Source organism: Actinoallomurus bryophytorum, from assembly GCF_006716425.1.
GTDB classification, from domain to species: domain Bacteria; phylum Actinomycetota; class Actinomycetes; order Streptosporangiales; family Streptosporangiaceae; genus Actinoallomurus; species Actinoallomurus bryophytorum.
Window position 1 is genome coordinate 1 of sequence record NZ_VFOZ01000002.1, and the last position, 56,706, is coordinate 56,706.

A 56,706-nucleotide genomic window follows, 5' to 3' on the forward strand; every position below is an offset into this window, starting at 1 on the left:
ACGAAGTCGGTGAACCGCCCGCCCCGCACGTTGCGGGAGGTCAGCACCTGACGGCGCAGGTAGTCGATCTTGTCGTCCGCGCCGAAGATGGGCATGCCCTTGTGGTTCGGGGCGAAGGAGCATCCCATGTACACGCCGAACAGGCCTTGCTGTACGAGGATGAAGCACACGGCCTGGATCGGTGACAGCACGAGGAACAGCGCCGCCAGGTAGGCCGCCGCGTGAACGAGCAGCAGCGCCGCCTCGACGGGCTTGGTCTTCGACGGGGTACCGGTGCGGTCCAGAAGCGCCCGGACGCTCGCGACGTGCAGGTTGAGCCCTTCCAGCAGGAGCATCGGGAAGAACAGGTAGGCCTGGGACCGGGCCAGCAGGGCGCCGAGCCCCCGCCGTGCACGGGCCTGCTCCCGGGTGAAGGCGATGGCGCCGCTGGCGATGTCGGGATCGCGGCCCTCGTGGTTCGGGTGAGAGTGGTGGCGATTGTGCTTGTCGACCCACCAGCCGTAGCTCAGCCCGACCAGCAGGCCGCCGTGAAGGTGACCGAGCAGGTCGTTCGCGCGCTTCGAACGGAAGATCTGCTTGTGTCCGGCGTCGTGCCCGACGAACGCGACCTGGGTGAACATCACCGCGAGGAAGGCCGCGACGAGCAGTTGCCACCAGGAGCGTCCCAGCAGGGCGAAGACGACCCATCCGCCGGCGAACAGGGAGAGGTTCGCCCCGATCTTGAACGCGTAGTAGGTGGGGCGGCGATCGAACAGTCCCGCCTGCTTGATCTGGCGGGACAACTCGGCGTAGTCGCTGCCGCGTCCGGCAGCGGAGGGTCTACGGCGAGTGCCGGTATCCGGTCTTACGGTTTCAACGACCACTCTGCTTGCTCCTTCAGTGGGGAGGGGGGATCGGATCGCTCAGATGGTGCGCCGGTGGACGTAGCACCATTTCCAGCTCGAGTCGGCCTGTAGCGCGCGTACCACCGGATGGTCGGTCTCCTCGTAGTGCGCGAACGCGTGCCGCCGGGGCGAGTCGTCGGAACATGCCACCCAGCCGCAGGTCAGGCACACCACGAGGCCGGCCCAGTACTCGCCTGTGGCCTGGCATTCCCGGCACGTGGTCGCGCTGGCGTCCACGGGCGCCAGTGCGTCGAGATGCTCGCATCGAGGTGCCGATCCGTTCGGGCCGGCAACCCTCGCATCGAGGGCCATGCTGGTGCCGTCCGCGGTCATCTGCACTCTTTCCCGTAACCTGTGGCATGCCGGTGAGTCTCCAGTTCACCCGTATTGCGGCAAAGGGGAAACCGGCAACCCGAGCAAGCCTCATCACCTGTCCTGATCGCCGGAGTGGAGGAGGCGGGCATGGAGCTGCGCCAGCTTCGCTACTTCGTGACCTTGGCCGAAGAACTCCACTTCGGCCGGGCGGCCGCGCGGGAGCACATCGTGCAGTCCGCGTTGAGCCAGCAGTTGCAGCGGCTGGAGCGCGAGCTGGGCGTTCGCCTGCTCGAACGCAGCACCCACCACGTCGGGCTGACCACGGCGGGAGCGGCGTTCCTGGTCGAGGCCCGGCAGATCATCGCGCACGTCGACCGCGCGGCGCAGGTGGCGCGGAGCGCGGCCGGTACGGCCCCCAGCCTGCGCGTGGGCATCATCGACGCCAGCTACGACTCCATGCCACTGATCCTGCACGAGGTCCAGGCCCGCTTCCCCGACCTGGTGATCCACCAGATCGAGGCCAGCGTGCCGGAGCAGTACCAGCGGCTCCTCGACGGCCGCCTGGACGTGGGCATCGGACGGGCCGCACTCGCGCCCGCCGGCGTGGCCTCGCACCTGTTCCGCCAGGACCCTCTGGGAGTACTGGTCCCCGACGGCCACCGCTTCGCCTCCCTGGACGGCGTACCCGTCGCCACACTCGCCGAGGAGCCACTACTGCTGTCGGAGGACGCCCGGGCACCGGAGTTCAACCAGTTCGTGGTTGAGATGTGCCGGTCCGCGGGGTTCACCCCCGCCGTCTACGAGGGCACCGTGGAGAGCATCCGCGCCGCCGCCGCGCTGGTCGCCGCCGGACGATGCCTGTACTGCGTCCCCTCCTCCTGCATCTCCGCCCTTCCCGGCACCCTCTGGCGGCCGTTGGTCGAGCCCGTGTCCCACTACCCCTGGTCCATCCTGTGGCGAGCCACCGACACGACCGACCACGTACGCGCGATCGTCACCTGCGCGCAGGTGATGTCACGCCGCCTGGACTGGCTGACGGCGACAGAGCGGACGCCCGGCTGATCACAGAGCCGTCCGGTCATCAGCTGAGGTGATCAGCCCTGCTCAGGTTCGTGGTTTCCCTGCCGGGGACATGAGGGTTGGCTGGGAGCGCCTGCGCACCATGGCGGAACGCCGACGCCCCCTCGCGCACGGCATCGACGAAAGGCTTACGTGTGGATCAGCTCACCCTTGGAGTCGTCTCACGGTCCCGCAAGGAGAACGAGCACCGGCTTCCGATCCACCCGCTTCATCTGGAACGCATCCCTGCCGACCTGGGAGAACGCATCTTCCTTGAGCACGGCTATGGGGAGCATTTCGGCGTGTCGGACGAACGGCTCGCGCCGTTCGTGGCGGGGCTTCGGACCCGTGCACAGCTCGCCGCGGAGTGCGACGTCCTCCTGCTCGCCAAACCGCTGGTGCCGGACGTCGAGGAGCTCAGGGAGGGGCAGGTCCTGTGGGGCTGGCCACACTGCGTGCAGAACGCGGAGATCACCCAGCTCGCCATCGACCGGCGGCTGACGCTGATCGCCTTCGAGGCGATGAACCACTGGACCGCCGACGGCGGGTTCGGCCTGCACGTCTTCCACAAGAACAACGAACTGGCCGGGTACAGCTCGGTCATGCACGCGCTCCAGCTCATCGGGACGACCGGCGACTACGGCCGGCGACTACGGGCGGCCGTCATCGGCTTCGGAGCGGCGGGCCGCGGCGCGGTCACCGCCCTCAACGCGCACGGCGTGCACTACGTGCACATCCTCACCAACCGCGGCGTCACCGCGGTCGCCTCGCCGATCCACTCCGCGCGGATCGTGCGTTTCGAGCACGACTCCGGCGACCCGAAACACGGCCACGCGCTGCGCCAGGGCGTCCGCGTGCCCCTCGCGCCGTTCCTCGCCGAACACGACATCGTCGTCAACTGCGTCCTGCAGAACCCCGACGTGCCGCTGACCTTCGTCACCGACGAGGACCTGGCCGCCTTCGTCCCGGGCAGCCTCATCGTCGACGTGTCCTGCGACGAGGGAATGGGCTTCGGCTGGGCGCGTCCCACGAGTTTCGCCGACCCGATGTTCACGGTGGGCGACAACGTGCACTACTACGGGGTCGACCACAGCCCGTCGCTGCTGTGGGACTCCGCCAGCTGGGAGATCAGCGAGGCCCTGCTGCCCCACCTGCGGACGGTGCTCGACGGCCCGAAGTCCTGGGACGCCGACCAGACCATCCGCCGGGCGATCGAGATCCGCGACGGCGTCATCCAGAACCCCACGATCCTGTCCTTCCAGCACCGGTCGCCGCGTTACCCGCACCCGTTCGCCGCGGTCGAGTCCGCTTAGGCGCGGTCCTAGGCGGAACGGCCTCCTCCCCGCACGGGAGACGCGGTTCCGCCGCGCTGTGCACGGTCATCCGCCACCTCGCGACCGAACACGCCCGCGCGAAGGTCGTCATCACCGTGTGAGGGCACCGCCTGGACGGGGGTCAGGCGGTGCCCGGATCCGGCTCCCACTCCTCGCCCAGGTAGGCGACGCGCATCCGCGGGTCCGCGGTGAGCTCGGCGGCCGTGCCGGCCAGGGTGATCTCGCCGAGTTCGAGGACGTACCCGCGGTGGGCGATCTCCAGCGCCGCGCCCGCGTCCTGTTCGACCAGCAGCACGCCGGTGCCGCTTTCGGCGATGCCGGTCAGCCGCAGCAGGATCTCGTCCACCAGGACGGGCGCCAGCCCGAGCGAGAGCTCGTCGATGAGCAGGAGCCGCGGCCGGCTCATCAGCGCCCGCGCGATGGCGCACATCTGCTGCTCGCCGCCGGACAGGCTTCCGGCGACCTGGTCGAGCCTTCCCGCGAGTGCCGGGAACAGGTCGAGCACCCCGGAGAGGTCCTTGTTGCGGCCGAGCCAGCCGCCCAGGCGCAGGTTGTCGCGTACGGACAGGCCGGGGAACAGCCGCCGGCCCTCGGGAACGTGTGCGACCCCCGCGGCGGCGATGGTCTCGACGCCGGCGCCGATCAGCTCCCGGCCGTCGACGGTCACCGATCCGCCCCGGTCGGGGAGCATCGCGGTGACGGCCCTCAGCAGGGTGGACTTGCCGGCGCCGTTGGGTCCGACGAGCGCGACGATCTCGGCCTCGCCGACGGTGAGGGAGACGTCGTGGAGCACCCGGATCCGCCCGTACCCGGCGGTGAGCCGGTCGACTTCGAGCATCATGAGGGGTTCTTCCTGGTGTAACGGTGGCCGAGGTAGGCCTCGATGACCCGCTCGTCGCTCAGCACCTGGTCCGGAGGGCCCTGGGTGAGGACCTTGCCGTGGTGCAGCACGAGGATCTCGTCGGAGACCGCGGCGATGGCGCGGACGACGTGCTCGATGATCAGCAGTGTCAGCCCGGCGTTCTTCAGCTCGTCGATGAGCCGGAGCGCGGGGTCGATCTCGGCCGGGCGCAGTCCGGCGAGCACCTCGTCGAGCAGGAGCAGCCGTGGCCGCAGCGCGAGCGCCTTGGCCAGCTCGAGCCGGCGCGCGTCCGCGACGGACAGCTCGGCCGGGGAAAGCCCGTCCTTGCCGCCCAGCCCGACCCGTTCCAGCACCTCGGCCGCCTCGCGGCGCGCGTGCGCCGGCGAACGTACCGAGGACGGCCCGAACATCGCCGCCACCGCCACGTTGTCGGCGACGGTCAGGCCGCGGAACGGCTTGACGATCTGGAACGTACGGGCCACGCCCGCGTGCGCGATCCGCCACGGTCGTACCCCGGTGAGGTCCGTGCCGCCGATCTCGACGGATCCGGTCGTCGGCTTGAGATGGCCGCTGATGAGGTTCACCAGAGTGCTCTTGCCCGCCCCGTTGGGCCCGATCACCCCGAGCGTACGGCCGGCGGGCAGGGCCAGGTCGACGCCGGAGAGCGCGACCAGCCCGCCGAAGCGGCGCCCGAGTCCTCGCGTCCGCAGGACGGGTACGTCCTCGGCACCGGGGCTCACCGGCTCACTCACAGTCGGTACCTCCGGACGTTGGAAAGGAGGGAGTAGTCGCGGTCACGCACCGCGTCCCGCGCGAAGTTGACGACGCCCTGGGGCAGCAGGATCACCGCCACGATGATCAGTACGCCGAGCGTGAGGGTGTGCACCTCGGTGAAGTGCTGCCGCAGGTACTCCGAGGCGATGGCGATGGCCGCGGCTCCCAGGATCGGGCCGCTGATCGTGCCGGCCCCGCCGATCACCACCATCACGACCATCAGCACCGTGATGTTCACGTCGAACAGGCGCTCCGGATAGATGCTGACCTGCTGGAAGGCATAGGCGGCCCCGGTCGCGCCGGTGAGCGCGGCCGAGACGCCGAACGCGACCGTCTTGGCCCAGGTGGTGTTGACCCCCATCGCCGCGGCGGCGTCCTCGTCCTGGTTGATGACGCGCAGCGCGTATCCGGTGCGCCCGCGCGAGATCAGCGCCACGACCACGGCCGCCACCACGGCCAGGGCGAGGAAGAGCAGGTAGAAGCCGTCGTTGCCGAGCCACTGAGTGGGTGCGCGGTCGCCGGTGGAGGGGATCGTGATGCCGGCTCCCCCGCCGGTCCAGCGCGGGACGTTGGTCACGAGCTCGCGCAGGCCCTCGGCGACTCCCAGTGTCGCCACCGCGAAGTAGTGTCCCTTGAGACGGAGCAGCGGCAGGCCGATCAGGCCGGCGAACACCGCCGCGACCACCGCCGACACCGGCAGCGCGATCCAGAACGACAGTCCCCCGTGGACGACGAGGACGACCGTGGTGTACGCGCCGAGGCCGAAGAACCCGACCTGGCCGAAGCACGCGTAGCCGGTGTAACCGCCGATGAGGTTCCACGCCACCGCCAGCGCGACGAACATGAAGACCGTGGTGATCGTACGTTCCTGGCCCGTGTAGAGCTGGCTCTGCAGCCCCAGGCAGGCCAGCACGACCACGAGGCCGAAGGCCCACGGGAGCCACGCGGGCCGCCTGCGCACGAGAAGGGCCTTCCCCTTCCCTGCGGCCGTGTCCGGCTCGGTCATGCTCACACCTCGACCCGGGTGGAGTAGAAGGCACGCCCCGCGATGCCCTGCGGGCGTACGGCCAGGACCACTACGAGTACGGCGAACGCGACCGCGTTGACCAGCGTGCCGGGCAGCAGCTGCCCGCCCCACGCCTCGACGAGGCCGAGCACCATGCCGCCCAGCAGCGCGCCGTACATGTTGCCCAGGCCGCCGAGGACGGCGGCGACGAAGCTGAACAGCGTGAAGCGCCCGGCGTCGGCCGGGCTGAAGGTGCCGACCGCGCCGACCGCGGCACCCGCCGCCCCGGCCAGGGCGGCGGCGATGCCGAAGGTGAGCGCGTACACGTGCCGCGCGCGGATGCCCATCAACCGGGCCGCGCCCCGGTCCATGCCGGTGGCCAGGATCGCCAGCCCGGTACGTGACTTCCGCATCGCCGCCACGAGGGCGAGGGTGATGGCCAGCGCCACGACCGCGGCCAGCAGCCGGCCGACGGGCACCCGGACGCCGCTGAACAGGGTGAAGCCGTCGCCCGCGTAGCCGGTCGGGATGGAGCGGTAGTCGCCGGAGTAGATCAGGAGGAGCCCGTTGACCAGGACCAGGTCCAGGCCGAATGTGAGCAGCAGCGTGATGAAGATGGGCGCCTTGACCACCAGGTTGATCAGCCCGCGCTGCACCAGGTAACCGGCGGCGAACAGCGCGACGGCGACCGGGACCATCGAGACGAAGGGGTCCAGGCCGAGCTGCCGGTGCAGCTCGAAGGCCAGGTACGCGCCGATGAGGACGAACGATCCGTGTGCCAGGTTGATGACGTTCATCACGCCCCACACCAGCGAGAACCCGACCGCGATCAGCGCCAGCAGGCCACCCTGCAGCAGCCCGTACACCGTCGCCTGGAGCAGCTGGCTCACGAGTCCTCCTTCGTCGGAGGTGTGACCAGGGGCGCCGTGTCGCCGGGCCGCTCGCTCACTTGGTGCCCGGCCAGACCATCTTGGCCTCCGCGATGTCCTTGGGCCAGACGGCGACCGGCTTGCCGTCCTGCACCTGGATGACCTGCATCGTCTTGGTGAGGTTCTGGCCCTGCGCGGTGAACTTCAGCGGCCCGAAGAAGGTCGGCTCGTCCAGCGCGGCGAGCGCGTCCCGTACCTTGTCCGCGTCCGTGCTCCCGGCCTTCTCCACCGCGTCGACCAGGGCGATGCAGGCCGCCGTCGCCTCGGCGCCGTGGTACTCGGGCGCCCGTCCGCCGAACGCGGCGCCGAACGTCGTCTTGTAGTCGGCGGCGGTCCCCATCCACTTGTCCTTGCCGACCGTCTTGTCGGTCCACTGCGTGGAGCCGAGGACGCCTTCGGCGTCGGCGCCGAGCGCCTTGGCGAAGTCGGGTGTGGGCGGCGCCACGGTCTCGGCGAAACCTCCGGACGGCGTGACGCCGAGCTCCTTGGCCTGCTTGATGATCGCGATGCCCTCGACGACGTGCACCGACCCGACGATCACATCCGGCTTCAGGGACTTGATCTTGGTGAGGGCCGAGGAGACGTCCGACGTGCCGTTGGGGAAGAACTCGGTGGCCACCACCTTGAACCCGAGGCGCTTCGCCTCGGCGGCGCCGGTCTCGGCCACGGTCTTGGAGAACCCGTCATCGGCGGACAGGAAGGCCATCGTGGCCGGCTTCGGCTGCGCCATCTCCGCGATCGCCTGGATCATCGACGCGGCGTAGGAGTGCGCCGGAGACAGGGCGGCGAAGGTCCGCTTGTACCCCTTCTGGAAGATCTTGTCGTCCGCGCCGGAGCTGTCGGCCATCACCTGGCCGTTGCGCTCGATCACCGCGGCCGCGGCCTCGGTGGTCGCCGAGCCGTAGGGGCCGAGGATCAGCTTCACACCCTTGTCGTTGAACTGGTCGACCAGCTGCGCGGCGGTGTCCGGTTTGGACGTGTCGTCCTGGTACTGGATGGCGAGCTTGAGGCGCTTCCCTCCGACCTGGACGCCGCCCTTGGCGTTCACGGCCTGCTGGCAGAGCTGGTACCCCTCCTTGGTGAGGCCGCCTTCGCGCGCCAGAGACCCGGTCAGCGACATGGAGGCACCGAACTTCAGCGTGTTCCCGCTGTCGCTCGCCTCGCGCTCGCCCTTCGATCCGCATCCGGCCACCATCAGCGTCGCCGCCGCTGCCAGCGCCGTCATCTGCTTGGCATGCATCTCGATCCGCCCGCTCTCCTCGATCCAGGCCGGGCCGCCGTCCGCCCCGATCGGAGGTACGAGCCCTGAAGCGCCGTCCGGCGCACCCGCAACGTAGACAGCTCGTACCGGGGCCGCGAAGAGCAGAGGGTGAGATTTGAGGATTCTCTAGGGTCTGGGCTGTATGCGCGGAGCGACATGATTTCTACGCTGAGGGGCGATGCGGATCCTTCTCGTCGAGGACGACAACCGGTTCGCCGACGCGCTCATCGTGGCGTTGCGCCGGCAGAGCTTCGACGTGTCACGCGCGGCGACGGCGGCCGCGGCGCTGGCCGCGCCAGAGCCCGACCTGGTCCTGCTGGACCTGGGCCTGCCGGACATGGACGGCATCGAGGTGTGCCGGCGGTTGCGGGCCCGCGGCGATGTGGCGATCATCGCCATCACGGCACGGGGAGACGAGCGGGACCGGGTGATCGGCCTGCGTACGGGGGCCGACGACTACCTGGTCAAGCCGTTCGGGATCGCCGAGCTGCGGGCCCGCATCGACGCGGTCATGCGCCGTGTACGGCCGGCGGCGCGCCCTGCCGTGGCCGCCGGCGGCCTGCGCATCGACGTCGCCCGCCACCTCGTCACGTCCGCCGACGGTGCGGTCATCACCCTGACCCGCAAGGAGTTCGAGCTGCTCGCCGCCCTCTCGCGCCAGCCCGGCGTGGTCGTCTCGCGCGAACGCCTCCTCATCGAGGTGTGGAACAACCCGTGGCCGGGTGGGCAGCGCACCTTAGACGTGCACATGGCGACCCTGCGCGCCAAGCTCGGCGACCCGAAGGTGATCCAGACCGTGCACGGCGTCGGCTACCGCCTGATCACCCGCGACGACGCCGGGATGGCCGGTCAGGTGGCGGAGGGCACGTGAGACATCGCCGGCCGCCGCCGAGCGGGAGGTGAGGGCGTGCTGCGCCGCATGCTCGTGCTCTACGCCTCCCTGCTGCTCCTGGTGCTGGCCGCGCTGGAGATCCCGCTGGCCGTCGCCGTCGCCGCACGCGACACCCAGACGCTGTTCATCGACCAGCTCAACGACACCGCGCGGTTCGCCTCCCTCGCCGAGCCGGCGCTGCGCAGCGGCGAGATGGTGACACTGCGCGCCGAGCTGACCCGCTACGACAGCCTGTACGGGATCGCGGCCGCCATCGTGGACCAGGACGGAAGGATCGTCATCTCCTCGCGCCCGGGGCTGAGTCTCGGCGGAGCCGCCCGTTCGCGGCTGCGCGCCGCGCTGTCGGGCGACCGTTCGGGCATCGAGGAGGTGGTGTGGCCGTGGCGGCGCGCACCGCTCGTCGTGGCGGAACCCGTCGGCCGTGGCGGTGAGGTGGTCGCCACCGCCGTCACGATCGCGCCGACCGGGGCCGTACGCTCCCGCATCACCACCCGGTGGACCGAGCTGGCCGCCGCCGGCCTCGCGGCGCTGCTGGGTTTCGGTCTCGCCGCCGTCCCGCTCACCCGGTGGGTGCTGCGCCCGGTCCGCGAGCTGGACGAGGTCACCGGCGAACTCTCGGCCGGGCAGTGGCAGGCACGGGTCCCGGTGACGACCGGACCGGCCGAGATGCGACGGCTCGGGGAGCACTTCAACACCATGGCCGCGGCGATGAGCCGCATCCTCGAACAGCAGAAGTCCTTCGTGTCCTACGCCGGGCACCAGCTGCGCAACCCCCTCGCGGCACTGCGGCTGCGGGTGGAGAACCTCGCCCCCCACCTGCCCCCGGCGGGCGAACGCGATCTCGAGCTCGCCATCGACGAGGCCGGCCGGCTGGGCCGCATCCTGGACGGGATCCTCGCGCTGGTGCGCGCGGAGGGCGGCAACTACCGGATCTGTGTGGTCGACTGCGGCCGGGTCGCCAGGGAACGCGTGACCGCGTGGCGGCACGACTCCTCCGGCGTACGGCTCCGGTGCCGCGGCGCGACCCACGCCGCCGCGTTCGCGGTCCAGGGTGGCGTCGGCCAGATCCTCGACGCGCTCATCGACAACGCCACCAAGTTCGCCGGCCCGGACGCGACGGTCACCGTGACCGTGTCCCGGCCGCACCGGCCCGCGGACGGTCTGGGCGAACCGGTCGTCGGGATCGACGTCGTGGACGACGGGCCGGGCCTCTCCGAGGCCGACCTGGCCAGCGCCACGCAGCGGTTCTGGCGTGGTGCGGAGCACCAGAACGTCGACGGCACGGGACTCGGGCTCGCCATCGCCGGGGCGCTGGCCGAAGCGTCCGGCGGGGTGCTGCTGCTCGGGCCGGCGCGTCCGCGCGGCCTGCACGCCCGGGTGGTCCTGCCCGCGGCGGCGGGATCGCCGCCGGAGCCGGGCCCGGTCAGCTCTGCCGCTTGGACTCCCGGTAGTAACGGATCGCCCCGGGATGCAGCGGCAGCGGATTCGTCGAGATCGCCGCGCGCAGGTTGAGGTGCAGGGCCTCGGGATGCGCGCGGGCCAGCGCGTCGCGCTGCTCGAACAGCATCCGCGTCAGCGCGTAGGCGCGGTCGGCCGGCATCGACGCGTTGACCACCAGGTAGTTGGGCACGCCGATGGTGCGCACCGGCCCGGAGAGCTCATAGGTCGACGCGGGGATCGACCGCTCTTCGTAGAACGCCCGATACCGCTTTCCCAGCGGCTCGACGTAGTCGCCGAGGTCGATCAGCCGGATCGGCATCACGTGCGCCAGCTCCGCGATCGTCCCGGTCGGCAGCCCCCCGGAGAAGAAGAAGGCGTCGATGTGGCCGCCGCGCAGCGCGGCGGCCGAGTCGGCCACCTGCAGCCTGCGGACGTGGACCCCCTTCTCCGGGTCCACCCCGGCCGCGGTGAGCAGCCGGGTCGCGATCAGCTCGGTGCCCGAGCCTGCCGCCCCCATCGACACGACGCGCCCGCGCAGGTCCGGCAGCCGGTGGATCGAGCTGTCCGCCGCGACCACCAGGTGCGTGTAGTTCTCGTACAGCCGGGCCAGCGCGACGACCGGCTCGCGAGCCGTGAACGGCGGTCTGCCCTCGTACGCCAGCGCGGCCGAGTCGGCGAGCGTGAAGGCGACGTCGGCCCGTCCCTCCGCCACCAGCCGGAGGTTCTCCACCGACGCGGCCGTCGCGACCACCTCGGGTTCGGCTCCGGGCAGGTGTGCGCGCGCCACCCGCGCGAGGCCCTCGCCGTACGCGTAGTACACCGCTCCCTGACCGCCGGTCGCGATGACCAGCCGCCAGGGGTGTGCCGCCCGCTCGCCGCACGCGGCCACGAACAGCAGCACTGCGACGACGGAGACTGTGACCCACCTCACAGTCGCACACAGTACGCCGCCGTGGCGGCTTTACGCAGGGCTGGTGACGGCTGTACGGCCGCGATCGCCCGCGGCGGTTCACCGTCGCGCGCTACCGTCGGGGCAACAGGGGGTATTCATGACCGAAACGACAGAAAACTGGCAGCCGAGCGCGTGCATCCTGTGTGAGTGCAACTGCGGCATCGAGATCAAGCTGGGTACTGACGGCCGGAGTTTCGAGCGAATCCGGGGGGACAAGGCTCATCCGGCGTCGCGGGGCTACACCTGCAACAAGGCCCTGCGGCTGGACCACTACCAGAACGGCCGCAACGACCGGATCACCCGCCCGTTGCGCCGCCGGGACGACGGGTCGTTCGAGGAGATCGACTGGGACACCGCGATCGCCGAGGTGGCGGGCCGGCTGCGTGCGGTGCGTGACGCGCACGGCGGGGAGACGATCTTCTATTACGGCGGGGGCGGCCAGGGGAACCATCTCGGCGGTGCGTACTCCTCCGCGACGCTGAGGGCGTACGGCGGAAAGTATCGGTCCAGCGCGCTGGCGCAGGAGAAGACGGGCGAGTTCTGGGTCGACGCGCGGATGCTCGGCGGTTACGTGCGCGCGGACATCGAGCACGCCGAGGTGAGCCTGTTCATCGGCAAGAATCCCTATCAGTCGCACGGTTTCCCCCGTGCCAGGGCCGTGTTGAAGGAGATCGCACGGGATCCGGGCCGCACGATGATCGTGATCGACCCGGTGCGGACCGAGACGGCCGAGCTCGCCGACGTCCATCTGGCGTTGCGCCCGGGCACCGATGGTTACCTGCTGGCCGCGATGGCCGCGGTCCTGGTCGAGGAGGACCTGCTGGACCACGCGTGGCTCGCCGAGCACGCCACGGGCCTGGCCGAGGTCATCACCACGCTGCGCCAGGTCCCCGTGTCGCGGTACGCCGAGCTGTCCGGGATCGCCGAGGACACCGTCCGTGACACCGCGCGGCGGATCGCCGCCGCGTCCTCGGTCGGCGTGCTTGAGGACCTCGGGGTGCAGATGAACCGGGACTCGACCCTGGTCAGCTACGTCGAGAAGCTCATCTGGCTGCTGACCGGGAACTTCGCCCGCCCCGGGTCGCAGTACCTGCCCAGCGGCCTGTCCCCGCTCGGCCGCGACCGGGGACGCCACATCGATGACGTGCCGCGCTCCCCGGTCGCGGGTGCGCCGATCATCAGTGGCCTGGTGCCGTGTAACGTCATCGCCGAGGAGATCCTCACCGACCACCCCGGACGTTACCGGGCGATGATCGTGGAGAGCGCGAACCCGGCACACTCCCTCGCCGGCTCGGCCACCATGCGCCAGGCCCTCCAGGCACTGGACACACTCGTGGTGATCGACGTGGCCATGACCGAGACGGCGCGGCTCGCCGACTACGTCCTGCCCGCACCGACCCAGTACGAGAAGTGGGAGGCGACGTTCTTCAACTTCGACTTCCCCCGCAACATCTTCCACCTGCGGCCACCCGTCCTGCCCGCGCCGGAGGGCCCGCTGCCCGAACCGGAGATCCACGCCCGCCTCGCGGAGGCCTCCGGCGCCCTCACCGATGCCGATCTGGCCCCGCTGCACGCGGCCGCCGCCCGCGGACGGGCCGCCTATGGGGCCGCGTTCATGGCCGCCACGAGCGACCGCCGCCTGGCGGGCCTGGCGCCGGTCCTGCTCTACCGCACCCTGGGACCCACCCTGCCCGGCGGCGCCGCCGCCGCTGCGGTGCTGTGGGCCGCCGCGCACCGCTGCGCCGCCGAGAACCCCGACGGCGTACGCGACGCGGGCTTCGGCACCGGCCTGGAGGCCGGCGAACGCCTCTTCGACGCGATCCTCGCCGGACCACACGGCGTCGTCATCACCGAGGACCGGTGGGACGGGGTCTGGCAGCGCGTACGCGACCCCGGGCACCGGGTCCGGCTGGCCATCCCCGAGCTGCTCGGCGACCTCACCGCTCTGGCCGAACGTCCCGCACCCGGCTCCGACTCATCCTGGCCGTTCGTCCTGACCGCCGGGGAGCGACGGGCCTTCACCGCCAACACCATCATCCGCGACCCCGGCTGGCGCCGCCGGGGCGGAGACGGCGCGCTCCGCATGAGCCTGACCGACGCCGAACGGATGCTCCTGTCCCCCGGCGACCGCGTCCGCGTGACCACCCCGGCCGGCTCGGCCGAGATCCCGGTCGAACCCACCGACCGCATGCAGCCGGGACACGTCTCGCTGCCGAACGGCCTCGGTCTCGCCTCCTCCGACCCGCAGGGCGGCGCCGGCACCCCGCCGAACGAGCTGACCACCGCCGCCCACCGTGACCCCTGGGTCGGCACACCACTGCACAAGCACGTCCCGGCCCGTGTCGAGCGCTGCGAGGTGGCCGCCCCCCGGCCGTGACGGGCGAGTTCAGCCGCCGGCGGGCGGGCCGGCCGGGGCGCCCGACACGGTCGCCACCGGCGGGCCCACCGGCGGCCGCGGGTCCGGTTTCAGCGGCGGAGCCGGCGGCACGTGGCAGTGGTGGTTGTGGGCGCACGGGTCCGCCGGCAGCACACCGGAGTGGCCGCCGGAGGAACCCGGCGTGCCGCGCCGGGCCGTCGCCGCGGCCTTCTTCACGGTCGTACGGTGCCGATGGTGAGGGGTGCCACTGGGCGTCGGGCTCGGCGTCACGAACGGCGACAATGTCAACGACGAAATGGTCGGGGCCGGTGCCGCGACGCCGTGCGACCCGTGCCCGCCGTAGGTGAGAACGGTCACGACCACCGCGACCACCACGAGGGCGAGCCCTCCGGCCAGCGATATCAGGCGGCGCCTCGTCATGGGACCTCGACCTCCTGGCCAGAGCGATCCTGGCGGCGAATGCTTGCGGCGCATCCTGCGGACCAGGCTCGGCGGCGCGGGACGCCTCTTCGGCCAAGATCGGACGGAAGCGGCTAGAAGCTACCAATCGCCCAGCCGACTCCGCCACTCGGCCGTCCGCGCGCCGCGCCGCGTCCTCAGCCGGCGCCCCGTACGACGTCGAGGACCCGCCCGGCGCCGGCGTCGCCGGACCCGCGCCAGGCCACGTGCTGGTCGGGACGGACCAGGACGAGATCGGCGCCGTACCGGTCGTGCAGGGCGGTCCGCGTCAGGTCCACCACCGTGAGGGGGACGCCGCGCGCCCGCGCCGATCTCTCGAAGGCGGCGGACGGTGCGGGGCCCAGGCGCAGGAGCGTGAAGCCGTCGCCCAGCGCGTCGTAGAGCGAACGGCCATCGGGGAGCCAGGCGTGCGGGAGGCGTGCGCCCGGGCGGCCGGAGCCGTGGTAGGTCCGCGGCGTGTGCGACGGGACCGGCGAGCCGTCGTCGACGACGACCGGAGAGGCGGCGTAGTGGTAACCGAGGACCAGCCCTTCGCTGTGGAACTCACCGGCCTTGGCCCGTAGTGCCGCCGCGACCTCGGCCCGGTGCCGGTCCGCCGCTTCGCCGTCTCCGGTGAGCGGATGGCCGGCGAAGGAGGGGGCGAGCAGTTTCTCCTGCGCGGCGCTGTCGGTGATGGTCTGGGCGGCCACGGGCCGGCGCTCGGTCTCGTAGCTGTCCAGCAGCGCGGGATCGCCCCAGCCCTGGAGTACGGCGGCGAGCCGCCAGCCGATGTTGACCGCGTCGCCGACACAGGTGTTGTAGCCGTGCCCGCCCCACGGCGGGTTGAGATGGGCGGCGTCGCCGACCAGGAACACGCGCCCGGAACGGTAGCGGTCGGACAGCAGCATCCGCGCGACCCACGGGTCGGTGCCGACGACGCGCACGGGTACGTCCGGCGCGGAGCCGATGAGGGAACGCACCAGCGCCTGCGGGTCCGGCGTGGAGACACGGGTGTCGACCCGCTGGATGATGGCCCACCATCGGTCCTTCAGGTCGAGCCGGCCCATCAGGCCGGACGCCTCCGGGCCGACCACCCAGTACTGCACCGCCGGGTCCAGGGCGATCCTGCGGTCGAGGCCCGGTGAACGGAAGACGATGCTGAGGTTGGGCCGTTCGCCGGACGACCCGGCGTACACCGCGCCGGCCGCCTCCCGGGTGACACCGCCGGCGCCGTCGCAGCCCAGCAGGTACTCGGCCTCGATCACGCGGGCGGCGCCGTCGCCGGCCGTCACCGTGACGCGCACCGCGCGGGCGTCCTGTTCGACGCCGGTGACCGTGTGCCCGGTCAGGCAGGTGACGGAGGACAGGTCGGCCACCGCCTCGCGGAGCACCCGTTCGGCGAGCGGCTGCGGTATCTGCTGACCCGGCTCCGCCCAGTGCTCGCTGCGCCCTTCGTACAGCCCGAAGGCGTTACGGAACCGGGTGAGCTCGGTACCGAGCAGTGCCGTGCAGAAGATGACGTCCTGCGACCAGGAGACGGAAAGCGGCGCCACGGCGCGCAGCCGGTCCGCCAGACCCCAGCGGCGCAGGTGCTCCATGGTCCGGATACTGGTGGTCTTGGCGCGCGGCCGGTCGTCGTCGACGGTGAGACGCGGCTCCACCAGGCAGACGCGGATCCCCCGCCGGCCGAGCTCGACCGCCGCGGCGAGCCCGGCCGGTCCGCCGCCCGCGATGAGCACCTGCGGTGCGGCCTCCGTCACGCGACAGGCACCGCGAGCACCTCGCCGGGCGTCGTCATCTCAGCCGTCCAGCCGAAGGTCGAAGCGGAACTCGTTGCCGAACTCCCGCCCGGCCGCGGCGAGATGCTCGGCCGAGGGAACATGCGGCGGCCGGGGCAGCCCGCGCGAGTCGGTACGGGTGCCGGCGGCGGCGAAGAAGCGCTCGAAGCCACCGGTGCAGACGCCGAGGATCCTGGTGTCGTCGGCCTCGACCCGGAAGCTGTGCGGCAGACCGGCGGGTACGTATCCGAAGTCGCCGGGGCCCAGCAGCCTCTCCAGCCGTTCGCCCTCCGCGTCCTGGATCCACACGCGCGCCCGGCCGCCCAGAACGAAGAAGATCTCGTGCACGTCGGCGTGCGTGTGGGTGGGGATCGCCTCGCCCCGGGGAGCGGCCAGGGTGAAGACCCCGAACTGTCCCTCGGTCTCGTCCTTGCTGAGCAGGACGGTGACCAGAGAGTCGAACAGGTGCGCGCGCTCCCCCTCACCCGCCGGGAGGAAGAAGGGCAGTGGCCTGCCCGGAAGCGTGAAGTCCTCCGCGCCGGCCTTGGCGAACTCCGCGGTCATCGGTCACCTCGAATTCGAATCGGCTCGCCGTCACGCGACGACCAGCAGAACGTGATGACCGAAGAATGAACCGGCGGGACACTCCGCGCCAGAGGGGACGGCCGCCTCCACGAACCGAGGGCCGGCGGAACATCCGCCGGCCACGACGCGTTACCACGCTCCATGGCGACACTTGGACTGATCGGAAGCGGATACATAGGTGGCACCCTGGCGCGACTCGCCGTCGAGGCCGGGCTGGACGTGGTGCTCAGCAACTCGCGAGGACCGGAGACCCTCGCCGACCTCGCGGCGGAACTCGGCGCGCGGGCCACGGCGGGAACATCGGAGGAGGCCGCGGCCTCCGGGGACTGGGTCGTGGTCACCATCCCGTTCAAGAACTATCCCCAGGTGCCGCAGGCGCCGCTCGAGGGCAAGACCGTCATCGACACGGGCAACTACTACCCGCAGCGTGACGGCCGGTTCGCGGAGCTGGACTCGCACGCCACCACGAGCAGCGAGCTGGTCCAGGCCCATCTGGATGGGTCACACGTGGTGAAGGCGTTCAACAACATCTACTTCGAGCACCTCTGGTCACTGGCCCGTCCGGCCGGCGCGCCGGACCGTTCCGCGCTGTCGATCGCCGGGGACGACGCTCAGGCCAAGGCGAGGACGACCGCGCTGCTGGACACCCTCGGGTTCGACGTGGTGGACGCCGGTCCGCTCTCCGAAGGGTGGCGCCAGGAGCCGGGCACACCCGCCTACGGGAGTCCCTACCTGAAGGACCCGGCCGCCGCGCTGACCGCGGACCCGGGCGCTCCGGCCGGGGTGGCCGAGATCCGCGAGGCGCTGGCCGAGGCCGTACGCGGTAGCTGAAGCCGCCGGGCCCCCTGAGCGTGGCGGCGCATGCGTACCGGGGACGCGCCGCACGCGTCCGCCGGCGGGGGGCCGGCCGGCACTAGGGTGTCGGCGTGGCCACACTCCCGCGGCGGCTGGGCGCGGACGCGCTGGAGTTCCTGCGGGAACGCCATCTCGCGACGCTCACCTCGATACGGCCGGACGGCTCACCGCACGTGGTGCCGGTCGGCTTCACCTGGGACGCCGAAAGAGAGCTAGCCCGGGTGATCACCGACGGGTCGAGCATCAAGGCCCGTATCGCCACCGCGGGAGGGCGCGTCGCGCTGTGCCAGGTCGACGGCCGCCGCTGGCTCACCCTGGAGGGGACGAGCGCGGTCAGCGACGACCCGGCGCGGGTGGCCGATGCGGTGGCCCGCTACGCCGAGCGCTACCGGAAGCCGCGCGAGAACCCGCACCGGGTGGTCATCGAGATCACCGTGGAGAGGGTGCTCGCATCGTCCGGCCTCCTCGGCCCCTAGGGCGCGCGGGATCGGGGCGCCCGGATCCTTCATCACATGTCCGCGGCGATTCCCGACGTCAAGGAGACGGCGTAATGATCGAGGAACAGCCGGGCGATCAGGTCGCCGCGTGAACCGCTGCCCGACTTGGCGAAGACCGACTTCAAGTGGTCCTGAACGGTGTACGACGACACGTGCAGCCGGGCGGCGATCTGCTTGGTGGACAGGCCCTTGGCCACCAGTTCGGTGACCCGGCGCTCGCTGTCGGTGAAGCCGTAGGCATCGACCATCAGGGGCGCCATCTCGGCGGGGCGAGCGGCTTCCAGCATCACCGCGACCTGCGATTCCGGACCGTCGTTCAGCAGCGAGCCTCGGATGGTCAGCCACCGGCCGGCCCGGGTGCGCGCCCGTGCCTTGGCCGGTCGGGTACGGGCCGGCGCGGGTGCCGCACCCGTTGCGGCGCCGCAGACCGAACGGGCCTGGCGGGCGACAGAGGAGATCACCAGTGGCAGCCGAGCGCCCTCTCTGCCGCCGGTGCCCAGCTCGTCCAGCAGGTGATCCGCCGCCCTGTTGGACATGCGCACGCCGTCATCGGCGTCGAGGACCAGCAGACCGGCGTCGCCGTCACCGGCCTGCGCGCCACCGAGTAACAGGCCGCGCCGTAGTCCGTCGGCGATCACGCCGGCGATCGACGATACGAGCTCCACCTCGGCCGGGGAGAAGTGCGGGCGCCCTGCCTCACGGAACACGGTCAGCTGCCCCCAGGTCCCGGTGCTGTCGGCGAGCACCACCCGCAGTTCATCGGAGAATCCGCCGGGGCGGCGGATCTCCCGCTGACGCAGGCTACGGTCGAGATCACCGGCGGTGGCGTCGCTCAGGCTGCCGGCCGGGCGACCGGCACGGGCGAGCTGTGCCCACTTGTTGAAGTCCGGCTCGCGCACCTCGATCTCCACGAGCCGGAGCAGCTCCGCCGCGGGCAGGCCGTTCTCCACGAACTCCGCGGTCGGGAGCATGGTCGCCGGGTCGATCGTCATCAGGCAGGTGCCCTCGGCGGGCACGGCCCGTGCCAAGGCGTCGCCGACGGCCCGCGCGAACTCCGGCACGGGCAACCCCCGGTGAACCAGCCTGAGGATCTCGTCGCGGACGCGCGCATGCGCCGCCGATGCGGTGACCACAATCGGGATCTTATGGCGGCCTCCGGCATCACCCCAGAAATCTGGGATACAACCCGGCTCCACGATCTCGCATGCTGGGCAGCGCACACATCAGTGTCCGCCCGGCAGGGCGGACCGCAAAGGGGAGCCCCCTTCGCACGTACCGGAAGGACGGGAAACATGAGTAAGACCGTGCTGTACATGTCGATGTCGGTGGACGGGTTCATCGCCGGGCCGAACGTGGCGGCGGGCAACGGGCTCGGTGACAAAGGACAGCGGTTGCATGAGTGGTTTCTGCCGGACGCCGACGCAGAGCAGAGAAGGGGCGGCCACCTGGCGGGCGTGAACCGTGACGTCATGGACGAGGCCATGGCCACCGGGGCGGTCGTCGTCGGCCGGCGGACGTTCGAGCTCGCCGGCGGCTGGGACGGCGACCACCACGATGGCGTGCCGATCTTCGTCCTGAGCCGCCATCGGCCCGATCCCCAGCCACCATGGCCGGGGGTCACCTATGTAGGCGACGTCACGGCCGCGATGAACATGGCCAAGGACGCGGCCGGCGCGGCCGGCGACAAGGACGTACTGGTCCATGGAGCCCGCACCGCTCGGCTGGCACTTGCCGCAGGCGTCCTGGACGAACTACAGATTCACCTGATCCCGGTCCTGCTCGGACAGGGCGAACCGCTCTTCGCGGACATGCCACCCGACCACGTCGAGCTCGAACTGCTCCGTGCCGTGGACGGGCCGGGCGTGGCGCACCTGCGCTACCGCGTGAGGACGGCGGGCTGAGACGATGGCACTCATCCGGCTGTACATGACCATGTCCCTGGACGGTTACGTCACCGGGCCGCAGGACGGCCTGGACACCCCGATGGGCATCGGCGGGTTCCGCCTTTTCAACTGGCTCGACCGGCGCAATGACCCGGGACCGAGCGGACAGGTCTACGCCGAGGTGATGGCCACCCGCGCCGTCATCTCCGGCCGCCGCACCTACGAGCACGCCGGCCGCTGGCAGGGCGACCACCACAACGGCGTCCCGGTCTTCGTCCTGACCCACGACGTCCCGGACGACCCGCCGCCGGGCAGCGTCCGTTACGTCACCGACGTACGAGAGTGTGCCTCACAGGCCCGCGCGGCAGCCGGAGACGGCGACGTGATGGTGCACGGTGCCGGGGCGGCGCAGGCGCTGCTGCGGGCAGGGCAGCTCGACGAACTGGAGCTGCACGTCGTACCGGTCCTGCTCGGGCGGGGACGAAGGCTGTTCGACCATCTGCCCGCCGAGCACATCGAGCTGGACCCGGTCCGCCGGTTGACCACTCCGCAGGTCGAGGATCTCGCGCAGCATGTCACGCACATGCGCTACCGCATCCGCCGTCCGTGACCCGGAGCCTGACCGGCCGTCCCCCGCTGGTGCCGGGTGAGCCGTGCCCGCACGGCCCGCTGTTAACGAGACAATCCTGTCTTGTTACGAGATGATATCGTCTTGTTATGACCTCTACGAGCGGTGAGACCGACCCGCGGGTGGTACGCAGCCGAGCGCGAGTCCTGGACGCGGTGGCGTACCTGCTGGTCGAAAAGGGGGTACGGGGGGTCACCGTCGAGGCCGTGATGGCGCGTTCCGGAGTGGCGCGTGCCACGGTCTACCGGCACTGGCCGACCCGCCAGGAGCTCGTCCTGGCCGGGCTGCGGCATCTGCTGCCGCCCCCCGTTCCGCCGATCGCGGTCGACGGCACGCTCGCCCAGCGGCTGACGTCCTCCCTCGGCGAACTCGCCCGCCAGATGTCGGTCGAGCCGTGGGCCCACGCGATCCCCGCCCTGCTGGAGGCGGCACGCCGCGAGCCCGAGATCGCGGCGGCGACGGCACGGTTCGTGGCCGACCGGCAGGCGCCCCTGCGTGCCGTGCTCCGCGAGGCCGTCGAGGGCGGCGCGCTGCCGCCCGTGGACGTCGAACTGGCACTCGCCGAGCTGCTGGGGCCGTTCGTGTACCGGCGTCTCATCACCTCCGAACCCCTCGACGAGGCGCTGTGCGCGAACGTCGTCGAGGACTTTCTCCGTGGCCACGCCGCCCGTGATACTGCGGACGCAGTAGCCGGACTCTCGTCCCCTGGGGCAACGGCGCATGACGGGCCGCCGACTACCGTGGAGGGGTGAGCCGTCTGACCGAGGTGAGGCAGGCCGCCCGGCGGCATCCGCTCGTCTCGGACGGCGTTCTCGCCGTCACCGTCTATGCCCTGGCCCTCATGGCGTCCTCGATGTCGCACGGGTACGACACCGGGCCGCTGGACGCGCAGCGGACGATCGTCGGCGCGCTGATCTCCGGTGCGCTCGTCTTCCGGCGGCGGTGGCCGCGGGGGGTGCTGGCGTTCACCACGGCAGGGACGGCTCTGTACCTTGCGCTCGGCGGTCTCCGCGGCCCGCTGATGCTGGTGATCATGGTCGCGATGTACACGGTCGCCCTGGACAGCTCCCGGCGGACCACCGTGACGGTGGCGACCTGGACCGCCCTGCTCCTGGCCACCGCCGGAATGGTGTTCGGCGACCACTACTGGCTCAGCCCGGTGATCGTGAGCGTCGTGGCCCAGACGGGGCTGGCGGCGGCGGTGGGCGACGCCGTACGCAGCCGGCGGGCCTATGTCACGGCGGTCGAGGAGCGCGCGCACCGCGCCGAGCGGACCCGTGAGGAGGAGGCGGAGCGCCGCGTCATGGAAGAACGCCTGCGCATCGCGCGGGAGCTGCACGACGTGCTCGCCCACCACGTCGCGCTGATCAACGTGCAGGCGGGAGTCGCCGCGCACGTCCTGGAGACCGATCCCTCGCAGGCACGTGAGGCCCTGGCCCACATCCGGCAGGCCGGGCGGTCGGCGCTGGAGGAGCTGCGCACCACCGTCGGGCTGCTCCGACGGCCGAACGCCCGGCCGGACCCCGCCACGCCGCAGACGGCTCCCGAACCCGTGCCCGGACTGGACCGGCTCCCCCAGCTGATCGCCTCCTTCACCGCCACCGGTCTCCGCGTCGACCGGCAGGTCGAGGGCGACGCGCGCGAGCTCCCCGCCACCGTCGACCTCACCGCGTACCGCATCGTCCAGGAGGCGCTGACGAACGTACGCAAGCACGCACCCGAGGCCACCGCCGTCGTGCGCCTCACCTATCTGCCCGGTGAGTTCCGTCTCGAGGTCACCGACAGCGGGACGAGCGCGCCTCAGGACACGGCGGGGACCGGCCACGGGCTGCTCGGGATGCGTGAACGCGCGCTGTCGGTCGGCGGGGCCTTCACCGCACGCCACGAGGCCGGCCGCGGGTTCCGGGTCACGGCGGTCCTCCCTGCGCTCGCGCCTCCCGGCGCCGTGCCGTCGGCCACGACGGGCACCGCGTGACGATCCGGGTGGCGCTGGCCGATGACCAGTCACTGGTACGCGCGGGCTTCCGCGTGCTGGTGAACTCCGCCCCCGATCTCGAGGTGGTCGGAGAGGCCGCGAACGGCCAGGAGGTCGTGGCGCTGGCACGCGACACGAGACCGGACGTCGTGCTGATGGACATACGGATGCCCGACATGGACGGGCTGGTCGCCACCCGGCAGATCACCGCCGACGAGACCCTGGCCGCCGTACGTGTCCTCGTGCTCACGACGTTCGAGATCGACGAATACGTCTTCGCGGCACTGCGGGCCGGTGCCAGCGGGTTCCTCGGCAAGGGGGTCGAGGCGGTGGAGCTGCAGGACGCCATCCGTGTCGTGGCCCGCGGTGACGCCCTGCTCTCACCGGCGGCGACGCGTGGGCTCATCGGCCGGTTCCTCGACACCACCACGGAGATCGCCGCCGGGGCCGAGGAGCGCCTGACCGAGCTGACCGAACGGGAACGCGATGTGATGATCATGGTGGCGGCGGGACTCACCAACGACGACATCGCCGATCGGCTGCGGATCAGTCCCTTCACCGCCAAGACCCACGTGAACCGCGCCATGACCAAGCTCGGCGCGCACGACCGGGCCCAGCTCGTGATCATCGCCTACGAGACCGGACTGGTGCGCCCCGCCGGGCGGTCCTCGCAGTAGCCGGGCCGCGGGACTACTGCGCACGCGGTAGCGCAAGACCCTTCGCCAGGCGGACGGATCCCGTCCGCTAGAACCACCATGCTTAGACGTAACCGATATCTGGGGGTTTCAACTTGTCCGCGCTCGCGCGCTGGTGCTATCGGCATCGGCTCATCGTGGTACTTCTGTGGCTGGTCGCCGTCGCCGGACTGGGCGTCGCATCCAAGGCCGTCGGCTCGGCCTACAGCGACAACTTCTCCCTGCCCGGCACGGAGTCGACCAAGGCCCTGCAGCTGCTGCAGAAGTCCCTGCCGGCCCAGTCCGGTGACAGCGCCACGGTGGTCTGGCAGACGGGCGAGGGAAGCACGGTAAAGGACCCGGCCGTCCAGCAGCGCATGACCGCCACCCTCGGCAAGGTCGCCAAGTTGCCGTCCGTGACGTCGGTGACCAGCCCGTACACCGCGCGCGGTGCCCGCCAGATCAGCAAGGACGGCCGCACCGCCTACGCGCAGATCTCGTTCGACCAGCTGGGGAACAAGCTGCCGAAGGGCGACATCCAGCGGGTGGTCGACACCGCGGAACAGGCACGTACGGCGGGGCTACGGGTCGAGCTCGGCGGCAACTCCATCAGCCAGACCGAACGCACCCCGCCCTCCAGCAGTGAGGCGGTCGGCGTGCTGGCGGCCGCGATCGTGCTGTTCCTCGCGTTCGGCTCCCTGTTCGCCATGCTGCTGCCGATCCTGACCGCGATCGCCGGTGTCGGCACGGGACTCCTGACCGTGGGCCTGCTCACGCACGCCCTGGACATCGGCCAGATCGGCCCGATCCTGGGCGCCCTCATCGGCCTGGGCGTCGGCATCGACTACGCCCTGTTCATCGTCACGAGACACCGCTCCGGTCTGCGGGCGGGCATGACCGTCGAGGAATCGGTGGTCAAGGCGATCGACACGTCCGGACGGGCGGTGCTGTTCGCCGGCGCCACCGTCGTGATCGCGCTGCTGGGCATGCTCGTGCTCGGCATGAGCTTCCTGAACGGCCTGGCCATCGCGTCGGCCACCACGGTCGTGGCCACCGTACTGGCCGCGATCACCCTGCTGCCGGCCCTGCTCGGCTTCCTCGGGATGCGCACGCTGAGCCGCCGCGAACGTCGCCTGACGGCGGCGGGGACCCCGAGCGGCGGCGGTGTGTGGCAGCGCTGGGCGAGCGTGGTCCAGCGCCGGCCCGGACTGCTGTCCACCGTCGCGATCGTGCTCATCGGCGTACTGACCCTGCCGGTGTTCTCCCTGCGCCTCGGCTCCTCCGACGCGGGCAACGACCCGTCCTCGACCACGACCCGGCAGGCGTACGACCTGCTCGCCACCGGCTTCGGGCCCGGCTTCAACGGCCCGCTCCAGCTCGTCGCCCAGACACCCGCCCCGGCGGACCAGCAGGCCCTCGGCCGGCTGGTCGACGAGGTCGGCCACCTCAAGGGAGTGGCCAGCGTCGCGGCACCGCCGATGCCGCCCGGCTCCAAGATCGGCATCGTCCAGGTGATCCCGACCACCTCCCCGCAGTCGAAACAGACCGCCGACCTGATCGACCGGCTGCGCCATGACGTCGTGCCCGCGGCGGAACGCGGCAGCACCATGAAGGTGTACGTCGGAGGTGCGACCGCGATCTTCGTCGACTTCGCCGGCGTGCTGACCGGCAAGCTGCCGCTGTTCCTCGGCGTGATCATCACCCTCGGCTTCATCCTGCTGCTCATCGCGTTCCGCAGCCTGCTGGTGCCCGCCACCGCCGCGGTGATGAACGTGCTGGCGGCAGGGGCGTCGTTCGGCGTGATCGTGGCGTTCTTCCAGTGGGGCTGGGGTTCGGAGCTGATCGGCCTGGGCGCCGCCGGCCCGGTCGAGGCGTTCCTGCCCGTGATCATGCTCTCCGTGCTGTTCGGCCTGTCAATGGACTACCAGGTGTTCCTGGTCAGCCGGATGCACGAGGAGTGGGTGCACACCCGGGACAACGCGCGTGCGGTCAACGTCGGCCAGGCGCAGACCGGCCGGGTCATCACCGCCGCGGCCACGATCATGATCGCCGTCTTCATCGCCTTCGTCTTCGGCGGTCAGCGGGTCATCGCCGAGTTCGGCATCGGGCTCGCCGCCGCCGTCGCCCTGGACGCCTTCATCCTGCGGACGGTCCTGGTCCCGTCGGTGATGCACCTGTTCGGTGCGGCCAACTGGTGGCTGCCCAGGTGGCTGGACCGGCGGCTCCCCCACCTGTCGGTCGACCCCCCGGACGGCGACCCGGTGCCGCTCGCCGAGCCCGAACTGCAGCCGAACCACGGCTGAGACGGTCCGCTGCTAGCAGCGGGTCGCCAGGGCGAGGAAACGGTCGGCCGGGTCGTCGTAGGCGTCCAGACGCCAGCCCGCGCCGGCCAGGAGCGGACCGAGCGTGGCCTCGGCGAGGGGTTCGTCGGGGCGGAGGGTCCGGCCGTGGCGGGCGGCCAGCGGCGCCCGGCCCGTGGGATGAAAGATGATCAGCCTGCCGCCGGTCCTGGTGACACGAGCCAGGCCGGCCAGGCCCGCGGCGGGGTCGAGCAGGTGGGGCACCAGCCCGGCGGCGAAGACCGCGTCGACGGCGGCGTCGGCGAATGGCAGGTGACGGGCGTCGGCCAGGAGGAGGACGGCGTCCTCCGCACGGCCGGTCGCCGCGGCGACGCCGAGCATCTGCGGCGTGATGTCCACGCCGAGCACGGTGCCGGCCGGGCCGACGGCGGCTCGCAGCGCGGGCAGGGCGCGGCCGGTGCCACAGCCCGCGTCGAGGGCGGTCGCGCCGCACGGGATCCCGGCCTCGCCGACCGCGGCGGCGTAGGCGGGCATGTCGTCGCCGAACCGGGTGTCCCAGGTCTCGGCGCGAGGCCCGAAGAAGGCCCGGCTCTCGGCGATGTACCACTCACCGCGTCCAGCCAGCCGCCCGGTCACCTGACGGATCACGGGCCACGCCGGGTCGTGCAGGTCGATCACGATGTCCGCGTCGCGCTCGGCCTCCTCGTCGGCGGCACGCCGCGGACGCAGCCAGATCACCACGTCCCAGCCACCCGCCGGGGGGCGTGCGTGCCACTCGGGCCCGTCTGCGAGCGTGACGGTGCCGGGGGTCCGCTCGGCCGTGAGGGAAGAAGCGCCGCCGACGCGCGTACACGGGCGCCCGCGGCCACCCAGCCGGGCGGCGAGCCGGTCGGCGACCACGGCGGGGTACGGGCCGCCGTCGACCACCGCGCACACCGCCCCGGACGGCAGCAACGCGGCCACGCCGTCGAGCAGCTCCTCCCAGCGACCGCGCTGTTCCCCGGTCATCGCCTCCCACGTCGGTACGGTCATGGCACCACCGGTCATGCGTCCCATGATGCACAGCGCCGGCCCGGGGGGCGACCCCGGAGTCCCGATGCGAGCGGCTCCGGCCCCCACGGGCGTGGCCTCAGGGACTTGTCACGTCGCTCGAAGCGCCCTCAGGAGCGGTGGCGAGCCGTGCCACTGCGGAATGACGGGGCGTACGCGCTGAACGGCATCGCCCGCGACCCGGTGTGTCGGTGACCGGAACACGGTCGTCAGGCGGGACCTGTCCAGGCTGCACCGGCCACGCCACGACCGGCGGCACGGGGCACCGGGACGTCCTCGCGGGCTCACGGCGGCGGCCCGGCAGAACCGGTCTCCGGCGTACCGGCCAGCTGTCCCTGGTCACGCTCGGGCGGACGGTTGACGTCATGGACCCATTGCAAACGAGTGCATCGTCCCCGACCATGCCTTATGTGACTGATGACCCACGCCCCGAACCGTTGTTCTCCGCGGCCGAGATGCACCGTCGCCGAGACGACTTCCGTGCCGAGCTGGCCCGCCGCGACCTGTCCCATGCCCTCGTCTACGGTGCGAACCGCTCCGGCAGCGCGGTGTCCTGGCTCACCGGGTGGCCGGTCACCCGTGAGGCGCTGCTGGTCGTCGGCCCCGCGGAGGCCGACGACGTACTCCTGGTGAACTTCTACAACCACGTGCCGCAGGCCCGGAGGCTGTCGCTGGTGCCGGTCGACTGGATCGGCCGGAACGCGATGACGACCGCGCTGGAGCGGCTCGCCTCCGCGGGCGGGCACCCCGCTCGCGTCGGGGTGGCCGGCCCACTGCCGTTCGGGCACTACCGGACGCTGACCGACCAGGTCGCCGAGGTGGTCGATCTCAACCCGGCCTACACCGCGATGCGCCTGGTGAAGTCGGAGGAGGAGGTGGCGGCCCTGCGCAAGGCCGCCGCGCTCACCGACGCCACGGTCGGCTCGCTCGAACGCGCCCTCCGTGAGGGAGTGACCGAGCACGAGCTCGTCGCCGAGATGGAGCACACCTATGTCGCGGCGGGCGGGATGCACCATATCCACTACCTCGGCGTCACCGGGATGGACAACCCCTCGGTGGGGGTACCGGCCCAGTGGCCGACCGCCCGGGGTATCCGCGAGCGTGACGTCGTGACCTGCGAGATCAGTGTCGCCGTCGCACCAGAGTACTCAGGGCAGCTGCTGCGGACCTTCACGGTCGGGGCCCCTCCGACCCCGCGGTACGCGCGGCTGCACGAGGTCGCCGAGGAGGCGTTCGAGACGCTCCGCACACGATTGCGGCCCGGCACGCACGCCAGGGAGCTCGCGGCGGCCGGGGCCGTCATCGAGGCGGCCGGGTTCACGGCGATCGACGACCTCGTGCACGGCTTCGGCGGCGGTTACCTGCCTCCGGTCATCGACGGCCCGGGCCGGCCTCCCGGCCCCACACCGGACGTGGTCCTGGCGGCGGGCATGACGGTGGTCGTCCAGCCCAACGTCGTCACCCGCGACCTGAGCGCGGGCGTACAGACCGGGGAACTGCTGCTCGTCAGGGACCACGGCGCCGAGCGTCTCCACGACTACCCGTACGGGCTGCGGCGCACCGGCTGAGCCAGCCTTCACCGCCTCGTGCCCGTCGCGGGCTCGAGGAGGTCGCGGCCCGTTTCGCCGCCGGTCACGCCCGGCCCTCGACGCTCGCCGACCGGCTGATGGATCCGGACAGGGCCGCCGGCCTCGTTCTGACCGCCGGCGACCGAGACGCCTCAGTCCTCCGTGGCGGCCGCTGCCTCGGTGGTCTTCTTGCCGGCCTTCTCGGCGGCCTTGGCATCGGCGTTGGAGATGAACTCCGCCGCCGCCTCGCTGCCCTTCTTGCGGTAGCGGACGGCCTCCCAGAGCGGGCCCGGGATCACGTGGATGCCGTAGTGCGCGCGGTGGTGGTTCTCGCAGAGCACCTCGAGGTTGCCCGGGGACTCGACCCACACCTGGAAGTCCTCGTCGGTCTCGAAATGCAGGCCGAGGTGCCTTTCGATGACCTTCGGGTCCACCTGGTTGATCTGGGAGAACTCGACGTGGGTGTGGTGGAGTTCGGGCTGACCCTCACAAAGGTCGTCGTCGATGATGCACTTCCACAGACCCTGTCGCTTCAGCCGGGACTTGGCCTGCTCGAAAAGGTGGTAGTGCGGGTCGTTCTCCCGCGGATGATGCCGGGGAATGTGGGTCAGCATGTGCAGCGTCAGCGCCTGCTGGTGGGCGGCGGTGACGATTCCGGCCTTCAGGTCCGATGCGTGCTCGGCGGCGTGGTCGACCTTCCGCTTCACCTTCGTGGCGGCCTTCGCCACCTTCGGGTGCTCGCGCTCCACCTTCTTCACACGTGCCTTGGTCCGCGTCTTCTCGCGACCGAAAACCTTGCTGAAAAAACCCATCGTGGGTTCACGTCCTCGATGATCCACCGCTGCCGGCAAGTGCCCCGCCCCACCGCACACCGGAGGGCGGGGGAACGCTATCGGGAGTCGTCACGCAAGATCAACCAGAAAGGAGGATCAGAGGCTGAAAGATGTGTACTCGCCCGTTCTGGGGGTAGAGAAAGCGGTTTGCCGAAGCCGGTAGGCGCCCGGCTAGCTCCGGTACGGCGCGCGGTCGGTGGCGTCGGGGGCTGGGCGGCTCAGGTTTGGCCGCATCGCGGGCAGGGCCGCTGTTCGGCCTCCGCGACGATCTTCGTGGCCTCTGCTCTGGCCGCCGCGACCAGTTCCTCGGCCTCCGAGAGGGCCATGCTGAGCACCTGCTCGACGCGTTGGCCCAGACCGGAGTAGGTGGGATTCTCCGCGCCGTTGAGCGCGAGGCATCCGCTCTCGACCTCCAGCCGCAGGATGGCGAGTTGCTCGGTGTTCAGCCAACGCGTGAGTTCCGCGGACAGCTCGTCCAGAATCTGTTCCCGGCTCTGCCCGGTCGCCGCGGCGAGGCGGACGAGCAGATAATCGCTCGCCTGGACACCGGTGACCAGGTGGCGGCTCAGGACCGTCACCATTTCCGCCGTGGTGACGACGGAATCTTCTCGTTTCGGCTTGCGGAACCTTTTCGGCTTGTCTCCCGGCCCGAACGTGCCGGCGACCTCGCCGATGAGGTTCACCCCCTCATCCAGCGGGGTGGTTCCATCACCCGTGGCGGCCATGATCCGCAACCATCGCGCCGTTGTGTCCCGCATCCAGCCCATGGCGGAACCCTACAAGATCCCGTTAGGGTCACCCGCCATCCTTTCAAAGGAATCGGGCCGGGGATGAGCCGCGATTCCCATCAATGAGATCGACTCGGATACGCCGCCGACTCTCCATTGGAAAAGAGGCGGCCGGAAAGGCGGGAATGTCATGGCCGGACGGGGCGCACGGGCCTTCGCCACACTTTCGGTCACGCTTTTATTGACGGCCTGCGGGGGCGGACAGGAACACGCGCCCGGTCACCCCGCACCCGGTCACACCGTGTCCGACGGGTCACCGAAGCCGCTCACGGATGCCGTGGCCGCGACAGAACACGCGCGTACCGTCACGGGGACCTACGTGTGGGAGACCAAAGGGCTGCCCCCTCGCCAGGGACGTTTCGCGATCCAACGAACCCCGTACGCCGCGTCGGCGCGGGACGGGTCGGAATCGGTGATCGCCGTCGGCGGTGACGGCTACAAGATGTCCACGGCGTTCGGCGACACGAAGTGGACCAAGGTCGCGTTGCGACCGCCGGGCGGCAACGCGGCGCCCGGCTCACCCGACGAGGTCTCGAAGAAGATCATCGAGATCGATTCGCTCGCCAATGTGAGGTTCTTCGCGGCGGCGTCCAAGGATTTCAAAACACTTGGCACCGACCTGAACGAGAACGGCTCCACGCACCATTTCTCCGGAGCGTTTCTGGGGCTGCAGGTCGCTGAACGGAGGAAGGTCAGGGACACCAGCGCTCCCGATCCCCGCGGCCCCTATCTACTGGAGCAAGGACGCTTTCGAGATCTGGACCGACGACCGGCAACAGGTCCGGAAGTTCGTGATCACATCCGACCAGAACATCAGGCTCACCGTAACGGCCTACGACCGGCCGATGTCGATCAAGGCGCCGCCGGCGGCCAGGACCTGACCCCGGGTCCTGACCGGCCACACCCGTACGGGCCGAGCCCCGCCCCCCGCGATCCCGGTGAGTGGAACTCCGCACGCGCGGCTTTCCCGCGCTGGGTCAGGCTGTCGTTGCGCCGATCCCGCGAGGCCCGCGACTCGCCGACGCGAGCAGGGCGCGCGTCGGCGTTCAGGGCGACTCACTCCAGGCAGAGGGACCGAAGATGAGCAGGACCGGCAGGACCAAGGTGGCGATCATCGGATCGGGCAACATCGGCACCGACCTGATGATCAAGGTGATCAGGCTCTCGGAGACTCTCGAAATGGCCGCGATGGCCGGCATCGACCCCGACTCCGAGGGGCTCGCCCGCGCGGCACGGATGAACGTGGCGGTGACCGCGGACGGGGCGGACGGGCTGATCGCGATGGACGGGTTCGAGGACATCGACATCGTCTTCGACGCGACCTCCGCGAAGGCCCACATCGCGAACGCGGCGCGCCTGGCCCCGTACGGCAAGCGGCTCGTCGACCTCACCCCGGCGGCGATCGGGCCCTACGTCGTGCCACCGGTCAACCTCGAAGAGCAGCTTCGCGCGGGTCCCCGGAACGTCAACATGGTCACCTGCGGGGGCCAGGCGACGATCCCGATGGTGTACGCGGTCTCGCGCGTCACCCCGGTGCCCTACGCCGAGATCGTCGCCTCGATCGCCTCGAAGTCGGCCGGCCCCGGCACCCGGGCGAACATCGATGAGTTCACCGAGACCACCGCGGCCGCGATCGCGGCGGTCGGCGGCGCCGGCCGCGGCAAGGCGGTGATCGTCCTCAACCCGGCGGAGCCACCGCTCATCATGCGCGACACGGTGTTCTGCCTGATCGGGACCGCCGACCACGAGGCGATCCGCGCCTCGGTCGCGGAGATGGTCGCCCGCGTACAGGAGTACGTCCCCGGCTACCGGCTCAAACAGGAGGTGCAGTTCACCCCGATCGCCGACGGCGAGCCGGTGCACACGCTGCTGCCCGATGGCGCCGGGCCGGTGACCACCAAGGTGACGGTGTTCCTCGAGGTCGAGGGGGCCGCGCACTACCTCCCGGCGTATGCGGGGAACCTCGACATCATGACCTCGGCCGCGCTGCGCACCGCCGAGACCATCGCCCGCGACGCACGCACGGAGGTGGCCCTGTGACCAAGGGAACCGGGGGAACAACCAGGCTCTACATCCAGGACGTGACACTTCGGGACGGGATGCACGCGATCCGGCACCGGATCAGCCCGGACGACGTGGCGCGGATCGCGGCCGCCCTCGACCGCGCCGGCGTCGACGCGATCGAGGTCGCGCACGGCGACGGGCTCGCCGGCGGCAGCCTCAACTACGGCCCGGGCAGCAATACCGACTGGGAATGGGTCGAGGCGGTCGCGGGGAACGTCGAGAAGGCCGTCATCACCACGCTGCTGCTCCCCGGGATCGGCACGATCGCCGAGCTCGAGCAGGCCTACGCGATGGGGGTCCGGTCGGTACGGGTGGCCACGCACTGCACCGAGGCCGACGTCTCCGCGCAGCACATCGCCAAGGCGCGCGAGCTGGGCATGGACGTCTCGGGCTTCCTGATGATGAGCCACATGGCCCCGCCCGAACGGCTCGCCGAACAGGCGAAGCTGATGGAGTCCTACGGCGCGCACTGCGTCTACGTCACCGACTCCGGCGGACGGCTGACCATGAACGGCGTACGGGACCGCATCCGCGCCTACCGCGGCGTGCTCGATCCCGCGACCCAGATCGGCATCCACGCGCACCAGAACCTCTCCCTCGCCGTGGCGAACTCGGTGGTCGCGGTCGAAGAGGGCGTCACCCGCGTGGACGCGTCGCTGGCCGGCCACGGCGCCGGAGCCGGCAACTGCCCGATCGAGCCGTTCGTGGCAGTGGCCGACCTGCAGGGCTGGCGGCACGGCTGTGACGTGTTCGCCCTGCAGGACGCCGCGGACGACCTCGTCCGCCCCCTGCAGGACCGGCCGGTGCGGGTCGACCGGGAGACGCTCACGCTCGGGTACGCCGGCGTCTACTCCAGCTTCCTGCGGCACGCGGAGACCGCCGCCGAGCACTACGGCATCGACGTACGCAGGATCCTCCTCGAGGTCGGCAAGCGTGGCCTGGTCGGAGGTCAGGAGGACATGATCGTGGACATCGCGCTCGACCTGGCGGCCGGCAGAGCCGGCGTGGGCGGTCACTGACGATGGCGACCCCGTATCCCCGCACCCTGCCTGACGTCCTGCGTGCCACCGCGAACGCCCGTCCCGCCGCGCAGGCGCTGCTGGACGGCGAGGTCTCCCTGTCGTACGCGGAACTGCACCGTGAGGTGCAGACCACCGCCCGCGCGCTCGTCGCCCTCGGGATCGGGCCCGGCGACCGGGTCGGCATCTGGGCTCCGAACTCCTGGCAGTGGGTGGGTTCCGCCCTCGCGGTCACCTACATCGGCGCGGTGCTCGTCCCGCTGAACAGCCGCTACACCGGGCACGAGGTGGTCGACATCGCCCGGCGTACGCGGGCCAGGGCGCTGTTCGTCGCGGACGGGTTCCTCGGCCGAGGACAGCTCGGCGAGCTGCGGAAGGCCGCGGCCGGCGAAGGGGGCGGCGGGTTCCCGATCCCGGGCCTGCCCGACCTGGTGGCCGTGGTGCGGATCCCGTACCCGGGCAGCGGCGACGTGGACGACGCCCTCACCTTCCCCGAGCTCGCCGCGCTCGCCGACGGCGTACCCCTGGAGACCGTGGAGGCGCTCGCGGACGCGGTCTCCCCCGACGACGTCGCGGACATCCTGTTCACGTCGGGGACCACGGGGCGGAGCAAGGGCGCACGCTCCGCGCACCGCCAGACGGTGACGACCGCCCGCGAATGGGCCGAGCACGGCCGGGTCGGCCCGGCCGACCGGTACCTGATCGTCAATCCGTTCTTTCACAGCTTCGGGTACAAGGCCGGCATCCTGGTGTGCCTGCTGCACGGAGCGGCGATGCTCCCCCAGCCCGTGTTCGACCTTCGCCGGACGCTGCGGCTGATCCGCGACGAGCGGGTCACGCTGCTCGCGGGCGCTCCGACGATCTTCCAGGCCCTGCTCGACGCGCCCGGCCGAGCCGAGCGGGACACGGGCTCCCTGCGGCTCGCCGTGACCGGCGCGACCATCGTTCCGGTCGCCCTGGTCGAACGCATGCAGGCCGAGCTCGGCTTCGACCTCGTGCTGACCGCCTACGGGCTGACGGAGGCGGTGGTCGCCACGATGTGCCGGCCCGGTGACCCCGCCGCGCTCGTGGCCGGCAGTGTCGGGCGGGCGGTGGAGAGCTACGAGCTGCGGATCGGCAGGCCCGGCGGCAACGAACCCCAGCCTGCCGGTGTCGAGGGCGAGGTGCTGCTGCGCGGCGAGAACGTGATGCTCGGCTACCTCGACGACCCTGAGGCGACCGCGGAGACGATCGACGGGGACGGCTGGCTGCACACCGGGGACATCGGCCGGCTCGACGACCGCGGCTATCTCACCATCACCGACCGGCTCAAGGACATGTTCATCACCGGCGGCTTCAACGTCTACCCGGCGGAGATCGAGCAGGTGCTGGCCCGCCTGGACGGGGTGGTCGAGTCCGCCGCCATCGGCGTTCCCGACGAGCGGCTCGGTGAGGTGGGCATGGTGTACGTCGTCCGGCGCGCCGGCAGCGACCTCACCGAGGACGACGTGCGCGCCCACTGCGAGGAGCGACTCGCGAACTTCAAGGTGCCGCGTCAGGTGGCCTTCATCGACGAACTGCCACGGAACCTGTCCGGCAAGGTCCTCAAGCGCGGCCTCCGGCAGGCCACACCCCGTAAGGAGCAGGTATGACCGATCCTGAGCAGCAGGTGGTCACCTACGAACGGCGCGGTCCGGTCGCGGTGGTGACCATGAACCGGCCGGAGTACGGCAACGCCCAGAACTCCAAGATGACCTATGCCCTGGACGCGGCCTTCACCCGTGCCGTCGACGACGGCGAGGTCAAGGTGATCGTCCTGGCCGGCAGCGGCAAGCACTTCAGCGGCGGCCACGACATCGGCACCCCGGGCCGCGACATCGACCAGTCCTTCGAGCGCAAGGCGGTGATCCACTGGGACCACGTCGACAAGCAGGGAGTCGAGTCCCGGTTCGCGCGCGAGTCAGAGGTCTACCTCGGCATGTGCCGCCGCTGGCGTGAGATCCCCAAGCCGATGATCGCGATGGTCCAGGGCGCCTGCATCGCGGGCGGGCTCATGCTGGCCTGGTCGTGCGACTTCATCGTCGCCTCCGACGACGCGTTCTTCTCCGACCCGGTGGTGCGCATGGGCATCCCCGGCGTGGAGTACTTCGCGCACCCGTGGGTGATGAACCCCCGTGCCGCCAAGGAGTTCCTCTTCACCGGCGACCGCTTCGGCGCGGAGCGGGCCCGCGAGCTCGGCATGGTCAACCAGGTCGTGCCGCGCGGCGACCTCGAGACCACGGTCATGGGCATCGCGGAGCGGATCAGCGCCATGCCGCGGCTCGGCCTGGCACTCACCAAGAAGGCGGTCAACCAGGCCGAGGACCTGATGGGGATGCGCAGCGGCATGGACTCGGTCTTCGGCCTGCACCACGCGGCCCACGCGCACAACGCCGAGACCGGCCCGGACTCCCTCGCCGGCCTGGACGCCAGAAGCATGGCCGACAAGAACGGCCGGTCCTAGAGCGGTTCCGGCGGGCGCGCCGTGGCGGGGCAGCCCGGTGAGGCCGGCGTGGAGCGGGTTGGCCAGGGGATTCCGCGGATCGCCGTCCGTCCCGAGGAACAGGTGCCCGAGTGACTGTGATCACATGGGGACACGCCCTGACAGGCCCTAACGTTGGTCCGTGTCCGAGATCAAGTCGCGGGTCGAACTGCGCCCGCTAACCCTCGCCGACCAGGACGAGTTCTGCTCGCTCGTGCAGGCCAGCGCCGAGCTGTACGGGCCATATATGCAGCTCCCCGCGACCGCCGAGAAGTTCAAGACCTGGATGCGCCGCTTCGACGACGGCACCAACCTGGGCTTTCTGGTCCGTGTCCTGGACACCGGCGCCGCCGCCGGCACGATCAACATCAACTCGATCATCCGTGGCCGCTACCAGGGCGCCTCCCTCGGCTATGCCGCCTTCGCGCCGTCCGCGGGACAGGGGTACATGACCGAAGGGCTCACCGCGATCCTGCGGCACGCCTTCGACGACCTCAGGCTCCACCGGCTGGAGGCCAACATCCAGTCGGCGAACAAGGCGTCGCTGGCGTTGGTCCGGCGTCTGGGCTTCCGCCAGGAAGGGCTTTCGCCCGCCTACCTCTACATCAACGGCGTCTGGTGCGACCACGAACGCTGGGCCATCACCGCACCGGACCCCTGGACGCCCGATCCCTCTCTTCCCGAGGTCTGAGCCGACGCCACGGGAACACGCCTAGACGAGGTTGTCCTCGACCGCGAGACCGAACTCTCCACGGCCGTACATGGCCAGGGCACGCTCGACGTCGTTCGCGACGTGGACGCTGCCCGCGTGGGCGTCACGCCAGGCACGCTCGATCGGGTTGCCGCGCTTCAGGGAGTTGCCTCCCGCGGTCTTGAACAGGATGTCGATGGCCGCGAGGGCACGCTCGGTCCCCCGGACCTGGTCCCGGCGGGCGCGCAGCCGCAGCTCCATCGGGATCTCCTCGTCCCCGGCGGCGTGGTCATGGATCTCGGCCACGTTCCGGTTCATCTGCAGGATCGCCGCGTCGATCTCGGAGGCGGCACGTGCCACGGCGACGTGGGCGAACCGGTCCTCGGAGAAGCGGCCGCCGCCGAGGCTGAGCCGGATCCGGTCGCGCATCGCGGAGATGTACGCGTCGTAGCAGCCGGCGACCGCCCCGATCACGGGTGCCGTGACGGCCGAGGTGAAGATCGAGGCGAACGGCATCCGGTACAGCGGCCCGGTGTTGACCTTCTGGCCGGGTCCCCGCAGGTGTGCCTGCTCGTCATTGCGGAGGGTGCGGTGGTACGGGACGAACGCCCGGTCGACGACGATGTCGTCACTGGCGGTGCCGCGCAGCCCGATGACGTCCCACACCTCCTTGATCGCGTAGTCCGCCGCGGGCACGAGCAGCGTGACGAAGTCCCCCGTCCCGGCCACCAGGCCACCCAGCAGGGCCCACGACGCGTGCCCGCAGCCGGACGAGAAGCTCCAGTGGCCGGTCAGCTCGTACCCTCCGTCGACCACCTCCAGCCGGCCGGCCGGCGCGTAGGAGGACGAGACCAGCGTGCCGGGGTCCTCGCCCCAGACCTCCTGCTGGGCCCGCTCGTCGAAGAGCGCGATCTGCCACGGGTGTACGCCGAGCACCGAGGCGACCCATCCCGTCGAACCGCAGACCCCGGAGATCGCCCGGACGACCTCGTAGAAGTGCACCGGATGGCTCTCCCCGCCGCCGAAACGCTCCGGTTGCAGCATCCGCAGCACGCCCGCCGCCTTGAGCTCCTCCATGGTCTCCTCGGAGACGGCGCCCTTCGCGTCCGTCGCCTCCGCACGCCCGGCGATGCCGGGAAGCATCGGGCGCACGCGCTCCAGGACCTCGTTGGTCATGATCTCCGCTCCGTGAAACGTCCGGGAAGTGTCGGCATCCGATGGTGCTTTCGAACCGGGTCGCGTGGCTGAGATGGTCCCGGCCAGTGGGACCCGCGACCGCCTCCGGTCGTCGCGCCCGTAGCGTGCGAATGGCCCGGGACCGCGCCCAAAGGACGGACACATGACCACGAGCGTGAGCACCGCAGCGAGCGGAGCGGCCGGCCGAGGAACGAGGCCGTCCGCGGAGCGAGTGAGGAGCGGGAGCGAGCAGTGAGCACAGCCCCCGAGAGCGGAGTCCGCGCGATCGAGGCCGTGGCGGCGCCGACACGTTTCGCCCGTGGATGGCACTGCCTTGGCCTGGCCGAGAAGTTCCGCGACGGAAAGCCGCACTCCATCCAGGCGTTCGGACAGAAGCTCGTGATCTTCCAGGGCGGCGACGGGAAGCTCAACGTCCTGGACGCGTACTGCCGTCACATGGGCGGCGACCTGTCCCAGGGCTCCATCAAGGGCAACGAGATCGCCTGCCCGTTCCACGACTGGCGCTGGGGCGGCGACGGGCGGTGCAAGCAGATCCCGTACGCGCGCCGGGTCCCGCTGAGGGCGCGCACCTCGGCCTGGCCCACCCTCGACCAGGACGGCATGCTGTTCGTCTGGAACGACCCTGAGGGGAACCCTCCACGCGAGGAGGAGGCGCTGCCGAGGATCGAGGGCGCGCTGGACGACGAGTGGACCGACTGGCTCTGGTACGAGACCCTCGTCGAGACGAATGTGCGCGAGGTGGTCGACAACAACGCCGACATGGCGCACTTCTTCTACGTGCACCTCAGCTTCCCGACGTACTTCAAGAACATCTTCGAGGGCCATGTCGCGGCCCAGTACATGAACGGGAAGGCACGGGAGGACGCACGCCCCCGCCTTCCCGAGGGCAGCCCGACGATGCTCGGCAACACGTCGGTGGCCGCCTACTACGGCCCGTCGTTCATGATCGACGAGTTGACGTACAACTACGACACCATGGACGTGCGTACGACGCTGATCAACTGCCACTACCCGATCGACGAGAACTCCTTCGTGCTGCAGTACGGCATCATCGTGAAGAAGCAGGACGGCCTCGACGAGAAGGCCGCCATGGAGGTCGCGGGCACCCAGGCGTCCTACGTCAAGAAGGGCTTCGAGCAGGACGTCCAGATCTGGAAGAACAAGGCCCGCATCGACAACCCGCTGCTGTGCGAGGAGGACGGCCCGGTCTACCAGCTGCGGCGGTGGTACGAGCAGTTCTACGTCGACGTCGCCGACATCGAGCCCGAGATGGTCGAACGCTTCGAGTACGAGCTCGACACCACCAAGCCGAACGAGATGTGGGAGAAGCAGGTGCAGGACAACCTCGCCGCGAAGGCGGCCAGGCGCAGGGCACCGGTCGCGTGATCCACACCGACAACCGGCTCGCCGACCTGCCGATGACCCCGGTGGAGTGCCAGCGGTGTCATGCCACGGTTCAGGTCCGCAAGTCCAGCTGGCAGCAGACCAGCGTCCAGTGGGACGAGGCGGGCGCCCGTACGTGCCCGGAGCGGCGCCCGTCCCTGATCGCCGGGGGCATCCGCGAGGCGGACTTCTTCACCTGCGCCGGACTGCGCGAGTCGATCGCCCAGGCGGCCATGTCGGGGACGATCCCCATGGCCGAGGAGACGTTCGAGGACTCGGCGCCACGCGACGGCCGCGGCCCGGCAGGCGCGGCGGCCGAAGAGGCCGCCGTCTCCCAGTGAGTCACCGCCGGCCGCGCACGCCGATCCCGCCCAGCGAGATCCCGCCCCGGGGCGGAGCGGGCGTCCTGCTCCGCCCGGAGAAGGGTTTCGCTGGGCGGGATGAGATCGGTCCGCCCGTGGCCGTGCGCCTACCGTGCTCACAGGAGAGTTGCACAGGAGAGTTGCTCCGTGGACGACGACGGTGACCGAGGTGCGGGATGGACGTCACGACGACTTCACCGAAAGCGGATGCCGGTCATCCGGGACCCTCCCCCCAGGAGATGCGCCGCGCCATGGGCACCTTCGCCAGCGGCGTCACCATCGTCACCGGCCTGGACGACGGCGAACCCGTCGGCTTCGCCTGCCAGTCGTTCGCGAGCGTGTCCCTCGAACCACCCCTCGTCCTCTTCTGCGCCGACCACCGGGGCCGTACGTGGCCGCGGATCCGCGAGTCGGGCCGGTTCACCGTCAGTGTCCTGGCGGAGCGGCAGGACGAGGTCTGTGCCCGGTTCGGATCCGGTACCGGCCGCAAGTTCGACGGGCTCACCTGGCACGAGTCGCCGTGGGGTACGCCGGTCATCGACGGTGTCCTGCTCCGCGTGCACTGCGCCGTCCACCAGGTGCACGTCGCCGGCGACCACGACGTGGTGATCGGCAGGGTCCTCGCCATCGACGTGCCCGACGATGACGACCGTCCGATGATCTTCTTCCGTGGCAGGTTCGGGATCGGGACCGACGAGCCCGTCCCGGCGCCCCAGCTGTGGGGCTGGGGCGACCACTGGGGCTGACCTCGCGTCTCAGGACCGAGGGCTCCCGGTGTCAGAAGGCGTCCTCTCCGCGAAGGGTCGCGTCCGCGCCGCCGTCGACGAAGACCACCTGTCCGGTCACATGGGTGTTCTCCGGGCCGACCAGCCAGATCAGCGTGTGCGCGACCGCCTCCGGCGGAGCGTGCCCGTTCAGCGGCATCGGTACGGCCCGATCCGCCAACTCCCGGCCCTCCTCCGTAGCGAGAAGGGATTCGGTCATCGGGGTGACGACGACGCCGGGAGCGACGGCGTTCAGGGGGATCCCCGTACCGGCCCAGCCGGGGGTGAGGCACGTACGGCGTACCCACCGGGCCAGGGCCAGCTTCGAGGACCCGTAGAGCCGGTACCCGTGCCCGTCGGCGGACACCTTGGCGGCGAGCGCCACGGCCCGTTCCTCGTCCCATTCGGCACAGGCCGCGACCACCGCCGCGTCGGTCACCTGGATCGAGGCGATCGAGGAGATCACCGCGGCGCGCGGCAGGTCCGCACGTGCGAGGGCGGGCCTCAGCGCGTCGAGCAGGTCGACCACGCCGAAGTAGTTGACCGTGATGGTCGCCTCCGTCGGCGCCGCCGTTCCCGCGCAGGCCACGACCGCGTCCACGACACCGCCGGTCCGCCGCAGCACGGCGTCGGCCGCGGCGCGCCTGCCCTCGGGCGCGGACAGGTCCGCCACCACCTCGACGTCGTGCAGGTCGACGCCGATGACCTCGTCACCTCGCCGGCGGAGCAACCCGGCAACCGACGAACCGATGCCGGACGCCGCTCCCGTCACGACCACCTTACGGCCCATCGCCGTGGTCACTTACGGCGCGGCACGAAGGCCGCCAGCGGCTCCGAGCCCGACCAGTCGTGTCCCCAGTAGGAGTCGGAGCTGATCTCCTCCGCCGTGTAGGAGGACTCGTCCACGAGCATCCCGTCGGTGCCGTACTCGATGTCCCATCCGCCGGGGGCGCGCACGTAGAAGGAGACCATCTTGTCGTTCGTGTGCCGCCCGAGCGTCGAGGAGAGGGAGAAGCCGGCCTTCCCGATCCGGTCCAGGGCGCGGCCCACGGCGTCGAGGGAGTCGACCTCCACCATCATGTGGATCAGGCCGGGCTCGCCGTCGTGCGGCGCCGGGCAGATCGCCAGGCTGTGGTGGCGCTGGTTGATGCCCATGAACCGGATCCGCGCCGCCGAGCCGTCCTCCGCGACCGGCCCCACCTTCATGGCGCCGCGCGGGAGGAAGCCCAGCACCTCCGTGTAGAACTTCACGGTCTCCTCGGGCGCGGTGGTCGGCAGCACCACGTGCCCCAGACCCTGCGCGCCGGTGACGAACCGCTGGCCCAGGGAGCCGAGGACCGGAGAGTGGTCGAGCAGCGGGCCGAAGAAGACCTCGAGGGGCACCCCGGCGGGGTCGAGGAAGGTGATCGCCTGCTCGATCCGGCGCTCGGCGCACTCGGCGGCGGACAGCGCCTTGACCGCGCCGCCGGCGGCCTCCACGGCGGCGCCGACGGCGGCCAGGGCGAACTGGTCGCGTACCTCCCAGCCCACCGCCAGCACGTGATCGGTCTCGCCGGGCAGCACGATCACCCGCGCGGACCGCTCGTCCATCCGCAGGTACAGCCCGCCGGGCACCGGCCCGGTGCCCTCGGCGAAGCCCAGCGCGCCGACGGTCAGCTCACGCCACCGCCCGATGTCGGCCGTCTGCACCCTGAGGTAGCCGAGTCCACGAAGTTCGCTCATTGCATCGCTCTTTCCGTAGGGGTCAGATCATCGAGCGCATCGGGCCGGGCGGCGGCTCGACGTCGAGGTTGGTCAGCGCCGACGTGTGGAAGACCGGGCCGGGGACGTGGATCGCGTGCACCAGGCCCATGTGCGCGTCGCGCCAGAACCGCTGGATCGGGTTGCTCATCCGCATCCCGTTGCCGCCGGACCGGGCGACGATCTCGTCCACCGCCCGCACCGCGCGCCAGGCCGCCTGGACCTGGACCCGGCGGCCCATCGCCCGCTCCTCGAACGTCGAGGCCGTCCCGGCCTCCGCCTGGTCGTAGAACCGGCAGATGTTCTCGATCAGCGCGGTACGCGAGGCCGCGATCTCGGCGGCCGCCTCGCTGATGGCGTAGAGCACGTAGGGGTCGTCCTTGATCTTCGTGCCGGTGATCTGCACCCGGGTCTTCTGGTAGGCGAGGTGGTGGGCCAGCGCCCCCTCGGCGATGCCGATCACGGCCGAGGTGATGCCGAGCGGGAACGCCTGGGAGAACGGCACGTGGTACAGCGTGTTGGTCAGGCCCGCGTCCCGCGCCGCGGATCCGTCAGAGACCTTGGCGAACGGCAGCACCCGGTAGTCCGGCACGAAGGCGTCCTTGACGATGACGTCCTTGCTGCCCGTCCCCTTCAGCCCGACGACGTCCCACGAGTCGTCGACGATCTCGTAGTCCGCACGGGGCAGGATCACGTGGAACTGCACGGGCGGCCTGGCCATCTTGCCGTCCGCGTCGCCGAGCATCCCGCCGAGGAAGATCCAGTCGCAGTGGTCCGTCCCGGAGGAGAACTGCCAGTGCCCGGTGAAGACGTACCCGCCGTCGACGGGACGCAGTATCCCCATGGGCGCGTACGGCGAGGCCATCCAGGTGTCCGGGTCCTCGCCCCAGACCTCGTCCCGCACGCGCGGGTCGGCCATCGCCAGCTCCCACGGATGCACCCCGACGACGCCGGCCACCCAGCCGGTGGAGCCGTCCAGGCCGGCGATCTTCATGACGGTCTCGGCGAACTCCCGTGGATGCACCTCCAGGCCGCCGTGCGTCTTCGGCTGCAGCATCCGGATGACCCCGGCCTCACGCATGACCTTGGCGGCCTGGTCGTCGAGCCGGCCGAGCTCTTCGTTGACCGGTCCCAGCGCTGCGATCCGCTCCGCCGACTCCATCACGGTGTCGAGTACGTGGTTGCTCATGTTCGCCTGTCCGTCTCTACTGGGCCTCTACTGGTCATAGGTCACCCGGACCCGCTCGCTGCGTGGCATCGACTGGCAGGCCAGGACGATGCCGTCAGCGATGTCGTCTTTGTCCAGCACCTCGTTGTGCGCCATCTCGACCTCGCCCTCGAGCAGGACGCACGCGCACGCGCTGCACTTGCCCTCGCGGCAGGAGAACGGCGCGTCCAGACCGGCGTCGAGCAGGACGTCGAGCAGCTTGTTCCCCTCCGGCCAGGCCAGGGTGGTCGTCTCGCCGTCCAGCTCGACCTCGACGGTCCCCGCCTCGCCGCCGGCCTCCAGCACGACGGCCGAGTCCGCGAACGGGTCGTCGGCCAATGACAGGAACCTCTCGCAGCGCACGCGGCCGTCCGGTACGCCGAGCGCCGCGACGCCGCCGGTGACGGCGTCCATGAACGGTGTCGGCCCGCAGACGAAGACGTCCCGCCCGGTGTACGGACGGGCCAGCTCCGTCAGCGTCTCCGCGCGCGGGATTCCCTGCACGGACTCCAGCAGGTGGACGACGTGCAGCCGGCGCGGGTACTGCTTCTCCAGGGCGAGGAGCTCGTCGCGGAAGATCACCGACTGCTCGTCGCGGTTGGCGTACACCAGCGTGACGTGCCCCCTGCCGGCGTGCAGGGCGGACTTGAGGATCGACATCAGCGGCGTGATCCCGCTGCCGCCGGCGAAGAGCAGGAAGTCGGCGTCCAGCGTGCGCGGCGTGAACGTGCCCGAGGGCCGGAGCGCCTCGATCTCATCGCCCTCGCTCAGGTGGTCGCAGATCCAGTTCGAGCCGTAGCCGTCCGCGGTCCGCTTCACCGTGACCTTGAGCCGCTCGCCGATGAGCGGGGAGCTCGACAGCGAGTAGCAGCGGGCCGCGCCGCTCTCACGTTCGGTGGGGATGTTGAAGGTGAGGAACTGGCCGGGCCGGTACGTGAAGTGCCCGGCGTCGGCCGCGGCCGGCTCGAGCACGATCGAGCAGGCGTCCGGGGTCTCGCGTACGACCTCGACGACCTGGAGGCGGTAAGAGCGCTGTCGAATCGTGGCCTCCCGGCGTACCTAGGCGGTCGGCCCGGCGGCGCCGACGCTCCCGGCCGGCGCCCCTGCCCGCTGGGCGACGTGCCGGGCCGCGATGTAGCCGAACACGATGGAGGGGCCGATCGTGCCGCCGGGCCCCGGGTACTCGTTGCCCATGACCGAGGCGGAGGTGTTGCCGGTCGCGTACAGACCCTCGATGACCGAGCCGTCCGCGCGCAGCACGCGAGAGTTCTCGTCGCACACCAGGCCGCCCTTGGTGCCCAGGTCTCCGGCCTCCACCCGGATCGCGTAGAACGGGCCCTCCTCGATCACGTCCAGCGTGGGGTTCGGCAGGGTCGGGTCACCGTAGTAGCGGTCGTAGGCGCTCTCGCCGCGGCCGAAGTCGGTGTCCTTCCCCGCGCGGGCGAACCCGTTGAAACGCTCGACGGTCGCCGTCAGCGCGCCGGCGGGCACCCCGATGCCGTCGGCGAGCTCGGCGAGCGTACCGGCCTTGTGTATCGTGCCCGCGTCGTAGAAGGACTTGGAGAACTCGGCTCCCGGCAGCACCTGGGCGAAGGGGTAGCGCGCACGTGCCTTGGCGTCCATCACGAACCAGACCGGGACGTGCCCGCCCGCGAGCTGGTCGTGCACGAAGTTGACATAGGGCGCCGCCTCGTTCGTGAACCGCTCCCCGGTCCGGCCCGAGACGATCACCGACCGCGGGATCGAACGCTCCGACACCAGCGGGATCATGGCTCCCACGGGATGCCGTACCGACGGCATCCACCACGCGTCGTCCATGAGGTCGGTCGCCGCACCCGCCGCACGGCCGGCCGTGATCCCCTGGCCGGTGTTCTCCGGCGCGCCGCCGCTGTTGTCGGCCTGGCCGCCCTCGGGCAGGTACCGCCCGCGCATCTCGGCGTTGTGGTCGAACCCGCCGGTCGCGAGCAGCACGCCGCGGCGTGCGCCGATCCGCACCGGGTGGCCGTCCCGTTCGGCCACGACGCCGCCGACCACGCCCTTCTCGTCGACGACGAGCTCGGTCATGGGCGTCTCCAGCCACAGCGGGACACCCGCGTCCTTCAGGGCCAGCCGCAGCCGCGCGACGAGCGCGCGCCCGGTCGTCGCCATGTGCCGGCGCCGTACGAGGTTCGAGGAGACCCGCCACGCCGCGACGACCGTGGCCCATCGGCCGCGCCAGGTGCGCTTCGCCATCGCCAGGTCGTGGTAGTCCTTGGCCGTCACCCACAGGCCCAGCGGGCCGGCCATGCCGTTCGGCCGGAGGAACCTCTCGTCCTCCCCCAGCTTGCGGGTGTCGAAGGGCCTGGCCTCGATCGAACGCCCCTGGGCGCTTCCCCCCTCGACCTCGGGGTGGTAGTCGGCGTAGCCCCTCACCCAGAAGAACCTCATCCACGGGCTCTTCTCGAGGAACTCCATGACCGCGGGGCCGTTGTCGACGAACGCGTCGATCCGCGCGGCCGGAACCCTGCCTTCGGTGAGCAGCCGCAGATAGGTGCGGATCGTGTCCGGGTCGTCGTCCAGTCCCCGGCGCCGCAGGGTCGGGTTGCCGGGCACCCAGACGCCGCCGCCCGAGATCCCGGTCGTGCCGCCGAACTTCCGGCCCTTCTCGATGACCAGGGTGCCGAGTCCCAGGTCCGCGGCCGTCAGGGCGGCGACCATGCCACCACCGCCGCTGCCCACGACAAGGAAGTCGACCTCGTGATCCCACTGTTCAGTCAAGGGCCCTCCTGCGTCGGAGGTGTGACCAGGACGCTGTGCCTTCCGATTCGCTCGCTCCGCTCGCTCATGGTGCTGCCACGTAACCACCGCAGGTGCGGGGCGGAGGCGGGCATCCCGATGAGCGAGACCCTGGGCGACGTGCGGGGCGTGCCGGTGGCGATCGGCCGCGTCGACGTGTCCACCAGGCGGGACTACGCTGAGGCTCCCCGCCCGAGGGGCGGAGGTGCCCCCGACCAACCAGAGGACTGCAGAGTGGCCGGCGACGTTCTCGAGTCCGTTCGTGAGCTGCTGCCCGTCATCCGTGAGCGTGCGACCCGTACGGAGGCGGAGCGCGCGATCCCGGAGGAGACGGTGGCCGCGCTCGTCGAGGCCGGCTTCTTCGCCATGTTCCGGCCGGCGCGCAACGGCGGGAGCGAGAGCGACCCGCTCGACTTCTTCACGGCCGTACGCCTGCTCGCCTCCGCGTGCCCGTCGACCGGCTGGGTCGCCTCCCTGCTCGGCATCACGCCGTGGCACGTGGCGCTGCTCGAACCCCAGGCCTGCGACGACGTCTGGGGCACCGACCAGAACGCCCTGGTGACCTCCTCGTACGCGCCGACGGGCCGGCTGGTCCCGGCCGACGGCGGCTACCGGTTGAGCGGTGCGTGGCGCTCCGCGCCGGGCGCCGCGCACTGCGAGTGGATCGTGCTCGGGACCCTGATGATCGGCCCGAGCGGCGATCCCGTCGACTACACGGCGGCCGTGGTGCCACGGTCGGACTACACGCTCAAGGACGGCTGGAACGTCGTCGGGCTTCGTGGCGCCGGCGGCAAGGACGTCCTCGTCAGGGACGTGTTCGTGCCGTCTCACCGGATCTTCGGGGCCGCGGGCCGCCGGCGCCTCTCCAAGGTCCAGCGTGGCCCCGACGCCACGGCGCTCTACCGGGTGCCGTTCGCCTCCATCCACAGCACGGCGCTCACCGCCCCGCTGCTGGGCGCGGCCGAGGGCGCCTACGACTACCACCTGAAGCGGATGCGACGGCGGAGCAAGCTCAGCCACGGCGGCCGTACCTGGTCCGGAGACGGCTTCGCGCCCGTCGCGGTGGCGCGCGGAGCGGGGGAGATCGACGCGTCCATCCTCCAGCTGGACCGTAACCTGCGTGAGCTCATGCAACACGCGCTCCGCAACGAACGGATCCCGGTCGAGCTTCGGCTGCGCACACGGCGGGACCAGGTCCGCGGCACGGAGCGGGCGGTCGAGGCGGTCGACCTGCTGCTCAAGGCCGCCGGTGGTCACGGGGTACAGAACGACAACCCGATCGAGCGCGCCTGGCGCGACGTGCACACCGGGGCGGCACATGTGGTCAACGACGTCGAAGAGGGAATGTCCCTGTACGGCCGCTGGGCCTATGGTCTCGGCGTCGACGACAGCCTGATCCTGGTCTGAGGGCTCACGTTGAGTGGAGGTGCACCCGGATGACGCAGGAGAGTTCGGGAGGGGCCGGTGCCCCGCCGTCGATGATCGAGCGGATGACGCTGATCATGGAGGCGTTCGGCGACCGCGCCGCGCGGCTGCGCCTGGACGAGATCGCCGCCTACACCGGGCTGCCCCGGTCGACCTCGCACCGGATCCTCGAACAGCTCGTACGCCTGGGCTGGCTGCGGCACACCCAGGACGGCTACGCGCTGGGGCAGCGCGCGCTTCAGCTCGGGGGCTCGGTGAGCAACCACGGGGAGATCCGGGCGGCCGCGGTCCCCCTGCTCGAGGAGCTCCACGCCAGGACCGGCAAGGTCGTCCATCTGGGGATCCTGGACTTCGCCGACGTGGTCTACCTCGACAAGATCGGTGGTCCGGCCGCGCCGGCACTGCCCTCACGGGTCGGCGGGCGCGCCCCCGCCCATGCCGTCAGCCTGGGCAAGGCGATGCTCGCCTGGCTGCCGCCCGAGGAGGCCGACACCCTCTTCGACGGAGGTATGAAGGCCCGTACCCACAACACGATCACCAACCTGGTGGTGATGCACCAGGAGCTGCGGCGCATCCGTGCCCGGCACGGCCTGGCCTTCGAGCGCGACGAGTACGTGCTGGGGATCTCGTGCGTCGGGGCGGCGGTCCGCGGGCCGGAGGGCGTCGTCGCCGGGATCTCGCTGTGCGGGGAGAGCAACACCGACCCGCTCGAACGCTACGCGCCGCTGGTGCTCGACGTCGCCAACCGCATCTCCCTCCGGCTGTTCCCGGAGACGTCGCCCGACGACATGCCCTCGACGGTGTGGTCGGACGGGATGATGGAACGCATCCTCAGCCTGCTCGACAACGACACCTTGATGTAGCCGCCCGGACTCAGATGCCGGTCCCGGCCGTCATCCCTCCGTCGATCACGAACTCGGACCCGGTGCAGTAGCTCGAATCGTCGCTGGCGAGGAAGAGCACCATGTTGCTGATCTCCTGCGGCCGGGCGAACCGCCGGATGGGCTGGCGCGACATCGGCCCGCGGGTGTATTCGGTGATGTCCTCGGGCGCCACCCCCACCAGGGGTGTCGCCACACCCCCGGGATGCACGGAGTTCACCCGGATCCTCCGCGGCCCGAGTTCAAGGGCGGCGGACTTGGTCAACCCGCGGATCCCGAACTTGCTGGCGCTGTACCCGGTCATGCCGGCGCCGCCGAACAGTCCGTTGACCGAGGAGATGTTGATGATCGAGCCGCCCTCGTTCATCACCTGGCTCGCGTGTTTGATCCCGAGCCACTGGGAGACGAGGTTGACCTCCAGGAATCTCCGGAAGTCCTCCACGGTCATGTCGGCGACGGGCTGGAACGCGAGGATGCCGGCGTTGTTGACCAGGATGTCGAGCCCGCCGAACGTCGACGTCGTGCGCTCGAGGATCGTGGCCCAGCCCGCCTCCGTGGTCACGTCGTGCGGGACGAAGCGGCAGTCGTCGCCGAGCTCCTTGGCCAGCGTCCCGCCCTCGTCCTCCAGGATGTCGCCGAAGACGACCTTCGCGCCTTCGGCGAGGAACGTCCGCACGTGGGAGGCCCCCATACCCCGGGCCCCGCCCGTGATCAGGGCGACCTTTCCGTCGAGCTTTCCCATAGCGTCACATCACCTCGGGCTTGAGCGGCTGAACGTCGGGATCGAACGGGTGACTCTCGGTCCGCTGCTCATCGGCCCGCGGCCATGTCCAGCGCCGCCAGGTGGCCGAAGACCATGCACGACCCGATCGGGTTGCCGCCGCCGGGATACGCGGTGCCGCTGACGGCCGCCATGGAGTTCCCCGCGGCGTACAGGCCCTTGATCACCTGGCCGGAGGTGTCGAGCACCCGTGCGGCCGCGTCGGTGCGCAGGCCGCCCTTGGTGCCGAGGTCGGAGAGCCCGAACGCGACGGCGTGGAACGGGCCCCGCTCGATCGGGACCAGCGGTGAGCCGTCGGAGAACGACCGGTCGTAGGGCTCTTCGCCGCGGTGGAAGTCCTCGTCCGTGCCCGTCTCGGCGAACGCGTTGAACCTCGCCACGGTCGCGGACAGCCTCCCGGCGGGAACCCCGATCCTGTCCGCGAGCTCGCCGAGCGTGCCGGCGCTGACCCACAGGCCCGCGTCCTCGTAGTCACGGGTCTCCCCCAGCGGCACGCTGGTCGAGCGGACCGGCGGGCGTACGCCCTCGCGGTCGTCGTAGACCATCCAGAACGGCAGGGTCACCCGGCCCTCGTCCATGCGCTCGATGACCACCCGGCCGATCCGGTCGTAGGCCCAGGACTCGTTGACGAACCGCTCCCCCTGGTCGTCGACGAAGATCCCGCCGGTGAACCACAGGGAGAAGGTCGACCTGCCGTCCGGGTGGGTGATGCCCGGCGACCACCATGCCTCCGACATCAGGTCGGTGCTCGCACCTGCGTCGATCCCGGCCTGGATCGCCCTGCCGAGGTTCCCGGCCGGGCCCATCGCGTCCTTGACCTCGCCGGGGACGCCGTACCGTGCCCGCATCTCCGCGTTGCGCTCGAATCCGCCGGAGGCCACGAGCACGCCGCGCCGGGTCCGGATGCGGTACCTCCGGCCATGCCCGGCGACCACGGCGCCGACGACGGTGTCGCCCTCACGGATCAGTCCGTCGCAGGCCGTCTCGGTCCGAAGTTCGACCGACTCGCGTTTCGACAGCGCCATCAGGAACCGGCCGATGAGCGCCTGGCCTCCGTGGACGAGGTCGGGCAGCGGCCGCCCGGCGCGGTCGGTGCCCAGGGGTGGCCGTACCAGGTCGCGGAGCGAGCCGAGCTGCTCGGGCTTCAGCGGCATCGGCATGATGTGCCGCCCGGTGGCGCTCGCCTTCGGCGCGGACCCGAAGTAGTCGGGCCACGGATAGACCATGAACGCGAAGTCGGCGTCGCTCTCGAGGTAGTCGACGAGCGGGGCGCCGTTGTCGATGAACGCGTCCTGCAGGTCCCGTGGCGTACGGTCGCCCACGACGGCCCGGTAGTACGTCCTGGCGTCCTCGAGGGTGTCGGTGTCACCGGCTCGCCGGAGCGCCGCGTTGCACGGGAACCACAGGCCGCCGCCGGAGTAGGCGGTCGTGCCGCCGAACCGGTCCGTCGCCTCGACGACGATCACCGAGAGCCCCTCACGGGCGGCGGTGTAGGCGCCGGTCAGCGCCCCGCCGCCGGAGCCGGCGACGAGTACGTCGCACTCCTCGTCCCAGGTCTGATCCGGCGTCATTCGGTCTCCCGGGCGTCCGGCGTCATGGCGACATGCTCGACGTCACCTGGGCACCCGTGTTGCCCGGTCCCACTCAACAGGACCGTGGTCTCCTCCCGCGGCCACCCCGCCCCATGCTTTCCCCATCGCGCCGCCGCCGGGTGGCGCGGCCGGTGAAGGAGGCTCGGTGCTGGACACGCGACGGCTCTCGGACCGGATCGAGATCGCCGACCTGCTCACGACCTACACCAGGGCGGTCGACACGGGCGAGTGGGACCTGCTCGACACGGTCTTCACCCCGGACGCCCGGATCGACTACACGGCGACCGGCGGCATCCAGGGCGCGTTCCCCGAGGTGAAGGCCTGGCTGGCGGAGGTGCTGCCGAGCTTCGCCCGGCGCCAGCACCTCCTGTGCCAGTCGGCGGTCGTCCTCGACGGTGACGCCGCGACGGTGACCGTGTACTTCGCGAACCCGATGGTCACGGTGCGCGGCGACGTCGAGCACCTGTTCGCGTGCGGCGGTTACTACCACCACGACCTCGTACGCACGCCCGCGGGCTGGCGGTCCCGGCGGGTGACCCAGGAGCTGGTGTGGACCCGGTGAGCCGGTGTCGTTCCGGCTCACTTCCTGGTGAGGAAGGCCAGCACGGCGCTCTCCCAGGCGTCCTTCTGCTCGATCATCACCCAGTGCCCGCAGTCGGGAAAGACGTGCAGCTCCGCCTGGGGGATGGTGCGCATCGGCACGATCGCCATGTCGAGCGGGCTGACCCGGTCGTCACGGCCCCAGGTGAGGAGCGTCCTGGCCTTGATCTTGTGGAGCATCGCCCAGTACGGCGGGGTGTCCCCCGGCGGCCGGGCGTTGAGCAGCGCCCGCCCGTACATCCGGCGGGCACTGGCGAGCGTGGCGGGGTCGGTGGCCTGGCTCCAGCGCTCCTCGATCAGCTCCTCGGTGACCAGCGCGGGGTCGTGGACCATCGAGTAGAGCCACTGCACGAGCCGCTCGCGGGTGGGGTCCTCGGTGAACTCCACCAGCAGCCTGATCCCCTCGCTCGGGCCGGGGCTGAACAGGTTACGGCCCACGCCGCCGATGGTCACCAGCCGGCGCACCCGGTCGGGCTGGGCGGCGGCGACCTGCGCGGCGACGATGCCGCCCATGGAGTTGCCGATGACGTCGGCCCGATCGAGCCCGAGCCCGTCGAGGAACCGCGTGACGGCCTCGGGCGCGGCCACCATGGGATGCCGGTCGGTCGGTTCGCTGACGCCGAAGCCGGGGAACTCCAGGACCAGGCAGCGGAACCACTCGGCGAACACCGGGAGGTTCCCGCGGAAGTTACGCCATCCCGTCACGCCGGGGCCCGAGCCGTGCAGCATCAGCAGCGGCGCGCCCTCGCCGGCCTCGTGGTAGCGCAGCACGCCCTGGTCCGTCGCCAGCTCCCGCAGGGTGGACTCGTACGTCAGTTCGGCCATCGTCGACCTCGGCTCGTCGCGGACGTGGTGGGGAAACGCTATTCAGTGCCGGCCGCGACCGGCCGTCCTCATCCCGATCAGCGAGACCCTGGCCCGCGCGCCGCCGCCCACCGCCGAACCTGGCGGGATGACCACTGACAGGCCCGACTTCGCCGGGCGTCAAGGCGCCGCGCTCGTCCTCGGCGCGAGCGGGGGCCTCGGCGCGGCCGTCGCCGGGATGCTGATCGGCCGGGGCAGCGATGTCGCCCTGACCTTCCGTCGCGACTCGCCGAGGATCCGCGAGCTGCTCGGGTCTCCCGGGGGGAGGACGCGCGCCTACCGGCTGGACCTGCGGGATCCGGAGGCGTGCGCGAGGGTCGTCGGCGCGTCCGCCACCGACTTCGGCGGCCTGCACACGCTCGTGTACGCCGCCGGCCCGCACGTGCCGATGCTCCACCTGAGCAGGGTGACACCCGAGCAGTTCCGCGCGCAGCTGGTCGACGACGCCGCCGCGTTCTTCAACGCGGCCCACCCGGCCCTCCCCCACCTTCGCGCGTGCGGTGGCTCGGTCGTGGCCGTGACCACCGCGGCGACGAGCCGGTTCCCGGTACGCGACGGCCTGTCGGCGGCACCGAAGGGCGCCGTCGAGGCACTCGTACGCGGCATCGCCGCCGAGGAGGGCAGGTTCGGCGTACGGGCGAACTGTGTCGGCCCCGGCATGCTGACCGACGGGATGGCCGAGCGCCTCATCGCGTCGGGCGCCCTCGACGCCCGCGCCCTCGACGCCGCACGCGCGCGCATCCCGCTGCCCCGCTTCGGCACGGCGGCCGACGTCGCCGAGGCCGTCTGCTTCCTGGCCTCCGACCGTGCCGGCTACATCACCGGCCAGAAACTCGACGTCGACGGCGGCTACGGCGTGTGAAACCCGGCCGAGGCCGGGCGGAGCCATGGTGGTCCGCCCGGCCTCGGGTTCGATCGGTCAGATGGGGTTGGTTATGGGCAGTTGCCGATATCGCTTTCGGAGGAGGCCAGGACGACGTCGGTCCTGGCCAGGCCGAGGGCATTGACGGTGAGGTGGACGGCGTTGACGGTCAGGCCCTTGTCGGGGCTGGTGATCGGGGTCTGCTCGTTGAGGACGAGCTTGACGACGCCGACGTTGACCGTGGTGTTGGGTGCGATATGGGTGGGTTCTGCGATGACCACCGTGCTGCCGACCTTGAGGAAGGCGATCGTGGTGGCTCCGGTGGATCCCGTGCAGGTGGTGGTGGAGCTGGAGTTGATGGTCTCGACGGTGACCACCGGAATGCCGGTGATCCCGACAGTGGTGTCGTCGATGGAGGCGGTGGCCACCGATTTGCCGGGGAACTCGGTGGTGGCGACCTTCGCGCACAGGGCATGCGCGCTGATCAGTCCGCTGAGGGTGGCGGTGCACGGCACCGAGGTGGTGGCGGTCGAGGTGGTGGAGATGTGGCCGGTGTCGGGGGTGGGCGCGATGTTGACGAGTGGGATGCCGGCCAGGGTGGCCTTGGCGGTCAGGCCGTAGGCACGTCCGGTCAGCCGCTGCGGTGTGACGGTGACCTGTTCGGCGCTGCACGGTGAGGTGACGGAGTTGTTGTCGGCGTCGCCACCGTAGGTGGCGGTCCACCGGTAGGTGCCGGCCGCGCCGATGGTCACGTTGCCGGATGCGGCGGTGCCGCCGCCGGACAGCGCGTCGGTGCGGGTGGCGATCGGCGTCCCGCAGGTGGTGTCGCCGGGCCCGAACAGCTGGAACGTGACGCTACCGGTGGGATGGAATCCGCCGGAGATGGTGGCGGTGTCGGACACGACGCCGCCGGCGGGCACCGACCCCGATGGGGTGGTGGTGATGCCCGGGGTGGCCTTGACGACCACGACCTGTTCATCGCCGCACGTGGAGGTGACCGGGTTGTTGCTGTCGTCGCCGCCGTAGGAGGCCACCCAGCGGTAGGTGCCCACCCCGCCCGCGGCGACGTTCCCGGATGTGGCGGTGCCGCTGCCCGACACCGTCCCGGTACGCGTCGCGATGGGCGTCGCACAGCCGGTGTCACCGGGCCCGAACAGCTGGAACGTGACGGTGCCCGTCGGATGGAACCCGCCGGTCAGGGTCGCGGTGTCAGAGACGTTCCCGCCCGCGGGCGCCGAGTCCGATGGCGTCGTGGCGATCGACGGGGTCACCTTGGGGACGTGTTCGGTGATCGTTTCAGTGAAGCCCGGTGACAGGACACCGTTGAGCAGGAAGTCCACCTTGCAGGTCAGGGTGCCTCCCGGTACGGCGTCGGCGCCGACGGAGACGACCTCGGTGAAGGTGGCGTCATCTCCGCTGGTCACCGTCCTGCTGCCCGGTGTCAGGGACACCGACAGGTTCGGGTCGCAGTCGCGTAGCTGGTGGGTGACCGTGACCGGCAGGTTGTGCAGGGCCGCCAGGATGGTGTTGCTGACCTGCGAGGGGTTGATACCGGAGAACAGCTGTCCACCCGTGGCGTTCGTGATCGCGCTCGCTTGCCCGGTCGAGTTCAGCCCGGACAGGTCGAGCGCGAGCACGGTGATGTCGGCTGCCTGCAGGGCGCTGATCGCATTGGCCAGCGTATGGCCGTTGCTGGGGTCATGGCTGGGGGCGTCCCCGATCAGCAACACGATCCGAGAACTGTTCGGCCGGAAGTCGACCGCCCCGGACGCGACCTGGAACAGACCGTTGATGCCGTCCTCGGGGATGTCGCCGCCGCCCGACGCGGCCAGCGAGTTGAGACCGTTGGTGACGGCGGCTTGATTGGCGGTGAGGTTCTGCGCCACCCGGAACGACGTCGCGTCCACCGACACATCTCTGTACTCGGCAACCGCGAACTGCGCGTCCGGCTGCGCCGAAGCTATGTTGGACAAAATGGTGTTCGCATTGGTCTGCACGTTCGAGATGACCCCGCCCATGCTCGCCGTCGTGTCGATCAAGAACGTGATATCCGGCTTGGGCGGGATCGCCGGAGTGGACACGGTCTTGGCGATCGTCGCCGATCCGCCCCGGGCCAGGTTCAGCGTCACATCCGCCGGGGTGACCCCGGGCGCGGCGGACGCCGTCCCTACCCCGGCCACCAGCATTGCGCCGGCCACCACCGCACACACGGCGGCCCGTAATCTTCGCGTCATTCTCACAGTGTCATTCCTTCTGGCGGGGCGTTATGCCATGACGAATTCAGGGTCGCCGGCCGTACGGAATTTCCATGATTGCGCCACCCAGGACGCCCCCTCCCCCGTTTTGGGCGCGCGCGGATACCAAATGGTATTGGTTAATGACCCCCGTGGCCTTTCAGCGCCGGCCGCTGACCAACAAGGCAGATGTGGCCACGGCCATAGAGTGACCGGTCGGGGAATAGATGTAAATAGGCCCTTTACTGTGAGTTCCCGACTGACCGCAGTCGGCCACTCCCGCCGATGAGAGGCACCCGCGAGAAGCGGTCTTTGCCGATTTTAGGTATGACCGATAAAAGGAGTGACCTCAGTTCGCCGCTTCAGAAAGAGCTGCCGTTCCCGTCCTCCGGGCCGACTGAATTGCGGTTATGGGCATCGCCGCAAAGTCGGCCAACGGCCTCCCACGCCCACCTCACTTGAAGCTGAGCGAGACCGAGCCGAGTTCACTGAACGTGGCGGTGAAGGTCTGGCCGCCCGCGACGTCGATGGCCCGGGTGCACGAGCCGGGCAGCACCACGTGCCCGGCGTGCAGGCGTACGCCGAAGGAGGCGACCTTGCGGGCCAGCCAGGCGACGGCCACGACCGGGTCGCCGAGTACCGCGTCGGAGCGGCCGGCGACGACGAACTCCCCGTCGCGGTACAGCGTCGCGTCGATCGCGGTCAGGTCCAGGCCATCGGGCGGGACGCCGTCCCCGATCACGTAGCCGGCCGAGGACGCGTTGTCGGCGATGGTGTCGGCCAGCCTGATGCGCCAGTCGGCGATCCGGCTGTCGATGAGCTCGATCGCCGGCACGACCCGTTCGGTGGCCGCGAGGACATCGGCCTCGGTGCAGCCCTCGCCGGGCAGGTCGGCACCAAGGACGAACCCGACCTCGACCTCGACCCGCGGGTAGCAGTAGCGGCCGGCGGCCACCGGCTCGTCCGGTCGCAGGGCCATGTCGGCGAGCAGGTGACCGTAGTCGGGTTCGTGCACGCCCATCATCTGCTGCATCGCCTTGGACGACAGCCCGACCTTGTGGCCGCGTACGACGCCGCCCGCCGCCAGCCTGCGCCGGATGTTGACGAGCTGGATCTCGTACGCGTCGACCACGTCGATGCCCGGATCGGTCTCGGTGAGCGGCGGGATCGGTGCCCGCTCCCGCTCCGCCGCCCACAGGCGGTCGGCGACCTCCGCGCGCTGTTCCTCGGTCAGCATGCCGAAGACGCTACCGGCGCGTTCCCAGAGGCGACCGGCCCGGTCCCACTGGCCGGGAGCCGCCCCGTGAGGCATGTCCGGCGGACACGCCCCGCGGTCAGGCTCCGAAGACCGGCTCGGGCGGTGCCGCCTTGGCCAGCAGGCCGGCCACCACCGGACCCAGCTCGGCGGGGTCCCAGCGCGCGCCCTTGTCGGCGGCCGGGCCGTGCCGGAAGCCGTCGACCACGCCGATCTCGCCGCCCTTGACCTCGAACACCCGGCCCGTGACGCCGCGGGACTCGGCCGACCCCAGCCAGGCCACCAGCGGCGAGACGTTCTCGGGCGCCATGGCGTCGAACCCGCCCGCCTCGGGCGCGGCCATCATGTCGGTGAAGAGCTCCTCGGTCATCCGGGTGCGTGCCGCCGGCGCGATCACGTTGACGGTCACGCCGTAGCGGGCCAGCTCGGCTGCGGCGACCAGGGTGAGGCCGACGATGCCCGCCTTGGCGGCGGAGTAGTTGGCCTGCCCGACGTTGCCGTACAGGCCCGCGCCGGAGGAGGTGTTGATGATCCGTGCGTCCACCGGCCGTCCGGCCTTCGTCTCGGCGCGCC

Annotated in this window: 53 protein-coding genes and 1 pseudogene (1 of these 54 only partly in view); 27 read left to right on the forward strand and 27 right to left on the reverse strand. The window is 71.0% G+C overall.

Annotated features, from left to right (window positions below; all coding sequences use genetic code 11):
• Together FB559_RS36185 and FB559_RS36190 are read right to left on the reverse strand one after the other, a co-directional pair.
• Positions 1-782, reverse strand: a 782-nt coding sequence (locus FB559_RS36185; protein ID WP_246122701.1) for a fatty acid desaturase family protein, incomplete at its 3' end; no start/stop codon positions are given.
• A gap of 120 nt (positions 783-902) precedes the next feature.
• Complete coding sequence (locus tag FB559_RS36190; protein ID WP_246122702.1) at positions 903-1,217, reverse strand: UBP-type zinc finger domain-containing protein; 315 nt, start codon at positions 1,215-1,217, stop codon at positions 903-905.
• Between the two features lie 129 nt (positions 1,218-1,346).
• On the opposite strand from FB559_RS36190, the gene FB559_RS36195 reads away from it, so the two are divergent.
• Positions 1,347-2,261 carry a LysR family transcriptional regulator gene (locus FB559_RS36195; RefSeq protein WP_141962151.1) on the forward strand — a complete coding sequence of 305 codons (915 nt, stop codon included), beginning with the start codon at positions 1,347-1,349 and terminating at the stop codon, positions 2,259-2,261.
• A 152-nt stretch (positions 2,262-2,413) separates the two neighbouring features.
• Complete coding sequence (locus tag FB559_RS36200; RefSeq protein WP_141962152.1) at positions 2,414-3,571, forward strand: N(5)-(carboxyethyl)ornithine synthase; 1,158 nt, start codon at positions 2,414-2,416, stop codon at positions 3,569-3,571.
• A gap of 142 nt (positions 3,572-3,713) precedes the next feature.
• Here the strand turns inward: FB559_RS36200 and FB559_RS36205 are convergent, their stop codons facing one another.
• From FB559_RS36205 to FB559_RS36225, 5 genes and pseudogenes are all read right to left on the reverse strand, one after another.
• The gene (locus FB559_RS36205; protein WP_141962153.1) at positions 3,714-4,433 is read right to left on the reverse strand and encodes an ABC transporter ATP-binding protein; all 720 of its coding nucleotides are present in this window, start codon (positions 4,431-4,433) and stop codon (positions 3,714-3,716) included.
• The gene (locus FB559_RS36210; RefSeq protein WP_221640596.1) at positions 4,430-5,206 is read right to left on the reverse strand and encodes an ABC transporter ATP-binding protein; all 777 of its coding nucleotides are present in this window, start codon (positions 5,204-5,206) and stop codon (positions 4,430-4,432) included. The genes FB559_RS36205 and FB559_RS36210 overlap by 4 nt, the downstream gene beginning before the upstream one ends.
• Positions 5,203-6,234, reverse strand: a complete 1,032-nt coding sequence (locus FB559_RS36215; RefSeq protein WP_141962154.1) for a branched-chain amino acid ABC transporter permease — start codon at positions 6,232-6,234, stop codon at positions 5,203-5,205. Before FB559_RS36215 ends, FB559_RS36210 begins: the two co-directional genes overlap by 4 nt.
• 2 nt (positions 6,235-6,236) lie before the next feature.
• Positions 6,237-7,124, reverse strand: a complete 888-nt coding sequence (locus FB559_RS36220; protein WP_141962155.1) for a branched-chain amino acid ABC transporter permease — start codon at positions 7,122-7,124, stop codon at positions 6,237-6,239.
• A 55-nt stretch (positions 7,125-7,179) separates the two neighbouring features.
• Positions 7,180-8,244 (reverse strand): annotated as a pseudogene (locus tag FB559_RS36225) (amino acid ABC transporter substrate-binding protein); the annotation flags it as partial.
• A 358-nt stretch (positions 8,245-8,602) separates the two neighbouring features.
• Here FB559_RS36225 and FB559_RS36230 point away from each other — a divergent pair.
• Both FB559_RS36230 and FB559_RS36235 read left to right on the forward strand, forming a co-directional pair.
• On the forward strand, positions 8,603-9,295 hold the full coding sequence (locus tag FB559_RS36230) for a response regulator transcription factor (protein ID WP_141962157.1): 693 nt from the start codon (positions 8,603-8,605) through the stop codon (positions 9,293-9,295).
• 36 nt (positions 9,296-9,331) lie between these two features.
• Complete coding sequence (locus FB559_RS36235; protein ID WP_246122703.1) at positions 9,332-10,828, forward strand: sensor histidine kinase; 1,497 nt, start codon at positions 9,332-9,334, stop codon at positions 10,826-10,828.
• Here FB559_RS36235 and FB559_RS36240 read toward each other — a convergent pair.
• Entirely contained in the window at positions 10,740-11,687 is a 948-nt protein-coding gene (locus FB559_RS36240; protein ID WP_246122704.1) for a TAXI family TRAP transporter solute-binding subunit, read from the reverse strand. The genes FB559_RS36235 and FB559_RS36240 overlap by 89 nt on opposite strands.
• A gap of 118 nt (positions 11,688-11,805) precedes the next feature.
• Here FB559_RS36240 and FB559_RS36245 point away from each other — a divergent pair, with 118 nt between their 5' ends.
• On the forward strand, positions 11,806-14,085 hold the full coding sequence (locus FB559_RS36245; protein WP_141962159.1) for a molybdopterin-dependent oxidoreductase: 2,280 nt from the start codon (positions 11,806-11,808) through the stop codon (positions 14,083-14,085).
• A 9-nt stretch (positions 14,086-14,094) separates the two neighbouring features.
• On the opposite strand, the gene FB559_RS36250 is transcribed toward FB559_RS36245, so the two are convergent.
• The 3 genes from FB559_RS36250 to FB559_RS36260 form a co-directional block, all read right to left on the reverse strand.
• Positions 14,095-14,505, reverse strand: coding sequence for a hypothetical protein (locus FB559_RS36250; RefSeq protein ID WP_141962160.1), 411 nt, complete (start codon positions 14,503-14,505; stop codon positions 14,095-14,097).
• Positions 14,506-14,681: 176 nt separating this feature from the next.
• On the reverse strand, positions 14,682-16,283 hold the full coding sequence (locus tag FB559_RS36255; protein ID WP_141962161.1) for an FAD-dependent monooxygenase: 1,602 nt from the start codon (positions 16,281-16,283) through the stop codon (positions 14,682-14,684).
• 39 nt (positions 16,284-16,322) lie between these two features.
• Positions 16,323-16,865, reverse strand: a complete 543-nt coding sequence (locus FB559_RS36260) for a quercetin 2,3-dioxygenase (RefSeq protein WP_141962162.1) — start codon at positions 16,863-16,865, stop codon at positions 16,323-16,325.
• A 162-nt stretch (positions 16,866-17,027) separates the two neighbouring features.
• Between FB559_RS36260 and FB559_RS36265 the strand changes: the two genes are divergently transcribed.
• Both FB559_RS36265 and FB559_RS36270 read left to right on the forward strand, forming a co-directional pair.
• Positions 17,028-17,717 (forward strand): NADPH-dependent F420 reductase, encoded by a 690-nt coding sequence (locus FB559_RS36265; RefSeq protein ID WP_141962163.1) that lies wholly within the window; start codon positions 17,028-17,030, stop codon positions 17,715-17,717.
• A 95-nt stretch (positions 17,718-17,812) separates the two neighbouring features.
• Positions 17,813-18,217, forward strand: a complete 405-nt coding sequence (locus FB559_RS36270) for a pyridoxamine 5'-phosphate oxidase family protein (RefSeq protein WP_141962164.1) — start codon at positions 17,813-17,815, stop codon at positions 18,215-18,217.
• A 32-nt stretch (positions 18,218-18,249) separates the two neighbouring features.
• Here FB559_RS36270 and FB559_RS45900 read toward each other — a convergent pair whose 3' ends face one another.
• Complete coding sequence (locus tag FB559_RS45900) at positions 18,250-19,371, reverse strand: helix-turn-helix transcriptional regulator (RefSeq protein ID WP_141962165.1); 1,122 nt, start codon at positions 19,369-19,371, stop codon at positions 18,250-18,252.
• A gap of 159 nt (positions 19,372-19,530) precedes the next feature.
• Here FB559_RS45900 and FB559_RS36280 point away from each other — a divergent pair, with 159 nt between their 5' ends.
• The 6 genes from FB559_RS36280 to FB559_RS36305 all read left to right on the forward strand — a co-directional run bounded on the left by FB559_RS36280 (position 19,531) and on the right by FB559_RS36305 (position 25,701).
• Positions 19,531-20,139: a dihydrofolate reductase family protein gene (locus FB559_RS36280; protein ID WP_141962166.1), complete on the forward strand. Its 609-nt coding sequence runs from the start codon at positions 19,531-19,533 to the stop codon at positions 20,137-20,139.
• A 4-nt stretch (positions 20,140-20,143) separates the two neighbouring features.
• Positions 20,144-20,731 (forward strand): dihydrofolate reductase family protein, encoded by a 588-nt coding sequence (locus FB559_RS36285; protein ID WP_141962167.1) that lies wholly within the window; start codon positions 20,144-20,146, stop codon positions 20,729-20,731.
• 107 nt (positions 20,732-20,838) lie between these two features.
• Positions 20,839-21,501: a TetR/AcrR family transcriptional regulator gene (locus FB559_RS36290; protein ID WP_141962168.1), complete on the forward strand. Its 663-nt coding sequence runs from the start codon at positions 20,839-20,841 to the stop codon at positions 21,499-21,501.
• A complete protein-coding gene (locus tag FB559_RS36295; protein WP_141962169.1) occupies positions 21,498-22,724 on the forward strand; it encodes a sensor histidine kinase in 1,227 nt (408 codons plus the stop codon). Before FB559_RS36290 ends, FB559_RS36295 begins: the two co-directional genes overlap by 4 nt.
• On the forward strand, positions 22,721-23,401 hold the full coding sequence (locus FB559_RS36300) for a response regulator transcription factor (RefSeq protein WP_141962170.1): 681 nt from the start codon (positions 22,721-22,723) through the stop codon (positions 23,399-23,401). Before FB559_RS36295 ends, FB559_RS36300 begins: the two co-directional genes overlap by 4 nt.
• Before the next feature lie 155 nt (positions 23,402-23,556).
• Positions 23,557-25,701: an MMPL family transporter gene (locus FB559_RS36305; RefSeq protein WP_221640597.1), complete on the forward strand. Its 2,145-nt coding sequence runs from the start codon at positions 23,557-23,559 to the stop codon at positions 25,699-25,701.
• A 12-nt stretch (positions 25,702-25,713) separates the two neighbouring features.
• On the opposite strand, the gene FB559_RS36310 is transcribed toward FB559_RS36305, so the two are convergent.
• A complete protein-coding gene (locus FB559_RS36310) occupies positions 25,714-26,745 on the reverse strand; it encodes a methyltransferase domain-containing protein (RefSeq protein WP_221640598.1) in 1,032 nt (343 codons plus the stop codon).
• A gap of 413 nt (positions 26,746-27,158) precedes the next feature.
• On the opposite strand from FB559_RS36310, the gene FB559_RS36315 reads away from it, so the two are divergent.
• Positions 27,159-28,316, forward strand: coding sequence for a M24 family metallopeptidase (locus FB559_RS36315; protein WP_185792642.1), 1,158 nt, complete (start codon positions 27,159-27,161; stop codon positions 28,314-28,316).
• A 152-nt stretch (positions 28,317-28,468) separates the two neighbouring features.
• Here FB559_RS36315 and FB559_RS36320 read toward each other — a convergent pair whose 3' ends face one another.
• Together FB559_RS36320 and FB559_RS36325 are read right to left on the reverse strand one after the other, a co-directional pair.
• A complete protein-coding gene (locus tag FB559_RS36320; protein WP_141962173.1) occupies positions 28,469-29,128 on the reverse strand; it encodes a hypothetical protein in 660 nt (219 codons plus the stop codon).
• 239 nt (positions 29,129-29,367) lie between these two features.
• Positions 29,368-29,916 carry a hypothetical protein gene (locus FB559_RS36325; RefSeq protein ID WP_141962174.1) on the reverse strand — a complete coding sequence of 183 codons (549 nt, stop codon included), beginning with the start codon at positions 29,914-29,916 and terminating at the stop codon, positions 29,368-29,370.
• A 151-nt stretch (positions 29,917-30,067) separates the two neighbouring features.
• Between FB559_RS36325 and FB559_RS36330 the strand changes: the two genes are divergently transcribed.
• The 6 genes from FB559_RS36330 to FB559_RS36355 all read left to right on the forward strand — a co-directional run bounded on the left by FB559_RS36330 (position 30,068) and on the right by FB559_RS36355 (position 36,211).
• Positions 30,068-31,021, forward strand: coding sequence for a hypothetical protein (locus FB559_RS36330; protein ID WP_141962175.1), 954 nt, complete (start codon positions 30,068-30,070; stop codon positions 31,019-31,021).
• A complete protein-coding gene (locus FB559_RS36335) occupies positions 31,018-31,977 on the forward strand; it encodes an acetaldehyde dehydrogenase (acetylating) (RefSeq protein ID WP_141962176.1) in 960 nt (319 codons plus the stop codon). Before FB559_RS36330 ends, FB559_RS36335 begins: the two co-directional genes overlap by 4 nt.
• Positions 31,974-33,020 (forward strand): 4-hydroxy-2-oxovalerate aldolase, encoded by a 1,047-nt coding sequence (dmpG, locus tag FB559_RS36340; RefSeq protein ID WP_246122706.1) that lies wholly within the window; start codon positions 31,974-31,976, stop codon positions 33,018-33,020. The genes FB559_RS36335 and dmpG overlap by 4 nt, the downstream gene beginning before the upstream one ends.
• Positions 33,021-33,022: 2 nt before the next feature.
• The gene (locus FB559_RS36345; RefSeq protein WP_141962177.1) at positions 33,023-34,651 is read left to right on the forward strand and encodes a FadD3 family acyl-CoA ligase; all 1,629 of its coding nucleotides are present in this window, start codon (positions 33,023-33,025) and stop codon (positions 34,649-34,651) included.
• Positions 34,648-35,502 (forward strand): enoyl-CoA hydratase, encoded by an 855-nt coding sequence (locus tag FB559_RS36350; RefSeq protein WP_141962178.1) that lies wholly within the window; start codon positions 34,648-34,650, stop codon positions 35,500-35,502. The genes FB559_RS36345 and FB559_RS36350 overlap by 4 nt, the downstream gene beginning before the upstream one ends.
• A gap of 160 nt (positions 35,503-35,662) precedes the next feature.
• Positions 35,663-36,211 (forward strand): GNAT family N-acetyltransferase, encoded by a 549-nt coding sequence (locus FB559_RS36355; protein ID WP_246122708.1) that lies wholly within the window; start codon positions 35,663-35,665, stop codon positions 36,209-36,211.
• Positions 36,212-36,232: 21 nt separating this feature from the next.
• Here the strand turns inward: FB559_RS36355 and hsaA (FB559_RS36360) are convergent, their stop codons facing one another.
• Positions 36,233-37,387 carry a 3-hydroxy-9,10-secoandrosta-1,3,5(10)-triene-9,17-dione monooxygenase oxygenase subunit gene (gene hsaA, locus FB559_RS36360; RefSeq protein ID WP_141962179.1) on the reverse strand — a complete coding sequence of 385 codons (1,155 nt, stop codon included), beginning with the start codon at positions 37,385-37,387 and terminating at the stop codon, positions 36,233-36,235.
• 252 nt (positions 37,388-37,639) lie between these two features.
• Between hsaA (FB559_RS36360) and FB559_RS36365 the strand changes: the two genes are divergently transcribed.
• The 3 genes from FB559_RS36365 to FB559_RS36375 all read left to right on the forward strand — a co-directional run bounded on the left by FB559_RS36365 (position 37,640) and on the right by FB559_RS36375 (position 39,899).
• On the forward strand, positions 37,640-38,794 hold the full coding sequence (locus tag FB559_RS36365; protein WP_141962180.1) for a 3-ketosteroid-9-alpha-monooxygenase, oxygenase component: 1,155 nt from the start codon (positions 37,640-37,642) through the stop codon (positions 38,792-38,794).
• On the forward strand, positions 38,791-39,132 hold the full coding sequence (locus FB559_RS36370; RefSeq protein WP_221640599.1) for a hypothetical protein: 342 nt from the start codon (positions 38,791-38,793) through the stop codon (positions 39,130-39,132). Before FB559_RS36365 ends, FB559_RS36370 begins: the two co-directional genes overlap by 4 nt.
• Before the next feature lie 272 nt (positions 39,133-39,404).
• Entirely contained in the window at positions 39,405-39,899 is a 495-nt protein-coding gene (locus FB559_RS36375) for a flavin reductase family protein (protein ID WP_141962181.1), read from the forward strand.
• 31 nt (positions 39,900-39,930) lie between these two features.
• On the opposite strand, the gene FB559_RS36380 is transcribed toward FB559_RS36375, so the two are convergent.
• From FB559_RS36380 to FB559_RS36400, 5 genes are all read right to left on the reverse strand, one after another.
• Positions 39,931-40,707: an SDR family oxidoreductase gene (locus FB559_RS36380; RefSeq protein WP_141962182.1), complete on the reverse strand. Its 777-nt coding sequence runs from the start codon at positions 40,705-40,707 to the stop codon at positions 39,931-39,933.
• Between the two features lie 8 nt (positions 40,708-40,715).
• Positions 40,716-41,639 (reverse strand): VOC family protein, encoded by a 924-nt coding sequence (locus tag FB559_RS36385; RefSeq protein WP_141962183.1) that lies wholly within the window; start codon positions 41,637-41,639, stop codon positions 40,716-40,718.
• Between the two features lie 22 nt (positions 41,640-41,661).
• Positions 41,662-42,846 (reverse strand): acyl-CoA dehydrogenase family protein, encoded by a 1,185-nt coding sequence (locus FB559_RS36390; RefSeq protein WP_141962184.1) that lies wholly within the window; start codon positions 42,844-42,846, stop codon positions 41,662-41,664.
• Positions 42,847-42,873: 27 nt separating this feature from the next.
• The gene (locus FB559_RS36395; protein WP_281286344.1) at positions 42,874-43,836 is read right to left on the reverse strand and encodes a ferredoxin--NADP reductase; all 963 of its coding nucleotides are present in this window, start codon (positions 43,834-43,836) and stop codon (positions 42,874-42,876) included.
• 87 nt (positions 43,837-43,923) lie between these two features.
• Entirely contained in the window at positions 43,924-45,621 is a 1,698-nt protein-coding gene (locus FB559_RS36400; RefSeq protein ID WP_141962186.1) for an FAD-binding protein, read from the reverse strand.
• A 117-nt stretch (positions 45,622-45,738) separates the two neighbouring features.
• Between FB559_RS36400 and hsaA (FB559_RS36405) the strand changes: the two genes are divergently transcribed.
• The gene (gene hsaA, locus FB559_RS36405) at positions 45,739-47,046 is read left to right on the forward strand and encodes a 3-hydroxy-9,10-secoandrosta-1,3,5(10)-triene-9,17-dione monooxygenase oxygenase subunit (protein ID WP_221640601.1); all 1,308 of its coding nucleotides are present in this window, start codon (positions 45,739-45,741) and stop codon (positions 47,044-47,046) included.
• 29 nt (positions 47,047-47,075) lie between these two features.
• Positions 47,076-47,927 (forward strand): IclR family transcriptional regulator, encoded by an 852-nt coding sequence (locus FB559_RS36410; protein ID WP_141962187.1) that lies wholly within the window; start codon positions 47,076-47,078, stop codon positions 47,925-47,927.
• 10 nt (positions 47,928-47,937) lie between these two features.
• On the opposite strand, the gene FB559_RS36415 is transcribed toward FB559_RS36410, so the two are convergent.
• Both FB559_RS36415 and FB559_RS36420 read right to left on the reverse strand, forming a co-directional pair.
• Positions 47,938-48,687, reverse strand: a complete 750-nt coding sequence (locus tag FB559_RS36415) for a glucose 1-dehydrogenase (RefSeq protein WP_141962188.1) — start codon at positions 48,685-48,687, stop codon at positions 47,938-47,940.
• 68 nt (positions 48,688-48,755) lie between these two features.
• Entirely contained in the window at positions 48,756-50,297 is a 1,542-nt protein-coding gene (locus tag FB559_RS36420) for an FAD-binding protein (RefSeq protein ID WP_141962189.1), read from the reverse strand.
• A 166-nt stretch (positions 50,298-50,463) separates the two neighbouring features.
• Here FB559_RS36420 and FB559_RS36425 point away from each other — a divergent pair, with 166 nt between their 5' ends.
• Positions 50,464-50,880 (forward strand): nuclear transport factor 2 family protein, encoded by a 417-nt coding sequence (locus tag FB559_RS36425; RefSeq protein ID WP_221640602.1) that lies wholly within the window; start codon positions 50,464-50,466, stop codon positions 50,878-50,880.
• A gap of 17 nt (positions 50,881-50,897) precedes the next feature.
• On the opposite strand, the gene FB559_RS36430 is transcribed toward FB559_RS36425, so the two are convergent.
• Positions 50,898-51,743, reverse strand: coding sequence for an alpha/beta fold hydrolase (locus FB559_RS36430; RefSeq protein WP_141962190.1), 846 nt, complete (start codon positions 51,741-51,743; stop codon positions 50,898-50,900).
• 127 nt (positions 51,744-51,870) lie between these two features.
• On the opposite strand from FB559_RS36430, the gene FB559_RS36435 reads away from it, so the two are divergent.
• Complete coding sequence (locus tag FB559_RS36435) at positions 51,871-52,644, forward strand: SDR family NAD(P)-dependent oxidoreductase (protein WP_141962191.1); 774 nt, start codon at positions 51,871-51,873, stop codon at positions 52,642-52,644.
• Between the two features lie 71 nt (positions 52,645-52,715).
• On the opposite strand, the gene FB559_RS46350 is transcribed toward FB559_RS36435, so the two are convergent.
• The 3 genes from FB559_RS46350 to FB559_RS36450 all read right to left on the reverse strand — a co-directional run.
• Complete coding sequence (locus FB559_RS46350) at positions 52,716-54,878, reverse strand: vWA domain-containing protein (protein ID WP_141962192.1); 2,163 nt, start codon at positions 54,876-54,878, stop codon at positions 52,716-52,718.
• A gap of 454 nt (positions 54,879-55,332) precedes the next feature.
• Positions 55,333-56,115: a 2-keto-4-pentenoate hydratase gene (locus tag FB559_RS36445; protein ID WP_141962193.1), complete on the reverse strand. Its 783-nt coding sequence runs from the start codon at positions 56,113-56,115 to the stop codon at positions 55,333-55,335.
• Between the two features lie 97 nt (positions 56,116-56,212).
• A protein-coding gene (locus FB559_RS36450; protein ID WP_141962194.1) for an SDR family oxidoreductase crosses the window boundary here: on the reverse strand, positions 56,213-56,706 show its 3' portion. 412 nt of this gene lie beyond the right edge of the window; the window shows 494 of its 906 coding nt (coding positions 413-906); its start codon lies beyond the right edge, outside the window; the stop codon is at positions 56,213-56,215.

Coding starts and splice junctions, on each gene's coding strand:
- FB559_RS36385 (WP_141962183.1), bottom strand. CDS start 41,639: ATGAGCGAACTTCGTGGACTCGGCTACCTCAGGGTGCAGACGGCCGAC.
- FB559_RS36435 (WP_141962191.1), top strand. CDS start 51,871: ATGACCACTGACAGGCCCGACTTCGCCGGGCGTCAAGGCGCCGCGCTC.
- FB559_RS36310 (WP_221640598.1), bottom strand. CDS start 26,745: ATGACCGGTGGTGCCATGACCGTACCGACGTGGGAGGCGATGACCGGG.
- FB559_RS36285 (WP_141962167.1), top strand. CDS start 20,144: ATGGCACTCATCCGGCTGTACATGACCATGTCCCTGGACGGTTACGTC.
- FB559_RS36195 (WP_141962151.1), top strand. CDS start 1,347: ATGGAGCTGCGCCAGCTTCGCTACTTCGTGACCTTGGCCGAAGAACTC.
- FB559_RS36345 (WP_141962177.1), top strand. CDS start 33,023: ATGGCGACCCCGTATCCCCGCACCCTGCCTGACGTCCTGCGTGCCACC.
- FB559_RS36380 (WP_141962182.1), bottom strand. CDS start 40,707: ATGGGCCGTAAGGTGGTCGTGACGGGAGCGGCGTCCGGCATCGGTTCG.
- FB559_RS36245 (WP_141962159.1), top strand. CDS start 11,806: ATGACCGAAACGACAGAAAACTGGCAGCCGAGCGCGTGCATCCTGTGT.
- FB559_RS36320 (WP_141962173.1), bottom strand. CDS start 29,128: ATGGGTTTTTTCAGCAAGGTTTTCGGTCGCGAGAAGACGCGGACCAAG.
- FB559_RS36265 (WP_141962163.1), top strand. CDS start 17,028: ATGGCGACACTTGGACTGATCGGAAGCGGATACATAGGTGGCACCCTG.
- FB559_RS36445 (WP_141962193.1), bottom strand. CDS start 56,115: ATGCTGACCGAGGAACAGCGCGCGGAGGTCGCCGACCGCCTGTGGGCG.
- FB559_RS36330 (WP_141962175.1), top strand. CDS start 30,068: ATGGCCGGACGGGGCGCACGGGCCTTCGCCACACTTTCGGTCACGCTT.
- FB559_RS36250 (WP_141962160.1), bottom strand. CDS start 14,505: ATGACGAGGCGCCGCCTGATATCGCTGGCCGGAGGGCTCGCCCTCGTG.
- FB559_RS36230 (WP_141962157.1), top strand. CDS start 8,603: ATGCGGATCCTTCTCGTCGAGGACGACAACCGGTTCGCCGACGCGCTC.
- FB559_RS36260 (WP_141962162.1), bottom strand. CDS start 16,865: ATGACCGCGGAGTTCGCCAAGGCCGGCGCGGAGGACTTCACGCTTCCG.
- FB559_RS36350 (WP_141962178.1), top strand. CDS start 34,648: ATGACCGATCCTGAGCAGCAGGTGGTCACCTACGAACGGCGCGGTCCG.
- FB559_RS36415 (WP_141962188.1), bottom strand. CDS start 48,687: ATGGGAAAGCTCGACGGAAAGGTCGCCCTGATCACGGGCGGGGCCCGG.
- FB559_RS36190 (WP_246122702.1), bottom strand. CDS start 1,217: ATGACCGCGGACGGCACCAGCATGGCCCTCGATGCGAGGGTTGCCGGC.
- FB559_RS36390 (WP_141962184.1), bottom strand. CDS start 42,846: ATGAGCAACCACGTACTCGACACCGTGATGGAGTCGGCGGAGCGGATC.
- FB559_RS36335 (WP_141962176.1), top strand. CDS start 31,018: ATGAGCAGGACCGGCAGGACCAAGGTGGCGATCATCGGATCGGGCAAC.
- FB559_RS36290 (WP_141962168.1), top strand. CDS start 20,839: ATGACCTCTACGAGCGGTGAGACCGACCCGCGGGTGGTACGCAGCCGA.
- FB559_RS36325 (WP_141962174.1), bottom strand. CDS start 29,916: ATGGGCTGGATGCGGGACACAACGGCGCGATGGTTGCGGATCATGGCC.
- FB559_RS36280 (WP_141962166.1), top strand. CDS start 19,531: ATGAGTAAGACCGTGCTGTACATGTCGATGTCGGTGGACGGGTTCATC.
- FB559_RS36215 (WP_141962154.1), bottom strand. CDS start 6,234: ATGACCGAGCCGGACACGGCCGCAGGGAAGGGGAAGGCCCTTCTCGTG.
- FB559_RS36410 (WP_141962187.1), top strand. CDS start 47,076: ATGACGCAGGAGAGTTCGGGAGGGGCCGGTGCCCCGCCGTCGATGATC.
- FB559_RS36205 (WP_141962153.1), bottom strand. CDS start 4,433: ATGATGCTCGAAGTCGACCGGCTCACCGCCGGGTACGGGCGGATCCGG.
- hsaA (WP_141962179.1), bottom strand. CDS start 37,387: ATGACCAACGAGGTCCTGGAGCGCGTGCGCCCGATGCTTCCCGGCATC.
- FB559_RS46350 (WP_141962192.1), bottom strand. CDS start 54,878: ATGACGCGAAGATTACGGGCCGCCGTGTGTGCGGTGGTGGCCGGCGCA.
- hsaA (WP_221640601.1), top strand. CDS start 45,739: ATGAGCGAGACCCTGGGCGACGTGCGGGGCGTGCCGGTGGCGATCGGC.
- FB559_RS36430 (WP_141962190.1), bottom strand. CDS start 51,743: ATGGCCGAACTGACGTACGAGTCCACCCTGCGGGAGCTGGCGACGGAC.
- FB559_RS36420 (WP_141962189.1), bottom strand. CDS start 50,297: ATGACGCCGGATCAGACCTGGGACGAGGAGTGCGACGTACTCGTCGCC.
- FB559_RS36375 (WP_141962181.1), top strand. CDS start 39,405: ATGGGCACCTTCGCCAGCGGCGTCACCATCGTCACCGGCCTGGACGAC.